Genomic DNA, 53729 nt, shown 5'->3' with positions numbered 1-53729 from the left:
AAGTGCCGGGGTGGCGGAACTGGCAGACGCACAGGACTTAAAATCCTGCGGTAGGTGACTACCGTACCGGTTCGATTCCGGTTCTCGGCACCATTTTTTATAATAGCAATAGCTAAATAACTTTCATATTTGCGCCCGTAGCTCAATTGGATAGAGCGTTTGACTACGGATCAAGAGGTTAGGGGTTCGACTCCTCTCGGGCGCGCCATAATTTATTAAGATTTATTGCTTTTCAAACGGGAAGTAGCTCAGCTTGGTAGAGCACTTGGTTTGGGACCAAGGGGTCGCAGGTTCGAATCCTGTCTTCCCGACCATTAACCAAAACCCATTGGGGCCTTAGCTCAGCTGGGAGAGCGCCTGCCTTGCACGCAGGAGGTCAGCGGTTCGATCCCGCTAGGCTCCACCATTTAATTCCATAGAAACATTAATGATCATTTTGGCGGTGTAGCTCAGCTGGCTAGAGCATTCGGTTCATACCCGAAAGGTCGTGGGTTCGACTCCCTCCGCCGCTACCAAATTGGACCTTTAGCTCAGCTGGTTAGAGCAGACGGCTCATAACCGTCCGGTCGTAGGTTCGAGTCCTACAAGGTCCACCATTTTCTATCATATATTTGGAGGAATACCCAAGTCCGGCTGAAGGGATCGGTCTTGAAAACCGACAGGGGTGTCAAAACCCGCGGGGGTTCGAATCCCCCTTCCTCCTCCATATTTTTAAGTTAGAAAGTGTATGTTTTAATTTTAATACTATTGTCGCGGGGTGGAGCAGTCTGGTAGCTCGTCGGGCTCATAACCCGAAGGTCGCAGGTTCAAATCCTGTCCCCGCAACCAAAAATGGTCCGGTAGTTCAGTTGGTTAGAATGCCTGCCTGTCACGCAGGAGGTCGCGGGTTCGAGTCCCGTCCGGACCGCCATTTTAAAAATTGAAACTGATTATTTTTATACTTATCTTTAGTAATAGGGTTTCGATAAGCGAAAAGCTTGAGGAAATGACTAAACGATCATCGGAGCGTATGTGAATACGAAAAGTTGTGAGTGCAGAAACTGACGAAAAGATTTGAAGCTTAATGGAAGCCGTAAATTTTATGGCTCAGTAGCTCAGTTGGTAGAGCAATGGACTGAAAATCCATGTGTCGGCGGTTCGATTCCGTCCTGAGCCACCTTTTGAAAGTTGAAGACATATTTTGTGGCGGTTGTGGCGAAGTGGTTAACGCATCGGATTGTGGTTCCGACATTCGTGGGTTCGATTCCCATCAGTCGCCCCATTTTTTTCGCGGGTGTAGTTTAGTGGTAAAACCTCAGCCTTCCAAGCTGATGATGAGGGTTCGATTCCCTTCACCCGCTCCAATTTAATTTAATGGGCCTATAGCTCAGCTGGTTAGAGCGCACGCCTGATAAGCGTGAGGTCGATGGTTCGAGTCCATTTAGGCCCACCATTCCATTTAATTTTTATTCCGCAGTAGCTCAGTGGTAGAGCTATCGGCTGTTAACCGATCGGTCGTAGGTTCGAGTCCTACCTGCGGAGCCTTATGGGGAAGTACTCAAGTGGCTGAAGAGGCGCCCCTGCTAAGGGTGTAGGTCGCGTGAGCGGCGCGAGGGTTCAAATCCCTCCTTCTCCGCCAGTTTTAATATTATAGAAGACTCTTAGGCCCGTTGGTCAAGCGGTTAAGACACCGCCCTTTCACGGCGGTATCACGGGTTCGATTCCCGTACGGGTCATTTCTAAAAACTCTGCACTTTGTGCAGGGTTTTTTTCGTCTATCTTTAAATAAGATACTTGGCTTAAGATAAGCGATACTATACCTTAAGAAGGGCAAGCTACTATATATGACTCTAAGCTATAGACTAAGGTTCATCGATTATTTAGGCTAAATTAGGACTACTTTGATTAACCGATCCCACAGAAATATAGATTTCATTATGAAGCTACTTTTCATATTGTTTTAGAAGTCTCCCCAATTTACTATAAATTCAAATTAAGAATAGTCCGTAAAGAAATAAAAAGCTGTAGAGCGTGAATCTCTGTAGCCTTACTATCGTGCTAATTGAAACTAAAGAGAATGAAACATCGTTTAACGTATATCCAAAATTAATAGCAAATTCTTATATGAAAATGTTAAAGGCGGATGTCCTTAACATTTTCAGTCGTTGTTGGGTAAAAAGTAGAAATAGCTATGAATCTAACTGTGATAAATATCTTCTAATATTCAAAAGCAAGAGTTTTTCAATTTTTTCTTTATTACCCTTAATCTATTGATTTATTTATTCTCAATATAAGAAGGAAAATAACAGAGTTAATTGACATTAAAATTGAAAGAGAATGCAGTTTAAAGATGCATTTAGCTATTAATACATAAGGAAACTCTGTTACATACTATCTAAATATACTTCAAATTATGGTAATTTTAAAACCTTCTTATCGAGGTTCCCCTTAATACTTTGTGAAAGAAAAGCATCTTCCTTCAAATAATCCGTAAATTATTTAATTTTTTTTTCTTTCCTTTTGTAAATCGTTCTACAAAATTCAACAAAAAGTCGAATAAGATATTATTTTAATATACTAATCACATGAGATATTAGATGATTATTTAAGTGGTAAAACGTTTTCCTTACCTTCAATTATATTATTCCAATTCAGTTGCAAATTTTCTATAAAGTCAGTAGTTATAAGGGTTTCTAGTATCTATTTTTATATATTTGCCTTAATTTCTTATATTTTAAAAGTATAACATTCAAATAATGCTTCACTCACTTTGTTGGTTTCTGTCGTAAAATACAAGCGTTTTCAATAAAGGTATCTATATGTAAGTCTTGAATCTTTAGCATAGAGATAATAAGAGAAAGGATGACTTACGTGACACTTATTTGTCCAACAGATTATGATATTCATTTGTTTCATGAAGGGCAGTCGTTTGAAAGTTATGGTTTTTTAGGGGCACATATACAGAACCAAAATGGTGTAGTTGGAACAAATTTCTGTGTATGGGCACCACATGCAAGAAATGTAAGTGTTGTTGGAAATTTTAATACTTGGTCTGGACAAAATCATCAAATGGAACGAATCAATGAGCAGGGTATCTGGAGTTTATTTATTCCTCAGGTTAATACGGGTGAAATGTACAAATACGAAATTATTACAGCTGCTGGAAATACCTTACTGAAAGCTGATCCATATGGATTTTATTCAGAGGTTAGACCAAATACTGCATCTGTTGTTCATGATTTATCTGGGTATAGCTGGAATGACCAAAAGTGGAAAAAGAGGAAGCGTCTAAAGCCTCCTTACGATCGACCAATGGCTATCTATGAAGTCCATTTAGGATCGTGGAAAGTAAAAGATGGTGAGGAGCTATACACTTATACTGAATTGATCACAGAGTTGATCCCTTATGTGTTAGCTCATGGTTTTACACATATTGAGCTACTACCTATCATTGAACATCCTTATGATCGATCATGGGGTTATCAAGGTACCGGTTATTTCTCCGCTACTAGCCGTTTCGGTAGTCCACATGAATTAATGGCATTTATTGATGCATGTCATAACGAAAATATCGGGGTCATTATGGATTGGGTCCCAGGACATTTTTGTAAGGATGAACATGGGCTTTATATGTTTGATGGAGAACCCACATTTGAATACAAAAATCATATTGATCGGGAAAATATTGATTGGGGAACAGCAAATTTTGATCTTGGTAAACCAGAGGTACAAAGTTTTCTAATCTCAAATGCAGTTTTTTGGATTGATTATTTTCATGTAGATGGTTTCCGTGTTGATGCTGTTGCAAATATGCTTTATTGGGCTAATTCAAATGAGTTAGTAGAGAATCCATATGCTGTTCAATTTTTAAAGAAGTTGAATGAGGCTGTTTTTGCTAAAGATCCTGATATTTTAATGATTGCTGAAGATTCAACTGATTGGCCAATGGTAACTGCCCCTACCTCGTCAGGTGGTCTTGGTTTTAACTACAAATGGAATATGGGTTGGATGAACGACATTCTTACCTATATGGAGGCTTCTCCAGAGCATAGGAATGAACTCCACCATAAAGTAACATTCTCCTTATTGTATACTTTTACAGAAAATTTCATTTTACCGTTTTCTCATGATGAGGTGGTCCATGGTAAGAAGTCTTTACTGAATAAAATGCCAGGTGATTATTGGCAAAAATTTGCTCAATTAAGGCTTCTATATGGATTTATGATTGCACACCCTGGAAAGAAACTTATCTTTATGGGGGGTGAATATGGGCAATTTGATGAATGGAAGGATCTAGAACAACTTGATTGGTTTTTAGATGAGTATGAGATGCACAACAAAATGCGTTATTATTTCAAAGAACTACTGCAGGTCTATCAAAAGCAAAAACCCCTATTCGAATTAGATCACTCAGAAGAGGGTTTTGAATGGATTGATGTGGAAAATCGAGATCAAAGTATTTTCTCGTTTATCCGAAAATGTAAAAAAGAAAATGAACTTCTTGTGGTCATATGTAACTTTAAACCGGTTGTTTACCATGACTATAAAGTTGGTGTCCCGATTGAAACTGATTATAAAGAGATTTTAAATAGTGATGCAATTGAATATGGTGGTTCAGATCAATTGAATAAAAAGAATATAAAAGCAATTGAAGGTGAAATTCATGGAAGACCCTATCATTTATCGATGACAATACCTCCATATGGAGTTGTTATATTACGATCAGTTAAAAAAAGAGGGGAGATTAACAATGGGAAGAAAAAAGTGCGTCGCAATGTTGTTAGCAGGGGGTAAGGGAAGTAGATTAAGTTCCCTTACGATTAATTTAGCCAAACCAGCAGTACCTTTTGGAGGAAAGTATCGGATTATAGACTTTACATTAAGTAATTGTACAAATTCTAGTATTGATACTGTTGGTGTATTAACACAATACCAGCCGCTAGTGTTAAATTCTTACATTGGAATTGGGAGTGCATGGGATTTAGATCGTAAAAACGGTGGTGTGACAGTACTTCCTCCTTATACAGAATCGTCTGAAATGAAATGGTATAAGGGTACAGCAAGTGCTATCTATCAAAATATTAACTACATCAAGCAATATGACCCAGAATATGTATTGATTTTGTCTGGAGATCATATCTATAAAATGGATTATTCTAAAATGCTAGATTATCATATTGAGAAAAATGCAGATGCATCTATTTCAGTTATAGAAGTGCCATGGGAGGAAGCGAGCCGATTTGGCATTTTGAATACAAATGATAAGATGCAGGTTGTTGATTTCGATGAGAAGCCAGCTATACCAAAAAACAATTTGGCTTCGATGGGAATCTATATTTTTAAATGGTCTATTTTGAAAGAGTACTTAGAAATGGATGAAAGAAATCAATATTCAAGTCATGACTTTGGAAAAGATATTATTCCTTTGTTATTGGATGAAAAACGCAATGTTGTAGCATACCCATTTAAAGGATATTGGAAAGATGTTGGTACAGTAAAAAGTCTTTGGGATGCGAATATGGATTTACTAAAAGAGGATGAACAATTGAACTTATTTGATCGTGATTGGAAAGTCTATACAGTAAATTCAAATCACCCTCCTCAATTTATAGCAGAGGATGCTAGTGTGACAGATTCGTTAGTAAATGATGGTTGTTTTATTATGGGGAATGTCGATCATTCGGTTTTATTCCATGGAGTAACAATTGGAGAAAATTCAATGGTGAAAAATTCTGTGATAATGCCTGATGCAGTTATTGGCGAAAATGTATATATAGAAAATGCGATAATTCCGAGTGGAATAGATATCCCAAATGGAACAATTATATGCCCGGATCAGAATACAGACGAAGTTTTACTTGTAACTGAAGAACTAATTGAAGAAATAAGCACGGTCGTTGATAGTAAAATCATTTAAGGATTTACAATATAATAATAAATTTAGCGTATTCCTGGTTGATGCAGAGCATGTTTGGCCACCTATGTGTGTGCAAGCATGATCTTTATGCGTCAGCCCCATTATCATCAAAAGGGGAGAATTTTAATTGAATCAGAAGATGTTAGGCATTATTGATGCAACAGCGTATAAACCGGAAATTGAAAATTTAACACTCCATCGTTCATTAGCTGCAATACCATTTGCTGGTCGCTATCGAGTCATCGATTTTATACTCTCCAATATGGTGAATTCAGCGATAGAGAGCGTAGCTATATTTCCTAAATATCAATATCGATCATTGATGGACCATCTAGGTTCAGGAAAACAGTGGGATTTAAATCGTAAAAAAGATGGTTTATTCTTCTTCCCGTCTCCTCATTTGCATAATCAGTATGATGAATTTGGATCATTTCGTCAGTTTTCCGATCATATTGATTTCTTCTTAAGAAGTACGCAGGAATACGCGGTGATTACAAATAGTCATACTGTTTGCAATATTGACTTTAATCAGGTGTTAAACCGACATCTTGAAAATGGCTGTGATATGACTGAAGTCCGAAAAGATGGTAGTTCCCTGCAAATGTATATTTTGTCTACTAAACTTCTTTTAGATCTAATATCAGATAAAGAGAAGACAGGTTTAGGGACGCTAACGGATGTTATTAATCAACATAAAAATCAATTAACGATCTGTGAGTATGAATTTACAGGCTACACAGCTGTTATCGATTCAATCACTAGTTATTATAAGCATAGTATGGATATGTTAAAACCAGCTATTTGGAGTGAGATTTTCTTGAAGAGTCGCCCTATTTTAACAAAGGCTATGGATGAGCCTCCAACAAAATATGGGAAAGATTCAAAGGTGAAAAATTCATTAATTGCTAATGGCTGTAACATCGAAGGTCATGTTGAAAATAGCATTATTTTCCGTGGGGTTCATGTAGGAAAAGATACTGTTATTAAAAATAGTGTCATTATGCAGAAATCGCAAATTGCTGATAACTGTTCATTAGATCATGTCATTGCTGATAAAGAGGTGAAAGTAGTGGATGCTGCTGAAATAAAAGGGTCTACTATATTGCCATTTGTATTAAGAAAACGAACAACCCAAGGAGTGTTGGTGAATCCGTGAAAGTATTATTCGCAGTTGCAGAATGCGTACCATTTGTGAAAACTGGAGGATTAGCAGATGTTGCAGGGGCCTTACCAAAGGAATTAACCAAGGCAGGCATGGATGTGCGTGTTATCCTTCCTAAATATAATTTAATTCCGGAAAAGTTTAGAGATGAAATGAAAAAGGTGAAGGAAATTACAGTGCCTGTTGGATGGAGACAACAGTATTGCGGGATTGAAACGCTTGAGTATGAAGGAATTACTTATTACTTCCTCGATCATGAATATTACTTTTATCGTGAATCACTCTATGGTCATTATGATGATGGAGAGCGTTTTTCGTTCTTTTGTAGAGGTGTTTTAGATGCAATAAAAGCAATAGATTTTCAACCAGATATTATTCACTCACATGATTGGCACACAGGCATGATCAATTTCTTATTGAAAGAGGAATATAGAAAAGATGTCTATTATCAAGAGATGAAGACTGTCTTTACGATTCACAACCTTCAATTTCAGGGGATTTTTCCTTTTGATATTGTGAATGATCTCCTAACTTTAGACGTAGATCATTTTAAAGAATTAGAATTCCATGGCTATGTGAATTTTATGAAGGGTGCCATAACTGCTTCTGATTTTATAACGACTGTAAGTCCGACTTATAAGGATGAAATTCAAACAGCTTATTATGGTGAAAGATTGGATGGCTTATTACAGACTAGAAAAGCGTCACTTATTGGAATCGTGAATGGGATTGATGATGTGGTATACAATCCAGAAACGGACGAGGAAATCGTTGAGCAATATACTGTGAAATCCTTAAGTAAGAAGACTGTGAATAAAACAGCGCTCCAATCTGCATTTGGTCTTCCAATTAAGGAAATCCCTCTTATCTCAATGATTACTAGATTAACTAAGCAAAAGGGCTTGGACTTAGTAAAACGTGTTCTAGAAGACGTAATGAGCAAAGATGTGCAAATGATCGTTCTAGGTACTGGTGATCAGGAATACGAAGATTTCTTTAAATATATGGAATGGAAGTATCCAAATAAATTCAAGGCATACATAGGATTTGATGAACAGTTGGCACATCGTATCTATGCAGGCTCTGATCTCTTTTTAATGCCATCAAAGTTTGAGCCTTGCGGATTAGGCCAACTTATAGCTTTACGTTATGGCACAATTCCAATTGTGAGGGAAACTGGTGGATTAAATGATACAGTTACCTCTTATCGGGAGGATACAGAAGTAGGCAATGGCTTTACATTTCGGAATTTTAATGCACATGACATGTTAAACACAATAAACCGCGCTATTGAATTTTATTATCTAAAAGAGTCATGGCAAGAGATCGTCGAAAATGCGATGAATCAAGATTATAGTTGGGCTCAATCAGCTTTAAAATACAACCAGCTATATGCTGATTTAATGACTAGGAGTGAAAGTCATGTTCTCGAACAAAGATCGGTTTAAAGCGAACTTTTTAAAAAGATTAGAAAGTATGTGTGGGAAAGGTTTTGAAGAATCTACGAAACGAGACCAGTATCATACATTAGGAAATATGGTGAGGGAATACATTAGTTCAAAATGGATTGAAACAAATGAACAATACCGATCTGAAAATAAAAAGCAGGTGTACTATTTATCTATTGAGTTTTTACTAGGACGACTATTAGGGCAGAACTTGCTCAATTTACGGATACATGATGTTGTTAGGGAAGGGTTAAGCGAACTAGATATTCATCTAAGTGAAATTGAGGAATGTGAATCAGACCCAGCATTGGGTAATGGAGGATTAGGTCGCCTTGCTGCTTGTTTCTTAGATTCGCTTGCGACGCTAAACCTGCCTGGACATGGATATGGAATACGATATAAACATGGTTTGTTTGACCAAAAAATTGTTGATGGTTACCAAGTTGAACTCCCAGAGCAATGGCTTAGGCATGGAAATGTTTGGGAGGTTCGTAAGCCAGATGAAGCGATTGAGATTTCCTTTTGGGGGAGAATTGAAACAAGTTGTGACAATAATGAACTTTCTTTTAAACAAGTTGGAGATCAGAAAGTTTTAGCGGTTCCATATGATATGCCCGTTGTTGGTTTTCATGTAAATACAGTAAATACCTTAAGACTTTGGAACGCTGAACCTGCTTCATTTGGTCCAAATCAAGATATCTTAACGTATAAACGTGAAACAGAAGCAATCACTGACTTTTTATATCCTGATGATACGCATGATGAAGGGAAAATATTGAGATTAAAGCAGCAGTATTTTCTTGTATCGTCAAGTATTCAAAGTATTATTTCTTCTTATAAAAAGGAAAATGCAAATGTAAAAGAGTTACACCAATATGTTGCTATTCATATTAATGACACACATCCTGCTCTAGCTGTTCCGGAGTTAATGAGGATATTAATTGATATTGAGGGTCTTTCCTGGGAGGAAGCTTGGGAGATTACTAGTCAGACTATCTCCTATACTAACCATACCATTTTATCTGAAGCCATGGAAAAATGGCCAATCCATTTGTTTAAACCACTATTACCGAGAATCTATATGATTGTTGAGGAAATCAATGAGCGTTTTTGTACAGAGCTTTGGGAGCGTTACCCAGGTGAATGGGAACGTATTGAACATATGGCGATCATTGCACATGGATTGGTGAAAATGGCTCATCTTGCTATAGTAGGTAGCAGTAGCATTAATGGGGTTGCTAAAATCCATTCTAACATTTTAAAAAATCGAGAAATGAAGTCTTTTTATGAATTATATCCTTGGAAATTTAATAACAAAACAAATGGCATTACACATCGCCGTTGGTTATTAAAAGCAAATCCTGAGTTAACCGCATTAATAAAGGAATCAATTGGCGAGGAATGGGTTAAGCATCCAGAAAAGCTATTAGATTTAAAGAGACATATCTATAACCCTTTATTGAAGGAACAATTTGCAGAAGTTAAAAGGAAAAGAAAAGAGATTCTAGCAAAAAAAATAGCTGAAAAAAATGGAATTATTGTTGATATTGATTCTATTTTTGATGTGCAAGTTAAGAGATTACATGCTTATAAGCGGCAATTATTGAACGTTCTACACATTATGTATTTATATAATCGAATAAGTGAGGATTCGAATTACACGATTCAACCTCGTACGTTTATCTTTGGTGCCAAAGCGTCACCAACCTATTATTATGCAAAAAAAATTATAAAATTGATCCACTCATTAGCTGATAAGGTCAATAATGATCCAAGAGTTTCGAAAGTTATAAAGGTAGTTTTTATGGAAAATTATCGTGTATCACTTGCAGAGGATATTTTTCCTGCAGCAGACATTAGTGAACAAATTTCAACAGCAAGCAAAGAAGCATCAGGCACTGGAAATATGAAATTTATGATGAATGGTGCCTTAACAGTTGGAACACTTGATGGGGCGAACATTGAGATTATGGATGAAATTGGAAGGGGGAACATCTTCACCTTTGGGTTAACCGCAGACGAGGTTTTGAAATATGAAGAAAATGGACGGTACAGATCAATGGAATATTATCATCATGATCAAAGAGTACGCCAAGTTGTTGATCAATTAACAAATGGTTTTTACTCAGAGGATGAAGGTGAATTTGAATCGATTGCCGATTCCCTTCTTGTTCAAAACGATCAGTACTTCGTCTTGCGAGATTTTGCTTCATATATCGAAATTCAAGAAAAGGTAGGATTAGCTTATCAAAATCCCGAGAAATGGTATGAGCAAGCCTTACTAAATATTTCTCATTCTGGTTTCTTCTCAAGTGATCGAACGATTCAACAATATGCAGATGACATTTGGAAAATAGAACCCCTAGGTGTAGAAATGTAAACAAGGGTTTTAGTTTGTCCTTATAAAGTTTAATAAATAGGAATAAAGTAGTGTGTTCTCCAGAGTGAGAGCACACTGCTTTTCTGTATCCAGGAAATTTTTAGAAATTGTAAAGGGTAAAATCGCTCGACATCCATCTCCAGATATTAGCGACGTATGAACTTCACTCTCCTCCATAAGATAATTCACCATCAATATCGCATGCACTCTTCATGTTTCCTTTACCTCATTACTGAGAAAAGGGCATTCAAGAAAGAGTTGAAGCTACCTTTAGTCCAATGGATAATTTAAATGAAGTAAAGAATACACCTGATCGATATTATTTGGTGGATGTACGAAATGGACCAAACCACAATTAAAAAAGGAAAAAATATAAGGTGCGGTGGAAATATTTCAAATTGATTTGGAATCACGTTTAGGAGAACTTCCCAAAGATAAAATACTAGTTCTTTATTGTTGGGATGTTTGGTGTAATACTGCATCAAAAGCAGCAATCGTATTAATAAACAATGGATTTGAGGTCAAAGAACTGGCAGGAGGTATTCCAGCCTTGAAAACAATGGACTTCCCATTAGAACTGTCGATAATTTTATAAGATATACTATGTGAGTAACTTGTATTTCTAAGTTTCAACCAATGCTATGTTTAATTTTAACTATTGAATGTAGTTCTCAAGAGCTTCTTAAGAAAAACCGCAATGCTCATCTCGTAAGAATAGGAGTGTTGCGGTTTCCTTATGGGATATTAATGCAATGATTTTAGTCTAATAATCTCCCTAAACCACCGAGTATACTACCTTCTCCACGACTATCTCCTCCAGAAGAGGGTGCGCTTGCGATTACTCGATCAGCTAAGCGGCTAAATGGTAAGGTCTGTATCCAAACAGTACCAGGCCCTTGAACAGTAGCAAAAAATAATCCTTCACCACCGAAGAAAGCAGTTTTGACCTTACCAACAAATTCAATGTTATAGTTAACATTTTTTGTTAAAGCGACAAGACAACCTGTATCTATTCGAAGTTTTTCTCCAGGCTGTAGTTCTCTTTTTATTATCGTACCACCTGCATGTAAAAATGCTAATCCGTCTCCTTCAAGCTTTTGCATGATAAATCCTTCACCACCGAAAAATCCTGTACCTAATTTCTTTTGAAAATCGATTCCGATGGACACACCTTTTGCGGCACAAAGGAAGGAATCTTTTTGACAAATAATTTTACCACCAAGCTCACTTAAGTCTACAGGAATAATTTTCCCTGGGTATGGAGCTGCGAATGAAACACGACTTTTCCCGACTCCTTTATTGGAGAAAACAGTCATAAATAAGCTTTCACCTGTAATAACCCGTTTACCGGCTCCGACAAGTTTTCCAAGCAAGCCTTTTTGATTATTATCACCATCGCCGAAGATCGTCTCCATATCAATACCATCTTCCATCATCATCATCCCACCAGCTTCAGCCACCACACTTTCACTCGGATCTAACTCAATTTCTACGCATTGCATATCATCACCATGCAGTACGTAATCAATTTCATGTGCGTTCACCTAAAATCCCTCCAATTATGTAGATTACAGTTAATTATTAGGTAACTGTGTTACTTGTCATTTTACAGTGTTTGATCATTTTATTGAATACTAGGATGAAATTTTTGCCCCTTCGATTTCCAATAAATACAATATTTGTCTAATTGCTTCTTCTTTTGAACAGGTGAAAAAATCTGTTTTCGCTAACCCTTGTTGTTCATTTGTTATCATTTTCGTGGTCACCTGGCATGTAATTTCCGGGACCCTAGCTGAGGGAAAGCCAGATCAAATGCCCATTTTTACACCCTTTTACAATGACGGTGGATCTGGTCAAACGGAAAGCTTGAGCCCATGAAATCGGTCATCTTTGCGACTAGGACTAGGTATCGTTTTAAACCAATTGGGCGCTGGACTCCGAAGAGAATCCTCTTTTTTAACCGTTTATTTTTCAGCGGCATCGTCAAAAAATAGTCCAAGTTATCTTTTAGTAAGGAAATAACATCGTGTGTTCTCCTCATTTTCCGGACACTTCTCTATGGAGACACGAAAAGACGCCATATAGATGGTCACTAGGAACCGTATCTCATTTCGGTTCGCAGAAGATTTCAAGGTGGGAGCAAAGCGAGTCACAGATAGCAGGCTCTGATTCCAATAGGATATATAGAAACATGGATGAGATTGAGGGAGTTTGTATGGCAACCTGATAACGGATGAGAAGGTGGATTCGCTACTGCTGATACTGCTAAAGATATCTCTCAGTGCAACATGTGGCGACGCTGTTGTCTCCACTGGATCTAGTGAGCGATATTCTGTGCTGTGTGAACGAACCCTAAGAGTACCTCCTTTTTGGATCCAAAATAGCAAATGGATTTTTTTCAAAACGCACTTTTAATATTTTCTTTTGTATCAATGTTTTAAGTAAGTCTTAGAATAAAAGGGAGCATAAACGCTCCCTTTGGTTATCCTTTAAAAGAGTTGTGCTTAGTTAAATCGTTCGATGATTTTTCCTTCCTTTTCCCCCACCATGTTGCAAGTAACGGACCAGAAATATTATGCCAAACGCTGAAAATGGCACTTGGTACTGCTGATAATGGAGAGAAATGAGCAACAGCTAAGGCGGCACCTAAACCTGAGTTTTGCATCCCAACTTCAATCGATATTGCCTTTTGATCTGCGAAATTAAGTTTAATGGCCTTAGCTATAAGAAAGCCAAGAAGTAGTCCTAACATATTGTGTAAAACAACAATTGAAAAGATAAGTAATCCAGTTTCAGCAATTTTATCTGAATTCACCGCCACTACTGCTGCAGCAACAGCTACAATTCCGACAACAGATATAAGTGGTAAAACGGCAACACTTTTTTCTACTTGATTACGAAGTAATAATTTAACAATAATTCCTAATACAATAGGTATTAATACTATTTGTACGATTGATAAGAATAAAGAACCAGCAGATACAGGTAACCATTTACTAGCAAACAATAGGGTTAGCGAAGGTGTTAGTATTGGCGCTAATAAAGTTGATACAGACGTAACAGCAACAGATAGTGCTGTATTCCCCTTTGCTAAGAACGTCATAACATTTGATGAGGTTCCACCAGGACAACATCCAACTAAAATCACACCTACTGCTACTTCAGGCTCTAATTGGAAAAGTGAGGCTAATCCGAACGCTAACAATGGCATGATTGTGAATTGTAAAATCACACCTAAAAAAACGCTTTTTGGAGCTTTGAAGACAGCCTTAAAATCTTTAAGTGATAAAGTTAATCCCATTCCAAACATAATAATTCCTAATAAAAGCGAAATATGAGGGGCGATCCACGTAAAGCCGTCAGGGATAAAAAATGCCAAGATCGCAAATAAAATAACCCAAATCGCAAATGTGTCTCCAGCCTTTTTACTAATTTTCTCTAGAATAATCATGATGTTAAAACCTCCTTCATAGGATTATATAATTTTATATTCAGAAATTTCAATATAAAAATAATATTTAATCATTATACCGACAGTGCAGCAAGGTAAAGTAACGTTATTTTTGTGGAAGTGTTCAGGGAGAAAGGGAAAAAGGGAAGTTTAGTGTTGAAGTATAAAGAGTAGATACAAATTAAAATGACCCCCACTAGGGAGTCATTTTAATTAAGCTTCATCCTCTGTATAAGGATCCTTTTCATAACCAGGTAAATCGCCAAAGATGGTCATAAGTCCTTCTTCGTCAAGCGTGTCCTCGTATTGTTCATGCTGATTAGAAGGGTACACAGTAATTTCTTTACCTTCGATATCGGTACCTATAAAGTTTTCGTAATCTTCTGCATACCCATCAGGTTCCTCAGATTCCATATAGACATCGTTATAGTGGTCTTTGGGTTCAGTAAGATCGGAGGGTGTTTCCGATGAGCCGTAGCTATTGACGATTTGATAAGCATCTTCAGCGTCAAATGCGACATTTTCATCTTGTCCATCAAAATTAAACTTTCCGAATGGAGGCATGAGAACACCCTCTTCAATTGGTCGTTCATGTGAGACAAATTGTTCTGGTGAATGCTCTATACATGTTGTCGCTGTAGGGAGTGCATCAAGTCGTTCAAGTGGAATTGCTACTCCACAAACTTCACATTTTCCATAGGTTCCTTTTTCAACTGCTTGTAAGGCCCGGTCAATGTCTTTTAATTCTTCTTCAGTATGTTCATTTAAAGCAATGTCTTTTTCTCGCTCATAAAGTTCTGTTCCTTCATCACCTGGGTGGTTGTCATAGCTAGAAAGCTCACCAACTGATTCATGGAAATGTCCTTGTTCTAAGCCATAATGTCCGTTAATTTTAAATTGTTCTTCTATACCTTTTTTTAATTTTACAAGCTGTGAACGGAAGGTCTCTACTTGTTGTGAACTTAGCACGCCATCCACGCTCCTTCCTAAATATATTTCTTTCCTTATTATAATCAGTTGACACTAAATCATGATTGTAAAAAATTACACAAAAAAAACACGGGATTGTCCGTGTTTTAATGTATAGCGATCTGAGTACAGAGTCCTGTATTTTAATTAAAATATAACTACTTTTTTTGCTTTAATATAGCAAGTCTAATGTATTAAACAAAATGTCCAATTAATAATCCTATTGCTAACAAGAAGCCAAATTGAATATTTGTTTGCGCCGTAGCTTTCATTGCCGGCATCATTTCTATTGGATGAACCTTTCCAATAAATTGTTTAACAGCAGACATTGCCTTAGGGATACTTAATAGGATAAGTAATGCCCAGAATGTTACAATACCAGTTAAAATTAATATAAAGATGATGACATAAGAAGTAATAAACAAAGAGCCAAGGAAACGGATGGATTTTTTTCGTCCTAATAAAATAGCAAGTGTTTTTCGTCCGTTATCTTTATCACCGTCTAAGTCACGAATATTATTAGAAGTTAGAATGGCTCCAACTAAAATGGCAATCGGTAGAGATAGGATAAAGACAGTAAGTGAAATGGTTGTTGTTTGGATAAAATAAGCTAATAAAATGATAACAGTCCCCATAAAGAAGCCTGATACAAGTTCGCCCAACGGTGTGTAAGCGATTGGATAAGGCCCTCCTGTGTAGAAGTAACCAGCTGCCATACAAACGATACCAATAACAGCTATCCACCATGAAGACATCAGACAAATGTATATGCCAATTAATGTTGCAATTCCAAGAAAGGAAAATGCTAAGTTTAGCACGGTTTTTGGTTTGATACCGTTTCGAACGATAGCTCCACCAATGCCAACAGAATCTTCGGTATCTAAGCCACGTTTATAATCGAAGTACTCATTAAACATATTTGTTGCAGCTTGTATAAGAATAGATGCTAATAGCATTGCTATGAATAATGAGAGCATTATAGATCCTTCGTGCAAGGCTAACACAGTTCCAATGGTTACTGGAATAAAAGCTGCTGATAGTGTATGAGGACGAAGCAGCTTCCACCATACCTTCCAACCCTTGTCCTTTGTGATTGAAGGAACATGCGGCGTTGTCTGAGGTTGCATTTGATCTCTCCTTTTTTTTATAAAAAACAAATAGTTCATATAAACGACTCCCAAACAATAGTTTAGAAAAATAAAATAGGGGTGTCAATGCTTTTCATTCCTTTTGCTGTGTAGAGCTTATTATTACCAGATATGCCTATAAAATGACCACTAGTTTTAGCACGTTTTGATTTTAATCCTGATCGGCAAGATATATAATAAGGATAACAAGTGAATTTAATCTGGAAATCCATTCTATTGACACACCTAAGTAGTAGGTGTATCTTAATATAAGCAATTTTCGGTACGGGGGGATAAGCTTTTGTTAACAACTTTGGATCATACTATAAGAGAAACAATTCAACATTCATTAGAAGAGGCAAAGCGGATGAATCATTCAGTGATCGTTAGCCGCATTAAAGAAGTGGATGTCATAGACCCCCTCCATTTTTTTGCTTCTGGTGAGGAATTATCTTTAGGTGAGCGGTTCTTTTGGTCTGCGCCAAATGATGAACTTACGATGGTAGGAATGGGAAATGAGCTAGTATTAGAAAATGACAATCCTACAACTGAACGGTTTCAAATAATAGAAAAAGAGTGGAAAAAATATGGAAAAAAGGTAATATCTGAACAACACCAAAAATTGATTGGGACTGGTCCACTATTATTTGGTGGCTTTTCTTTTGACCCGCTTAAAAAGAAAGATCCACTTTGGGATGCCTTTTCAGAAGCTAAATTTGTCTTACCATCAACGATGTTAACGATTATTAATAACAAATACTATCTTACGATAAATAAATTACTTACACCTTATGATCAGTTTGAAACGAGTATTAAGCATTTTGAACAATTTGAACAATTTGATAAAACGCAATCTTTCTTTCCTTATCAAATAGATTGTGAAAAAGGTAACGAATTCGCTTCAATCGAACTAAAAACGGCAGAATGGGTAGAAGCAGTTCAAAAGGCAACAACAGATATTCGTGCGAAAAAGATCGATAAGGTTGTTCTCGCTCGTGAAGTTCATTTAGAATTCTCCCAAAAAATAGATCCTTACCAAGTTGTTGGCCGACTCCAAAAGGAACAACCAACAAGCTTTATTTTCGGATTTGAAAATGGACTTCAGCAATTTATTGGTGCAACTCCAGAGAGATTGGTAAAGAAGGAAGAAAATCAAGTTCTTTCAACATGTCTTGCAGGCTCTATTAAGAGAGGGAGAACGACTAAAGAGGACAAGCAATTAGGAGAACAATTATTAAATGATGATAAAAATTTAATTGAGCATAATATTGTTGTGAAAATGATTAAGGACTCATTAAAACATTGTTGCTATGATTTAGATGTTCCCGAAGCTCCAGCTTTATTAAAAACAAAAAATATCCAGCATCTTTATACACCAGTAAAGGGATTTGTGAATGCTGGACACTCATTACTTTCAATGGTCGAAAGGCTTCACCCTACTCCTGCCTTAGGAGGATTCCCAAAGGGATCAGCTATTGAGAAAATTAGGGAGTTAGAGCCTATGCACCGTGGCTGGTATGCGGCACCGATCGGTTGGTTTGACCATGAAGATAATGGTGAATTTGTTGTAGCTATTCGATCAGGTTTAATCGAGGGGAATAAGGCAGCTCTTTTTGCAGGATGTGGGATTGTTGAGGAGTCAGATCCAAAATCCGAATACTTTGAGACCAAGATTAAATTAAAACCAATGCTGTCAGCGTTAGGAGGAGTAGAGCATGAGTAATCTCGACTCATTTACCAAGTATGTAGCAAGCTTTGTTGATGAACTAGTTAGCTCAGGCGTAGAAAAGGTTGTCATTAGTCCAGGATCACGCTCTACCCCACTAGCCATACTAATGGCTGAACATCCTGACTTAACTTGTTACATTAATATAGATGAACGATCAGCAGGCTTTTTTGCCCTTGGGATTGCTAAGGCTCAAAAAAAGCCTGTTGCATTGTTATGTACGTCTGGTACGGCAGCAGCGAATTATTACCCAGCTATAGTTGAAGCGCATTATTCAAGAATTCCGTTACTAGTATTAACGGCAGACAGGCCACATGAATTAAGAGATGTGGGTGCCCCACAAGCCATTGACCAACTACATATGTATCGTAACTACGCTAAATGGTTTGTTGATATAGCATTACCTGAAGAGGAAATTGCAATGTTTCGCTACATTCGAACAGTTGCTGCAAGAGCAGTTGGAACGGCGACTACAAGTCCGGCTGGTGTCGTACATCTAAACTTTCCATTTCGAGAGCCGCTAATGCCTAACTTAGAACTTCCGAACTTGTGGAGTAAACAAGACAACAGACATACGTATCTACATATTCCTACAACTAGTTCCGTTTTGTCAGACATGGATATGGATAAAATTGCAGAACTAATTCAGGATGTTTCAAAGGGTGTGATCATCTGTGGTGAACACGGAGACATGGCGTTTGCTGAAAGTCTACAAAAGTTGTCTAAGCATTTACATTTTCCTGTACTTGCTGACCCTTTATCCCAATTACGTGCAGGGGAACATAATAAACAGGGAATTGTCGATAGTTATGACTCACTTTTAAAGGATTCTATCCTGTCAGAAGTGCTCAAGCCGGATGCAGTTATTCGGTTTGGTTCAATGCCAGTTTCAAAGCCATTAATGCTTATGCTTAAAAATAACCCTGATATCATTCAGATTGTTGTTGACCCTGGTGGTGTCTACCGAGATCCTACATTAAATGCGTCCCAATTGATTACTTGTGATGAAAGGATTTTTTGCGAAAATTTGAGATCAAAAGTAAGTGGGAAAAACCGATCTCGCTTTTACGAATTGTGGGTAGAATGTAATGAAAGGTACTGGGACTTGATTGAAAAATCCTTTGGACAGATAACAGAAATGTTCGAAGGGAAAGTCGTTCGAGAGCTGCAGGAATTATTACCAAATCAAAGCTCACTGGTTGTTGGCAATAGTATGCCTATCCGCGATGTTGATTCATTCTTTGGTCATACCAGTAAGAATATTACCATCTATGCAAATAGGGGAGCAAGCGGTATCGATGGAGTTGTATCAACTGCACTAGGGGTAAGTGTAGATACAAAGAAACCTACCTTTTTGTTAATTGGTGATTTATCCTTTTACCATGATTTAAATGGGTTACTAGCAGCAAAGTTGAATAAGCTTGATTTAACGATTATTTTGATTAACAATGATGGGGGAGGGATCTTCTCATTTTTACCTCAAGCAAAAGAAGAAAAGCATTTTGAAACATTGTATGGCACGGCAATTGGTTTAGACTTTTCAAAAGTGGTAGACATGTACGATGGTAGTTATAAAAAAGTTACTAGTTGGAATGAATTTCAAAGATATTTTCATTCAATCCAAACAAATAAAGGTTTAAAGGTTATCGAAATATCAACAGATCGAAAAACTCGTGTCAAAGTTCATCGGGAATTGTTAGATCATGTTTCCCAGGAAATAAGAAATGTGCTGAATTCATGAAAATAAGAGGCGTAGATTATCATGTTGATGTGGTATCAGAAGAAGGGGAACCCCTTGTTTTATTACATGGATTTACCGGATCTTCTCAGAATTGGAATGAAGTAATAAAAGAGTTTTCTAATTATAAGCTAATTGTTATCGACATAATCGGTCATGGGCAATCTGCTAGTCCTGTAGATCCTTTACGGTATAAAATAGAAGAGGTTGTAAGGGATCTTGGTCAAATTCTTAATGAGCTAAATATTGAAAAGGTAAACCTTTTAGGCTACTCTATGGGTGGTAGATTAGCTTTATCATTTGCAATGATTTATCCTACACGGGTAACTAAATTAATTCTAGAAAGTAGTTCACCAGGATTGGCAAATTCGAATGAACGAGCTAAACGGAAAGAGGCGGATGAAAAGCTAGCTGCAGAAATAAACTCGCTTGGTTTAGTTCATTTTGTAGATAAATGGGAAAGCCTGCCTTTATTTAAAACTCAAAAAAAATTATCACCTAGCCAACGAAATTCGTTGAGAAGGCAACGATTATTAAACACCTCGCTTGGATTGGCAAATAGTTTAATTGGGATGGGGACAGGAGTACAACCTTCATGGTGGGACAAGCTACAAAGCTTGAATATTCCTGTTTTACTTTTATGTGGAGAGCATGATAAGAAATTTTGTAATGTTGCAATACGTATGCACGAACTATTAACAAAATCAGTTAGAAAAGAAATAAATGGTGCAGGTCATGCAATACATGTGGAACAACCACGAATCTTTGGTAAAATAGTAAATGACTTTTTAAAATGAAAGTAAGATATGATATAGGAGGCTATATAATGGCAATTGAATGGGTTTCTGAACGTAAGTATGAGGAAATTATTTATCAAACATATAATGGCATTGCAAAAATCTCGATTAATCGTCCACATGTACATAATGCATTTACACCGAAAACAGTCATGGAATTAATTGATGCCTTTGCAAGGGCACGTGATGATCAGAATGTAGGAGTAATCATCCTAACTGGTGAGGGTGAAAAGGCATTTTGTTCTGGCGGAGATCAGAAAGTTAGAGGACACGGTGGATATGTTGGTGATGATCAAATACCTCGGTTAAACGTACTTGATTTACAACGTCTTATCCGTGTAATTCCAAAGCCTGTTATTGCAATGGTAGCTGGTTATGCAATTGGTGGAGGTCATGTATTACATATTGTTTGTGACTTAACAATTGCAGCAGACAATGCTGTATTTGGACAAACTGGACCTAATGTAGGCAGTTTTGATGCTGGTTATGGTTCAGGTTATCTTGCAAGAATAGTTGGTCATAAAAAGGCTCGTGAAATTTGGTTCCTATGTAGACAATACAGTGCAAAGGAAGCATTAGACATGGGATTAGTAAACACAGTAGTGCCTTTAGAACAACTTGAAGCAGAAACTGTACAATGGTGTGAAGAGATACTACAAAAAAGTCCAACAGCCATTCGCTTCTTAAAAGCAGCATTTAACGCTGATACAGATGGCCTTGCAGGAATTCAACAATTTGCTGGTGACGCAACATTACTTTACTATACGACAGATGAAGCAAAAGAGGGCCGTGACGCATTTAAAGAAAAACGTGAACCAAACTTTAAGCAATTCCCACGTTTTCCTTAATAAGCCGATGACTATGTTAGATAAGGAAAGCTTGATGATTAAACCCATCAAGCTTTTTTTTACAGGTTTTAAATAAAGGCTATTTTCGCAAAGATTGTTGTTTCTGTATTAAGAACATCATGACAAATTTAGCTTATCCTCGTATTCATTAATAATGACTTAGACATGTTCTATTAAAATAGTTTCAATTTATCAAAAAGGACTGTTTTTTTAGGATTATAGCAACAAACTTGTAGAAAGAGCCTAAATAACCAATATAACGAATAAATGGTGGTGTAATAAGTGGATACATTCATGCCAAACTGGTTAAAGCAACGCGCAGAGCTTACACCGGATCGGCTTGCCATAAAATCACAGGACGAAAACATAACTTTTAATGAACTATATAGAAGAGTACAAAACCGTGCATCTATCTTAAAACGGAGCGGCGTACAAAGTGGTCAGCATGTCGGAATATTAATGAAGAATAGTGTTGAAATGATCGAAACCATCCATGCTGTTATCTCAATTGGGGCAGTTTCTGTTTTGTTAAATACCCGTTTGACTACCGAAGAGCTGGTATGGCAACTAGTTGATGTCGAGGCAGTCCATATTATCTGTCATATTGAACTAAAAGATAAGGTACATACACTTAAGGATAAAATACAAATTGTGGTCATTGGAGATTCTTTATCTGTGGACAATCAATTCGCTGAAGGAATTGATGAGGAATTTTCACATAATCAATTGGCAACAATTATGTATACCTCCGGGACGACAGGTAGACCAAAGGGCGTTATGCAAACCTTTGGTAATCACTGGTCCAGTTCAGTAGGGTCTGCTCTGAATTTGGGATTACTTCCTAGTGACCGTTGGTTATTGGCTGTTCCATTATTTCATATTAGTGGGCTTTCGATCGTCATGCGTAGTGTTATCTATGGAATTTCAATTGTTTTACATGAACATTTTGATGCAGAACGTATGAATAGTGCAATTATCAAAGATAAGGTGACAATTGTGTCCGTTGTGACAACAATGCTGCAACAAATGGTTGAAAATCTTGATACTCAACAATATCCTGATTCATTTCGATGTATGTTAGCAGGCGGTGGACCTATTCCGAAAAACTTACTTGAAGAATGCCAAGCACGAAATATTCCTGTTTATCAAACATACGGAATGACTGAAACTGCTTCACAAATTGTGACTTTGTCACCTGAATATAGCATGACAAAGTTAGGGTCGGCAGGAAAACCTCTATTTTCATGTCAAATTAAAATCGTAAAGAACGGAAAAGAATGTCTACCAAATGAAGAAGGAGAAATTCTTGCAAAAGGTCCCAACATAACAAATGGTTATTGGAAGAGGGAGGATGCAACACAAGAATCTCTTCAAGATGGTTGGCTTCACACCGGTGATCAGGGCTACAAAGATAGCGAAGGCTTTTTATTTGTATTGGATCGTCGATCAGACCTCATTATATCTGGGGGTGAAAATGTTTACCCAGCTGAAATAGAAGCTGTTTTGCTTACCCATCCTAATGTCCTGGATGTAGGTGTTGTTGGTGTAGATGATGAAAGATGGGGCCAGATTCCGCATGCATTTGTCGTTTTGCGGGATAGAAGTATCAATAAAAATGAGCTAGTTGAATACTGTAAACAACGTTTAGCAATCTACAAAGTACCAAAAGAGTATACGAGTGTTGATATGCTTCCAAGAAATGCGTCCAATAAGCTACTACGAAGAAAATTAAAAGAACAATAGGTAAGGAAGGAAGCAATGATAAAAATAAAAACAGTAACATTGCATCATATCAATCAAACATTAAAAGTCCCGTTTAACTCTAGCATAGGTCATGTTACAGATCGAGATAGTATTTTAGTGGAGGTTACAGACATTGAAGGAAATAGTGGATGGGGAGAAGTTGTTGCTTTTTCAACACCATGGTATACAGAAGAAACAATTACTACTTGTTTTCATCTTTTAAACGATATCTTAATTCCATTAGTAATGAATGAAACGATTAATCATCCAGACCAACTTCAAAGTATTTTCAAAAAAGTAAAACGCAATTATATGGCTAAGGCTTCATTAGAAGGAGCTATCTGGGATTTATTTGCCAAAAATCAAGGGAGGTCACTTTCATCTATTCTAGGTGGTGTTAGGACTGAAATTGAAAGTGGTGTTGTAATCGGTATAGGTTCAGTTCCAAAAATGATAGACCAAATAAGCGAATATTTAAAACAAGGATACAAACGATTTAAAGTAAAAATTTCGCCATTTCAAGATATTCAGTTACTTGAAGTTATTAGGGGGGAGTTTCCAAATTTACCATTAATGGCAGATGCTAATTCTTCCTACACACTTCAAGATCTTGATCGATTAATTGAATTGGATAAATATAATCTCATGATGATTGAACAGCCCTTAGCTGCTGATGACATCATTGATCATGCAAAGCTTCAGGAAAAGCTCTCAACAGCTATTTGCTTAGATGAAAGCATTGTAACAAGTGAGGATGCCCGTAAAGCGATAGAACTTGGTAGTTGTAAGATCATAAATATTAAACCGGGTCGTGTTGGTGGTTTAACGGAAGCAATAAACATTCATAATCTCTGTAAAAACAATCAGATACCAGTTTGGTGTGGCGGGATGCTTGAAACTGGAATTTCTCGTGCTCATAACATAGCATTAGCATCATTGGATAATTTTTCAATTCCCGGGGATATTTCTTCTTCAACTAGATACTGGGAAGAAGATCTTGTTTATCCTGAAATAATTGCAGTCAATGGAAAGATAACCGTACCAAGCGAAGTAGGCTTAGGTTTCCATGTCAATATGGATGTTATTAGAAAGTATCGAGATTCAGTGACCGTGATTAAAAATCCAAATTATATATAAATTGAACTTCATTTTTAATTGGAAATAGTTGAACTTTCCTGATCAAAATTCAATAGTATCAAGTAGCCTAAAGATAGTGTATAAACTATACTTCATTTGAAAGGATACCTTTCATAAAATAATAATTAGTTTCTCTCTCTGCTCATTTCCAGTCGATTACGGCTGGATTTTTTTTTGCGAAAATCGGATGTTTTTCTAAGGTAGCTTTGTGATAACTGTACATATAAACGAAGAAGCGTTTGAATTTGTCGATAAGTGATTGTTGACATAAATGGTCGAGCGCATTATTATTGCATTAAGGAAACATTTTTAGTCTTGTAAATAAAAACTGTCACAAGCTAAAATATTGGCACATACACTAAAAAACAAAATGGTCATCATTTAAAACAAAGAGTACCTAATGGGAATATCTTTGAAGATGATTTGGAGGAGATACAAAATGAAAAAATGGTTCATTACAATTCTATCAATAGTTGGTGTCATATCTTTAACTGCATGTGGGAGTAATGAAATAAAGGGAGATTCTAGTGATGTAATTCAAGTAACAACAACAACTGGGCAAATTGCTGATTTAGTAAAGAATATCGGTGCTGATCAAGTAGACGTCATGTCATTAATGGGTCCTGGAATTGATCCTCATCTATACAAAGCGTCACAAGGTGATATTCAAAAACTAAATAAAGCAGATATCATTTATTATAATGGACTTCACTTAGAGGGGAAAATGGGAGAGGTTTTCGAAAAGATGTCAAAAGGTAAACCAACTGTAGCGGTAGCTAATTCGATTCCTGCGAATAAATTGTTAAATGCAAATGATTCCGATGCCCATGATCCTCATGTTTGGTTCGATATTCAAGCCTGGATTTATGTAACCGATGTAGTTGAACAAGAACTTTCAAAGCTTTCTCCAGAAAATGAGGAGATTTTTAAAGAGAATGCAAAAACCTATAAAGAGAAGTTAGTAGATTTAGATCTGTATGCAAGAGAACAAATTGAATCAATTCCTGAAAATAGTCGAGTACTTGTTACTGCTCATGATGCTTTTAACTATTTTGGTCATGCTTATGGACTTGAAGTAATGGGTTTACAAGGGCTAAGTACAGATTCGGAATATGGATTAAAAGACGTTCAAGAGCTTGTTGATACATTAACTGAGAGGAATATAAAAGCAGTTTTTGTAGAAAGTAGTATTTCAGAAAAGTCGATAACAGCGGTAGTCGAAGGTGCTAAGAAACAAAATCATCAAGTTGTAATTGGCGGAGAACTTTACTCAGATGCTATGGGTGAAGCAGATACAGACCAGGGAACATTTATCGGGATGTTTAAACACAATGTTGATACGATTGTGTCATCTTTAAAATAGACGGAGAAAAATTAAAGGTAGGTGTTTTGTTTTGTATCCAGTTCAAGTGAAAAATTTAACGATTGCCTATCATATGAAGCCTGTTCTACAGGAGGTTAATTTTACTATTCCAGAGGGTAAATTGATTGGCATCATTGGTCCTAATGGAGCTGGTAAATCAACATTAATTAAAGGGGTATTAGGTTTAATCCCAATAGCAACTGGCGAGGTTACCTTTTATGGAGAATCTTATAAAAAACAAAGAAAGCGAGTAGGATATGTTCCCCAACGTGGTTCGGTTGATTGGGATTTTCCGACCGATGCAATGGATGTTGTGTTGATGGGTAGGTACGGACATATCGGCTGGTTTAAACGGCCAAAAAAACAGGATATTGAAATTGCGAAGGAATGCCTAAAAAAGGTTGGGATGCTAGAGTATGGGAATCGTCAAATTAGTGAGCTCTCTGGAGGACAGCAGCAACGTGTTTTCCTTGCAAGAGCTCTAGCACAAGATGCTGACATTTATTTTATGGATGAACCATTTGTCGGTGTTGATGCTGCAACTGAGAAAGCGATTATCTCGTTACTTAATGAATTAAAGAATCAAGGTAAAACAGTTATGGTAGTACATCATGACCTCCAAACAGTAAAAGAGTATTTTGATTGGGTCCTTCTATTAAATATGAGAAAGATTGCCTTTGGTCCAACTGACACAACCTTTACAATTGAAAATCTTCAAAAGACATATGGTGGTAAGCTTACCTTTTTACAGAATAAAGCTATATTGATTGAGGATACACTCCCACAATAAATCTAAAATATCTTTCGTTCAGAAGGAAATAACAGGATACATTTAGTTTATAACGGTTAGATAGTAGACAGAGACTGCTCATATAGTTCAAAACAGAGGTGAAATTCATTGCTAGAACAGATCTTATTACAATTGCAAAATCCTAATACACAGTGGGTATTGCTCGGAACCATGCTCCTTGGTATGGCGAGTGGTGTAGTTGGAAGTTTCACCTTATTACGAAAACAAAGCTTAATTGGTGATGCCATGGCCCATTCTGCTTTACCAGGAGTATGTGTCGCCTTTCTTTTGTATGGTTCAAAATCGTTAATCTGGTTTCTAATAGGGGCTGCAATAGCAGGGTTAATTTCTTCCTTTATCATACAAGTGATTATCAATCATTCTCGGATTAAAGAAGACTCTGCTCTGGGGATTATCATATCCGTATTCTTTGGTTTTGGTATAGTCCTGCTAACGTATATTCAACATAATGGTGCTGGAAATCAAAGTGGATTAGATGATTTCATTTTTGGGCAAGCTGCCTCGATGGTTGCAGCAGATGTAAGATTAATTGCGATTATATCCGTTATTTTGATTGTTATGACAACTGTTTTTTACAAAGAGTTTAAATTACTATCGTTTGATCACCATTTTGCAAAAGGTCTTGGCATACCTGCCAAATTCTTTAATGGGGTTTTACTTTTACTCATCGTATGTTCAGTAGTAATAGGTCTTCAAACAGTAGGTGTAGTTCTAATGGCTGCCATGTTAATTACTCCTGCAATTAGTGCTAGATATTGGTCAGATAAACTTAGCTATATGATTATTATTTCAGGGTTATTTGGCGGTGCTTCTGGTGTTATAGGTACCTTGCTAAGTACAGTCACAAAAGGGATGGCAACTGGTCCATTAATAATTGTTGCAGCCACTTGTATGTTCCTTATATCTCTAACCTTTGCACCGAAGAAAGGTTTACTTGTGAAGATGACGAAACAACTTAAGTTGAGAAAGAAAACTGCTGTTAATCAAGTTCTTTTGAGTTTTTATGATCTTGAAGAGGCTGGAGTAACTAGTGGTGCAACTGAAAGGGAGCTTCTTCTGAAGCGTAAAGTATCAACTAGGCTATTACATTATGCTAATGAAGTATTGAATAAGGAGAAGGTAATCGTAAAAACCAAAGGGAACAAATGGTTGCTTACAGATAAAGGAATTGAGACAGCGTATAAATTAGTATTACAGCAACGTTTATATGAAATGTATTTGATGTATGAAATGGAATTTGCTTATTTAGAGCTCAAAACAAGGGATGATTTACAGTTTAGTGATTTAACCGTGGATGCAAAGAATCATTTATTATCACTATTAGATATTCATGACCGAACACCAAAGTTGGTTCCGAAATCTTCCAACAACAATGAAAGGAGCGGGATGATAAATGACCTATGATGCATGGATTATGATAACTGGTTCACTAGTTGGGATTACCTGTGCGATGATTGGCTGTTTTTTAGTACTAAGAAGATTGGCTATGCTCGCTGATGCTATTTCCCATACAGTTTTGTTAGGTATTGTAGGTGGTTATCTTCTTAGTCGAAGCCTAGATGGTCCAGCATTATTAATTGGAGCGGTGGTAGTAGGTCTTTTAACAGCGCTACTTGTTCAAGTACTAAATAGTAATGGTGTTCAATCAGATGCTGCAATAGGGGTGGTGTTTACATCACTTTTTGCAGTTGGTGTTATTCTATTATCTGTTTTCGCGGGAGATATTCACCTGGATGTTGATCATGCTTTAATGGGGGAAATTACCTTTATTCCTTGGGATACTGTTCAGTGGAATGGAATGGAGTTAGGACCTAAAGCGGTATGGATGTTGTCATTAGTATTGATTGTCAATCTACTGATAATTATCTTCTTTTATAAAGAATTTAAAATAAGCTCATTTGATCCTGAAATGGCTGTTGCAATTGGGATTCCTGTTTTATTTATTCATTATTTGCAAATGGGAATGCTGTCCATTACAACAGTTGCTTCATTTGATAGTGTAGGTGCGATATTAGTTGTTGCTATGCTGATTGTCCCAGCCACAACTGCATATCTGTTAACGGATAAGCTGTTATATATGTTATTTATAAGTGCAAGTATAGGTGTAATATCAGCGTTAAGTGGTTATTATATAGCAACTTTATTTAACGTTTCGATCGCAGGGGCAATGGCCACATCTACTGGTGTCTTATTTGGAATCACTTTTTTCCTTTCTCCTAAGCATGGATTATTAGCCAAAAGGAGAGTACAAAGAAAGCTCGCTAAAATAAGCAATTTGAGAAGAACATCGGGAACATCTACAGCAATAGAGAACACCGACTTGTAAGAAGGACTAGGATAGTGAGTCTCTATAAGAACAGCAAAAAATATGTAGAAAATGTATAAATATGATAATCATTATCAATAATACCTATGAAAGGAACGAGTAGTTACAGCCACTCGTTCCGAATAAAAGGTTGCTAATGTAAATTAGGTAGTTGGTTCGAACGTTTTGCAATCCGTTTCTTTACTGCTTTCTGCTTGCTCACCAGTATGACTTACTACATAGATCGCATCTGCTTTACACTTATTTCCTTGTCCCCAATAGTGACAATTATTTACTTCACAAAGAACATCCTGTGCCATGTTGTGTACCCTCCTTAGAATGAGATACATCATTAGTCTGTCAAATTCATTCGATTTTCATACCCAAAGTAGATGAAAAACAACTAAAGGCGAAGGATCTTAAACAACGAAAATGATGTTTTTGGAAACATTTTGGCACAATTGTAAGTGGTTTCCTGAACAATTCCCCCAGTTTATTGCTAAAAAAATGTCTTCGGAAAGAAGAGCTTATCTTCAAGAGTTTTGAAGCAATATGCATAAGCTACTGGAATAATTGCCATTCATAAAATCCTCAAAAATGAATTTTTACAGGTATCCTACTTCTTCTCCCATCTTTTTTCGGATTAGCTTTATTTATTATCATCAGTGAAGGCGGTAGTAATCAGTTTGAATTTGGTATGTTGGGAGAAAGTGGTGGAGGATCGGCAATATCTAATGAAGTGTTGCGATATGAACCCCTTATTCAGGAATATAGGGTAGGTGAACATGTCAGACCCGTAATTTGCAATTGTTAGTGGATTGTAAAGTGGAGGGGATATTACCCGAAAATAGAAAAATCAGGAGAAAAGTACCTTGTAATCCGATATTCTATAGGGTTACGATGGTATGGACTACTTTGGAAGTGAGGTGTAGTGATGGACAAACTCTTTCCTTATATTTTTTTAAATACCTTAACTTTTTAAGCATTTTGATGCAGTAGATTATTGTTATTGATCATAGCACCTAAGTATACCGCAGAATGCAGATCTTCTTCAAATGAGCCCACATCTCAGATATTGTTCGCCTAAACCAGTTTAGATTGAACAATCTTCAGAATTACTAACTGATCCCGAAGTTAACACTCAATATCAATATTCGTACCACGGTTCAAAAGGTGTATTACTTGTGACAAGGGATAAACAGCCCAAGTGTTCGCCCTTCCTAGAAAAACCCAGACATGTCCCCATTAAGACATCCTTTATAAGTTCCTGGTCGTATCATTACCTTTCTAGACATGGATTTATACCTGTTTCATTTTCCACTCAATCATTTATTGGTCTTGTTAACCATTTAAACATCATATTTCGGTAAAATACTATTTTTCGTCAGGGGGAAAATCATGTTTAAAAAATCTAAAACTTTACTTGCTACTGTGCTAACATTATCAATGGTGGCTGAATTTATTCCATTAAAAGAACCTGTTAATGTATATGCTGATACTGAAGTACATACAGCTCTATCAGTCCCAAGTGGTATTGAAATCCCTTCTGTTACTCAAGCCTCTATTTCTTTGGAATGGAACAAAGTAGATGGTGCTGAAAGTTATAATATTTATCGAACAAGATTGGGATATAAAGATTATAAATTAATTGGTAACTCACAAACTACAAATTTTGTTGACGTTAATATTGAAAGCGATTCCAATTATTTATATAAAGTTTCAGCATTAAATGCCTCCGGTGAAGGGGATCTATCTGCAGAGGTGTTAGGCATGCCAGAATGGTCATTCCCAAACCTGGTGAGTAAGATTGATATAAGTGCAGCGGGCACAGGAAATAGAATGCGTATCGGAGATATGAACGGGGATGGGCGCCATGATATTTTAATGGTACAGCCAGCATATGAAAGCAGAGATGCTTATAATCCCCGTTTTGTAGGACATTTAGCAGCATATGATATTGAAGGAAACTTATTGTGGCAGCAAGGAACAGTTGATCCGAGAGTTACAACCAGCGGAGCTGATGAGCCTGTTCAGATTTATGATATTGATGCAGATGGTGAAAATGAAGTCCTAACCGTTATGAAGTTAGGAGAAGATACAGAAAAGTACCTTTACATTTTTAACGGGAAAACTGGAGAGATTGAGAAAAAGCACAAACTTCCAAGTCAAAGAGCTCATGATGTTATTTTTATCGCCAACTTCTCAGGTAACAAAACTCCACAAGACATCTTATTGAAGGATAGATATTCAGACATCTGGGCGATGGACAAGGATTTTAACCAACTATGGCATTATGAAGGAAATACTGGACACAGTTTGCTTCCTTTTGACTTTGACGGAGATGGAAGAGATGAATTAGTTAATAATTATTCCTTAATTTCTCACGAAGGCAAGGAGTTATGGAGAAAAGATTTACCGGATCATGTAGATACTCACTGGGTAGCAGATATAAACAGTGATGGAGAGTATGAAATAATTCTAGGTGGTTCTGATACGTTTGCCTTCGATGTTAATGGTAACCAATTATTTAGAAATGGTGATACAGTAGAGCCGCAACAGATTCTAGTAGGTAATTACCGCATAGACTCTCCTGGCTTAGAGTTTGCAGGACTAGATCGAGTTAACAGAGGCAATCCAGGTCAAGATGGAATGTTCCTTTTTACCTCAGGAGGCCAAACTTTATACCACGAACAGCGTGCTATGGGAGATTGGGGAAGTATAGTACGTCCTCTTGACAACTGGACAGGAAGCTATACACCGCTTATTACTGCATACAGAAGAGGGAAAGATGCAGACAATCCAAATGGGATAGTACCGAAGCTTTATGATGGATACTTTAATCCTATTGTTACCTTTAATGAACATACTGATTCAAAAGAGCAAGTAATGGTAGCAGACATGGCTGGAGATTCCAGAGATGAGCTTATCGTTTATAATCTTACAGGCGAACTTGCAGTAAATATTTACTCCAATAGCACAAGTAACTTAAAGGAACATATGACTGGTGAAACACGTATGTCAGACTTTAGAAACTACAATTTCAGTAGATATGATTCTCGTAGATATGATTTAACAATTAAAAACCTTGTCCCTGCAGGGATTAAGGCAGCTGTAAACAATAGTGCTGATATTAATATAAGCTGGATTCCTGTATTAGATGTAGAAAGCTACAATATTTATCGTTCATCAACTCCAAATGGTGAATATACAAAGATTGGAACTTCTATAATACCAGAGTTTACTGATAGCGATGCACCTATAGGTACATCTTATTATAAAGTAACTGCTGTAAACAGCGAAGGTGAATCGGATTTACCAATTGTAGCAGCCAGCGAAACTATTGATGCTAGTGGGATTCTTGCACCTGTTAAAACGGATGAATCCACTACCTACAAGGCAGGTAGAACACTTCCAATTAAGTTCCAGTTAATGGATGGAGTGGGTAACCATCTTACAGGAGCAACTGCAAAGATTTATGTGGAAGACGCTAATGGAGTATCAACAAGTTCAGCAGTAAAAGATAATCAGTTCCGCTATGATTCTACTGAAAATCAATATATCTTCAATCTCAGCACAAAGTCAATGTCTGCTGGTAAATATAAAATAAGGGTAGATGTGGGTAAACGTACGATCTATTCTATTAATGTAATACTAAAATAGGTGGTTCAATTTACTGAGTTTATCATAAATACATCTAAAACATCTTTGGTAGACGATGATGCTGTAAGAAAACAGAAAATAGAGACTGGTTATAGAAATTGAGCGGAGGTTTAACAATTTCCGCTCTTTTTTTATCTAATTATTGGTAAACAAAATAAGTCTTTTAATATCACCGATCTTCAGTGGGATATCAGAGTAATTAACGAAAAGAGCACGAAGATAGGCTGAATTCGTAATGATTTACTTATTACGAAAAACAACAATCTTGCGAAAACAGCTTTTATGTATTTTCTTCAATTTCTAAGTGCTTTCTAGAATTTGGTTTAAAAGCAAGGGTAAGTGAAGAGAAGAAATTGGGCAAATTGTTTTTTACCACTTGCATAGGGAAAATAAACCTGGTTTCAAAATTTGTCCCTTGGCTAATTACTTGGACCTTTTCTAATAGATATAGAATCAGTGGCTACAATAGTCAAGTGCGCGTTAAGATTGCTTTAAATAACGATTATCTTTCATAAATAACTTCCAAAAGTATAGAAATCCTGGGAATAGAATGAGAAAGCCAACAATATATGTTGCGAATAGTGCTCGGAATGTATTTGGATGTGTAAAACCGGATACAATCGTGACATCAGGGTATATCATATAAGGTAAATGTGCTCTTCCGTATGCAAAGCTTGCCAATAAATACTGGAATGTAACAGCAATAACCGCCAATCTTGGTCGTCCAATCCTTTGTTTATGTTTTGCTGATGGTAGAAATAATGCAGCACCAGCAAGTAAAAAGGAGACAACGGATGCCATAAGGAAAGGTAAATAATCAAGCATATTGCTATAAAGCCAATACGCTTCTAATCTTAAGGTAATGATAATTAAAATCGCCATTACCAATGATATCGGACCAAGAATAAGGGCATCACGACGGTATATTCGGTAAGCATGTAATTCATCTGCAACATTTGAATAATCTGCAAGTAATAACGAAGATAGAAATAAGGTACTACTAACGGCAAAACCAATAAATGCATATGTATTTGGACTTGTTAATAAGGCAAGAAAATTGAGTTGATGAACCTCATTTACAACATCAATATAACCACCATGAGTAATCGGCAATACAAGCATTAAAAGAGCTGGAATGATAAATCCTGTTATTCCTGATACATAGGTCAAAGCCTTCTCATGATCCTTAGCTACATGTGAAAACACTAAAAAGGCACTTCTCAAGGCAAGTAGAATTAAAATTAAACTGCCAGGCAAAAGTAAAACTGTACCTAATATAAAGGTTGCACCTGGAAAAAAACTAACGAGTGCGATCACAATTGCGACAATAAACACATTCGTTACCTCCCAAGTAGGGGATAGGTACCTGTTTGCAATATTCGTTGCATTCGTTTTTTCTTTATTAATATAGATCATAGACCAAAATCCTGCTCCAAAGTCCATTGTTGCCATTACAGCATAAATAAACACAAAACCCCATAATACAGTAATTGCTAGTAATGAATCTGTTGTCATTGTTGATGCACACCTCTTCTAAGGATTAGTAAACACTTATACCATCATTTATAGAACTTCCACCATCCAGTTCATCTGCAACAGGATGTCTTTTGAAATAATATTTTAAAACAAGAAGTACAGCTACACCTAATATTACATAGATCAAAGTAAAGAGGATAAACAATATACCGATTTGTGAGGAGCCAGTGACGACATCCGCTGTTGCTAATATGCGATAGATTACCCAAGGTTGTCTTCCAGTACATGCGAAAATCCAACCGAATTCAATCGACAGCAGGGAAAGTGGTCCTGCAATGACAAATGCATACATAAAAAGCTTAGGGAAATGACGTTTTTTCAGCAACTTATACCAAACAAAACCAGCTATAGATAAAAAGATTAAAAAGCTTCCGATCAATACCATGCCATTGAAAAGGGTGTGAACAAATAATGGAGGCCAATATTCCTCAGGGAAATCATTTAGACCTACAACTTTCGTTTCAAAGCTATTGCCAGCTAAAAAACTTAGGGCCCAAGGGATTTCAATGGCGTATTTCATTTCTTGTGTTTCTTTGTCCGTAAAGCCTCCAATTGCTAGTGGAGCATGATCTTGTGTTTCAAATAAACCTTCTGCAGCAGCAAGCTTTTCTGGCTGATATTCATGCAACATTTGTGCAGATTCATGCCCATTTAGTGCGGTTAAAAGCGAAAAGAACCCACCGATGACGAGACTGAGCAGTAAAGCTTTTCGATGGAATTTAAGAACTCTTTCATTTTTTCTGTTTTTTAACATTTGATATGCTGAAATTGTACAAATCATAAATGCACCAGTCATAAAAGCTGATACAACAACATGTGCAGCAGAAATAAGAAAACTTGGATTGAAGAAAGCTGCCCATGGATCAACATCAACTATTTCACCATTAGCAATCCGAAAACCAGCTGGAGTACCTTCGAAAGCATGAACATTTGTAATGAGGATAGCAGAGGCACTTGCTCCAAAAAGGACTAAAGAAACACTCAATATTCTCATTTTAGGTGAAATCCGATCAGCAGCGTATACATAAATTGACATGAACAGTGCTTCAACAAAAAATGCATATATTTCAATCTGAAATGGTAATGCCATCACCTTACCAATTACCTCCATAAAACCAGGCCATAATAAAGCTAGCTGTACACCTGCTATCGTTCCAGTTGGAATAGCTACTCCAAGTAAAACAGCCTGTCCCTTTGTCCAACGCTTAGCCATAATTGCATAATCATTATCCTTCGTTTTTTGAAAAAGGACCTCTGCACACAAGATCATCAATGGCAGTCCAACACCTAAGGTTGCAAAAATGATGTGAAAGCCCATCGTTGTTCCGAATAGTGAACGTGCCAATACTAAGTCATCCATAGTGATCCGCCTTTCTTTCCCTTATTCGACATAATCAACCATAGTCTCCACTATTTTCTAAATACTATTCTTTTTTCCTTCTAGAGGAGAATGATCAAGATTGAATGAATAAACTAGTAAGCACGAATAAAAGTAAAAGAGAGACATCTGTAAAAAAGGAACTAAAAAGAGGCTGACTCAAGTCTAAGCGACCATTAGGAGTCAACCCTTTTAGAAAAGTGTTATTTTCACCTAGAATTTTGGTGGATAACTTAAAAAAATTGATTAGATAAAAACAATAAAGAGCTAATGAAGAAGATGTAAATTAAGAGCTTGTTGAAAAAACTAGATAAGAACATAAGAACTAGAGGAACTCAGAGGATGAGTTAAATCGTTTATTTATGCCTTTTACAGAAGTATGTAAGATGAAGTATCATCTTACATGTTTCTTGCCGAATTTTTGATAGATGAATGGCAAAGAAGATAAAGGAATTGTCATCTAACTTGAAATGATATTTATATATTGAGATCACTGTTCTATGAAATAATCTTTAATTCCTCTGTTAATCGTAAGAATTCTTCCTTATTTTTCTGCTGTAATGAAAGGTCGATCCTCTTATATATTTGCTCTTTCTGAAAATCACGAACTGCTTTGTCTAATGCCATTTTTGCATAGATTGAATGAAGTAATACCATCTCAGGTTGTTCTGCTGAATTAAGTTTAATCGTTGTTTTTTTCATAAGGGCACATACTCCTCTCTAGTATCATCAGAATATCAGTGATAGAATAATAGTTTTTAAGTTGAACAATAAGTAGGTATGAAATCATTATAATTGATAAAAGCTTACTCATTCCATTGCTTTGTTAGATTTAATTCCTTTGTTTTTGTTTTAGGTTCTTTTCTAAAAGTTTATTGCTCTGAAATCGGAAAAAACTACTTGTGGATTATATTTGTAAAAGTAGAAACTATTCTTTAAAGAAATTGGCAGAGTAATGATAAGGAAAGAGCAAGAAGAAAGGCTAAATACGTATACAAGTGGTTATTACGAAAAACAACAATCTTCAGGGTAATTGCCTTGTGTAAATACTGAAAATTAATGGTTATTGTTGTAGGCACAAAGTGTTATTAAACGGTGAGGTAGGGAATATAGAGTTGTTTGTTTAATGCTGATGTAGTTATCAATGAATTGAAATTTGGATAATAAAATACAAAATAAAAAAGCCAAAGGGAAGGTGGTGACCCCCGAAAGTTAGATTTATTAATCTAACTTTCGGGGGTCGGTACCGAATCCTATGCTTTTTTATTTATTCGAAAGAGCTTTTTCTAATGTTTCAAGATTTTTCTTCATAATACTAAAATAATCCTCGTTGTTTTTTTGGTCTTCTTCTGTGATGGTCTCTAAATTGCTAAGTGTTAGTGATTCAGCCCCAATAGCAGCTTGAACGATGTCGGTAACATTACTGCTAACATTGGTTTCAAAGATGATGTAGGTAAGATTATGTTCTTTTGCCGTTTCAATTATTGTTTGTAATTCTTTTTGTGAAGGCTCTTCAGTTGGAGATAGACCTAATACACTAATTTGTTCAATTCCATATCTATTCTCCCAATAACCATATGCTGCATGAGAAACAAGAAGTTCCTTTTTATCGGAGTGATTAACTATGTCAGTAAATGATTTATCTAGCTCTACAAGCTGATCTTTCACTTGTTGAAAGTTTTCTTCAAACGTTTTTTCACCTTCAGGATTTAATTCGACAAGAGCATCTTTAATATTTTCAGCTAATGTAATAGAAAGAATGGGATCAAGCCATACATGTGGATCAAGGTCACCATGATCATGGTCATGGTCGTCATGATGTGCCTCTTCTTCTGTATTTGTTTCATGATCTTCATCGCTATGATGTGCCTCTTCTTCTTCATGATCAACATGACTTTCTTCTGGTTGATCATGACCAAGTTCAAGATTTTCTCCAGCATTTATAAACAAGACATCTTCTTTTTTTAAAGATTGTTCAATTTTTTCTGTGAAGCTTTCGATGCCAACGCCAGAAGAGATAAAACCGTCAGACTCTGCGATATTTACCATAGTTTTCGTAGTTGGTTCATATGTATGTGCATCAGCTCCAGTAGGTAAAATGCTTTCAACTTCAACTAAATCTCCACCTATTTTCTTTGTGAAATCCTCAAGGGGAAAAATTGTTGTATAGATTTTCAATTTATTAGTAGAGGATTCTTTGACGTTTGTTGATTGTGGTGAAGTGTTTTCCTCACTACAAGCAACAAGAAATATAGTTAATAAAAAGAGTATACTTATAAGTAAAGATTGCTTTTTCATTATTATCTCCTTTCAATAAATCAGTATGATTACGATTAAGCCTTACTTATTATATCTTAATGATTCCGATTTGAGAACATGTTTTTTCTATTATTTTGCATAGTTAATCTTTGTTTCATAAATTTGGCCTGTCATCTTGCTCTTTCGCTTAATCTCTGTCTATTTTATAAAAATAATTCCTAAAATAAAGATCTAGTTGTGTTTTTATAGTGACCCTCAATAATTAAAGTGAATCATAAGTCAATTATTCAAGAAAAAATCTAAGGTATTTAGTAAAAAGCCAAATAAATTGAATAGCACCGCCTTCATAAATAGTAATCATTACGTTTTATATATTATCTTATAAATAGTGAAAAAACAATAGATATGCTATATTTAGATAAATTAAAAATTATGGAGGGATCAAATATGAAAATTATTGATGAAATATTAGTACATAATGAGAAATTTGTTACTGACAAACGATTTGAGGAATTTGAAACGTCAAAATTCCCTGAAAAAAAACTTGTTATCCTATCATGCATGGATACTAGATTAGTTGAGTTACTTCCACAGGCTATGAATATACGAAATGGTGACGTGAAGATTGTAAAAAGTGCTGGAGCGATTGTTGCACACCCATTTGGTAGTATAATGAGAAGTATATTAGTCGCAGTGTATGAACTGAATGCTGATGAAATTTGTGTCGTAGGGCACCATGATTGTGGAATGAGTAGTTTAAATGCGGATGTATTTCTAGCAAAAGCAAGAGCTAGAGGAATAACTCAAGAGTTAATTGATACACTAGAGTATTCTGGAATCGATTTACATCAGTGGCTTAAAGGATTTGAAAAGGTAGAGGATAGTGTGACAGATAGTGTTAATACAATTAAAAATCATCCACTGTTAGAAAAGGGAATTCCTGTACATGGCTTAGTAATTGACCCAGCGACAGGTAAATTAGATGTGGTGATTAATGGGTATGAGGACTAATGTAATGAAAGAATATATGTTAGATAAAAGCTTGAGGAATTGTCCTCAAGCTTTTAAAAATAGCTTAATCATATAAGGTGAAGGCTGTTTTCACAAGATTATTGTTTCTTGTAATAGCGTTCTTTACGTGTTTAATCTGTCCTCGTGCTATTTTCGTTAAATACTCAGCCATTTTCTTTTTTTTCAGGAACTGGATCAAATCCACCAGGGTGAAAGGGATGGCATTTTAAAATCCTTTTCATAGTCAAGTACGAGCCTTTAAATACTCCAAATCGTCGATATGCTTCTAGACCATAATGGGAGCAAGACGGATAAAACCGGCATGTTGGTGGAGTTATTGGCGAGATAAACTTTTGATAAAAGCGAATGATCGCTATAAATAAATGTTTCATTATTAATCAATCGTCTCCTAACGGTTAGTCTCATAAGTATACTTTGTTTCATATAAAAGCTAAACACTAAGGATTAATTGTCTGCGTATATCCGTTAATATGGTACAATGATAAAAGAATTTACCTAAAAAAGGAGTGGGATGAATGCCTTCAGTAGAAAGCTTTGATTTAGATCATAATGCAGTAAAAGCACCTTATGTCCGCCACTGTGGAGTCCATAAAGTTGGAAGCGACGGTGAAGTGAATAAGTTTGATATTCGTTTTTGTCAGCCGAATAAACAAGCGATGAAGCCAGATACAATTCACACATTAGAACATTTATTAGCTTTTAATATTCGTGAGCATGCCGAAAAATATAATCATTTTGATATTATTGATATTTCTCCTATGGGATGTCAAACTGGCTATTACTTAGTGGTAAGTGGCAATCCAGAAGTAACTGAAATTATTGATCTATTAGATGATACCCTTAAAGCAGCCGTGGAAATAACAGAAATACCAGCAGCAAATGAAAAACAATGTGGACAAGCAAAGCTCCATGATTTAGATGGTGCCAAACGTTTAATGCGTTTTTGGCTTGAACAAGATAAAGAAGAATTGGCAAAGGTATTTGGATAAAGCCCTTTTTTTGAAGCTTGTTGCTCTTAACTAATAAAAAATCGGTGTCCCTTCCTGGGAGCACCGATTTTTTCCCTGAATGAAATGACGGAATTTGACCGTTTATTTTCGATAGCTTAAACTAGCAATTGCATCATGTAGATGAATGGATTCTTCATTCCTGCATTCTACGGTAAATGCCTTAACAAATGCTAATTCGTATAAATCTGCTGCAACAAGTCTTACCATATCCTCAACAAATCGTGGATTCTCATAAGCTGTTTCTGTGACCATTTTTTCATCAGGACGCTTGAGTACAGGATGAATCATTGCACTTGCATTTGATTCTGCTGCATCTAATAAGCTAGCTTTCCAGTCAGTATTTTCTTGGTAATCCTCAGTAAATTCAACATTCATTGTCACAAAACCACGTTGATTATGTGCGCTATATTCACTTATCTCTTTTGAACATGGACAAAGAGTTGTCACTGAACATGTTAGCGAAGCTGAGCTAGTATAACCAATACCTTCTACATATGATACAGCAATAGTTGCTTCGGCATGGTTTAAACCAATTAAATTGGAACTTGGACCCTTGCGTTCGTAGAACCATGGAAATGTTATCTCAATACTGGCATCCTTTTGTTTTAAACGCTCAGCTAGTTCTTTCGTAAAATCAAATAGATTTTTAATAGATACGCTAAATCCTCCGTTTTGGCGGTATTGTTCTAATTGTTCAGTAAATCTACTCATATTTGTACCTTTTGAGTCATGAGAGATTTTGCTTGTCATTTTAAAACTGGCAATCGTTGTTTGTTGTGTAGGATTCAATGCGGATTCTACTATTATCGGATGCTTAACATTGCTAATTCCAACTGCATCTATATTAAAAAGAAAATCCTTTTTAGAATTTTGCAAATCAGGCATTTGTTCCTTTTCTGTAGGTTTACGTTTTATTCCAGGTTCAACAGAGCCAAATAGCTTATGACGTTCTATTTTAGGTGGTAAGTTTATCTTTCTAGTCATCTTAAAATCTCCCCTTGCTTACTCGATATTGAGAGTATACTTTAAGTCTACAGTAAACTTCAACGAATATATCTTTTATCTTGTCGAATTTAACCTTTAAAGGTGTTTACTAGAAGAAGTATAGAGTTAATGAATCTAATAGAACTTGTCATAATCTGTTAAAATGTTTCGTATACTTAAAGTACTTACTAGTTACTAGGATTGGAGTTTATGAGATGAATAAACCTGTTTTACCCTTTGTTAAAGAGATCCTTGCTTTAGGGTTAATTGGCTTGTTTTTTTACTTGTTTTTATTTGTGGATTTTCATAATGTATCAATCGATATTCCGTCAGAATTATTGACGATGAATACGATGTTCTTAAGTATATTACTTGAAGCAATTCCTTTTATATTAATTGGTGTATTTGTTTCAGCCATGATCCAAACCTTTGTGTCAGAAGATTTTATTAGAAGAATGTTACCCAAGAATGCAATCTTTGCTCTTTTACCAGCAGCGTTACTAGGCGCAATCTTTCCAATATGCGAATGTGCAATTGTGCCAATTGTTCGGCGCTTAATGAAGAAAGGGATGCCATTACATCTAGGAGTCGTTTTTTTAGTAGGTGCCCCTATTTTAAATCCTGTAGTGTTTGCCTCAACATTATATGCGTTTGGGTCACAGCACCATATTGCCTATGCAAGAATGGGACTAGCTTTTGTTCTATCTATTGTTATCGGCTTTATTATTTACCTCATTTTTAAGAATAGTAATCAATTGAAGCTAACAAAGGATTATCTTGTTGGTAGCACGAAACAGCAAGAAGGCTTGAAGAGTATCGGAAAAATAAAATCAACACTGTTTCATGCAAGTGATGAGTTTTTTGAAATGGGAAAGTTTTTAATTTTAGGTGCTTTTATTGCCAGTATCTTTCAGACATTTCTTGATCGTACGTTACTAACTGATCTCGGCTCAAATGATGTCCTTTCGCCAGCAATAATGATGGGATTTGGTTACATATTGTCATTATGCTCAGAGGCAGATGCTTTTATAGCGGCTTCCTTTGGTAGTACATTTACAACAGGCTCACTCTTAGCATTTTTAGTCTATGGACCAATGGTGGATTTAAAAAATACAATTATGTTATTTGCATTTTTTAAATCTAAATTTGTGGCGATATTTATCGTAGTTGTTACAATTGTTGTATATGTTTCAATCTTAGGTTATCAACAGATATTTCTATAGAAGGAGAGGTTGAAAGTGGAAAACCAAACAAGTCAATATCGTTTTCACCTCTATATACGAGGGATTATTTTAATTGGATTTACCATGCTTATGTTAAAGCTAATCTTAACTGGAAATATGACAAATTTTATTGCTCCTAGGATGCTGCCGTTTATGTATTTTGCGATCGTCATTTTTTTGCTACTAGGGATTATGCAAATCTGGCGAAGTGGATCAAAAGCTGAAGCTGAACTTGCATGTGAGTGTGGGATCGATCATTCAACTACACGTTCACCACTAAAATCACTTGTTATGTATGCTATGTTTATCACACCAGTTATTACAGGGTTTTTATTCCCAGATATCGTGCTAGACAGTTCTATTATTGAAAAACGTGGATTTAAATCAATGGCAGCCAATGAAGATGCATCTCCTAAGGATAATGAGTCAACAGAATTAGCAGAGGAATATTTAAATGATCCTGAGGCGTATATGAAAGAATTAGACGAACGAATTGGTGACAAGGTAGCACAATCATCCAACTCACCAGATGTTCCTCTAGAACACCCTGAAGGTTTTGAAGTTCAGGAACGCCCTGTTGATGTTTATGCTCAATTAAAAAGTGACATGTTGAAGAGTGGATCGATTACACTTACCGAAGAGAACTATATTGCAACAACTTCAATTCTTGATGAACACCCAGAGGAATTTGTAGGTAAAACAGTTGAGCTCATGGGTTTTGTCTATCGAGAGGATGATTTTGAAGAGAATCAGTTTGTCATTGCAAGGTTTGGGCTTTCATGTTGTGTAGCAGATGCATCGGTGTACGGGACCCTTGTTACCTTGCCAAATGCTAAACAGTATGGAGACGATCAATGGATAAAAATAAAAGGAGAACTTTCTACTATTGATTATCAAGATTGGACACTCCCATATGTAAAAGTAGCAGATATTGAGGAAGTCGAACAGCCTGATGAACCCTATGTTTATGAAGAATATTAATAATTGGTAGTAGCTTAAGTTTAAACAGGAAAAGGCATGAGAAAGGATCATGCTTTTTTTTATTGAGTGCTCTATGGATAAAGTTGCTTTTGATTATTGATCTGTTTTTGACTCAGGGGTGCTGTCCTTTGTATTTGGGATTTCATCTATTTTTTTTATAGGATCGACAGTATGTTTATATTGATATGCTTTACTAGTTGTTAAAACACTTAATAATAGGATAACGATGACAATAATAATACAAATGATAAAAATAATTTTCATTTTTACTTCCTCCTGTATTCTGTAAAACCGGTGACGTTTTTTTAGTTACTCTTATATTAACATGAAGAATATCAGATAAAATAGGATGTTTTGGAGAAAGCTATTAAGGGTAAATATTTACTATACTTTAAAGGAGGAATATCGATGTCGAAAAAGTTAATTAACACAGTAAATAAGCAAGTAGCAAATTGGACGGTGTTATATGTAAAACTACATAATTATCATTGGTTTGTTAAGGGTGAAAACTTTTTTACATTACACGCTAAATTTGAAGAATTCTACAATGAAGCAGGGATCCATATAGATGAGTTGGCAGAGCGATTATTAGCATTAGAGGGTGAGCCGATTGCAACTATGAAAGAATGCCTTGAAGTATCTTCTATTAAAGAGGCGGAGGGAAAAGAAACAGCAGAACAAATGGTTCAAAGTGTACATGATGATTTCAGCTTACTAGTAAATGAATTAAAAGAAGGTATGGATCTAGCTGCTGAAGTAGGCGATGAGACAACCGGTGATATGTTGTTGGCCATTCATCAGGCATTAGAAAAGCATAATTGGATGTTAAAATCATTTTTAAAGAAATAGACCCTTATAAAAACAGGTGAAAATCTAACTGATTTTCACCTGTTTTCTATTCAAGCTCTTCTTCACTTAGTTCTGCTGTGTATTTCTCAGTAATAAAAGGAATAATTAACGAATGCAAATCTTGTTCAGATAAATGTTTAATCCATGATAGTATTTCTTGTTTATCTGTTTTTTGGATTATTCCGTATACATAGGCATTTACATCCTCATCATTTGCACGAAATCGACTAACATCTGGTTGTGAAAAGAATTCATGATTCATCCCCTAAGTTTACCTCCGCTCGTTTTTACCAATATGTTTTGCAATCTTTCTTAAAACTATTCTATACAATCTTTATAAGTCTAAAAAATATAAAAGTTCTAGTTGCTAATGTAACATCTATGGATATTTTAGTCATTTCAGCTGTACTCCTTTCTCAGTGAACTAGAATAAAACCCGTACTAAAGGCAAAAATAACATAAGGATATTAGAAGGAGCTGTCATCATGGAAAACACAAAAAAAACGTATTATATATCAATTGCAAATGGAGAGATCTCTCAACTAAGTACTTCATCCCCATGGGATTTTAAAATTGAAGCAACAGACGATGAAGTCATAAAGTTACGAGAAAGTTTCGATCAAGTGTATTCCTCTGATTTGAAAGGCTTTTTTCGCGCGCATACTCCCTATGTACAATACCATTACGATCGTGAGAATGATGCAGTGGATAATACAAATATACAAATTTATCGGATGATCTATGAGCTTGGTGATGAAGAGGCGAAACAACATATTCGAGAGTTTGGGGTAATGTCTAGAATTAATGAGCAGGAATAAACCTTATACAGAAGAATAACATTGTGATAAGATTTGAGTAGTTAAAGAAGATTGAGGGATTATAATATGTATCGATTTATCGATTATTATCACAATGAAGTACAATTATCTTTTGAGAATCACCCATTTTTAGCAAATCCTAAACATGTTTGGGTTGTTTGTCGTCACAAGGATAAGTGGCTATTAACAAATCATTCAGACCGGGGATTTGAATTTCCTGGCGGTAAGGTAGAGGGGGATGAAACAGCAAAAGAAGCGGCGATACGAGAGGTAATGGAAGAAACAGGTGGAACAGTTGAAACGATTGAATATATCGGACAATATAAAGTAATTGGAAAAGGGAAGACTATTGTTAAAAATATCTATTTTGCCTTGATAAGTGAGCTTACTGTGCAAAAGGGGTATTATGAAACACTCGGACCTATCCTTATGGACAACATACCAAGAAATGTGAAAAGAGATAAGAGATATAGCTTTATTATGAAAGATGAAGTCCTACTAAAAAGTCTTGAAGAAGTAAAGAGAAGGTTCCAATTGGAAAGGTAGGATGAGCATCGACTAACCCCGTAATAGAATCTTTAAGGGGTGTCGATGTCAGCCTCTTTTTTCAGTTTTGACAAAGCGCCTTTCAAATACTTCTACACCTTGATACATAATTGTTGCAAAAACTGCAATGATTAGCAGGCTTAAAAGGACAAGTGTGAAATTAAATACTTGGAAGCCATAAATAATCATATATCCAAGTCCTTTAGCAGAGACAAGGAATTCTCCTACAATAACCCCAACCCATGATAAACCTACGTTCACCTTTAATGTTGAAACAATTGTTGGAAAAGATGCCGGCAGCACAGCCTCCTTAAAGAGTTGTAATTTTGTGGCGTCAAATGTTTTAAGAACCTTTAGATAATTTGAATCAACCTCTTTAAACGATGTAAAAACAACAATAGTTGTGATAATAACCGATATTAAGGTTCCCATTGCAATAATTGATACAAATCCTGGGCCTAAGGCAACAATTAGAATAGGTCCAAGTGCAACCTTGGGCATTGCATTTAAAATGACTAGATAAGGATCAAGTATCCGAGAGAGACGATTAGACCACCATAGTATAGCTGCTAGTAACACACCAAGCAATGTGCCAAAAATAAAACCTAATACCGTTTCAAAAAGGGTTACACCTATGTGGGAGAGTAGTGTACCATCAATCATTTTTGTGACAAATAAGTTCCAAATTTTTGTAGGGGTACTAAACAATAGCGGATCAACCCATTCTCTTTGACCCGCAATTTCCCACAATCCAAAAAAACAGATAAAAATAAGAATTTGATAAAATCGAATCCACTTTTTCTCTTTTTCTAACCCTCGTTTATATTTAGTGTGGAGGAGGCTGATGGTTTCATTCTGTTTCAAACTGATCCAACTCCTTCCATATTTGTTGAAATAGCAAAGTAAATGAAGGGTGCTGTCTCGCATGGAATGGTGTTAACTCCTTTAGCTCATTTGGTACAAGATAGGTTCTACTTACCTTTCCAGGTTGTGCTGAAAAAACAAATATTCGGTCACTCATTGCAATAGCTTCACCAATATCATGTGTAACAAGGAGAGCGGTTTTGTTATATTCCTTCAAAGTTTTAACAACAAGATCTTCAAGCTTGAGCTTTGTTTGATAGTCCAATGCTGAAAACGGCTCATCTAGTAGGAGAATTTTGGGGTTTGTTGCCAAGGTTCTAACTAAAGCAGCACGTTGCCTCATTCCACCAGATAATTGGTTTGGAAATTGTCCTTCAACATTTTCGAGACCCATCTCTTTGAGAAGAGCAAGTGTTTTTTCTTTCGTTTCCTTCGTTTTTTGCCCGATTACCTTTAATCCTAATGTGACATTTTCCTCAATTGTTTTCCAAGGAAATAAATAGTCCTGCTGCAGCATATACCCAATTATTGAATCAGGCTTCGTAATGATTTTATCATCTATTTTTACAGTACCATCCACGGGCTTTATCAGCCCAGCTATAATCGATAGTAATGTTGATTTTCCACATCCACTTGGACCGAGAAAGGAGACAAACTCCCCTTCCTCTATAGAAAGATGAACATCTTCAAGAGCTACATTAGCTGTATTTTTTGTAAAATAAGCGTGATGAATATGTTCTACCGTTAAGAATGACATGATTGTTCCTCCTTACTTACCTGCCACTTCCTCGGCGTATATTGTATTCACTAGGGTGTCATAGTCAACACGTGTTGGAAGTTCACCAGCTTCATCCATAATGTTTTGTAATTGATTCCACTCTTCTTCATCTAAAATTGGGTCAGTTGAAAAAGAGCCTTGTTGCTTGTAACGTTCAACAACTGTCTCAATAAGACTTAACTCTGTATCTTCAAATTGGGATTCAATTGATTTAGCAATCTCAGCTACACTTTTTTCAGCAACCCATTGCTGTGCTTTATAGATCGCTGCTGTGAATTTTCTTGCAGTCGCTTCATTTTTATTCAGAAAGCTCTCTTTACTCATGAATGTTGTATAAGGTACTTTTCCAGATTCAGTTCCAAATGAGGCAACAATATGACCTGTACCTTCTTTTTCAAAAATACTTGCAGTTGGTTCAAATAACTGAACAAAGTCACCTGTGCCAGATGCAAAGGCACTTGGAATATTTGCAAAATCAATATTTTGGATAAGCTCAAGGTCTGATTGTGGATCGATGTTATGTTGTTTTAAAACATATTCACCAGCCATCTGTGGCATACCACCCTTTCGTTGCCCTAAAAAGGTACGACCCTTTAAAAGATCCCATTCAAAATTTTCTATTTTTTCACGACTAACAAGAAATGTACCATCTGTTTCGGTTAATTGGGCAAAATTAATGACGGGATCATTCGATCCTTGTGAATGAACATATATCGATGTTTCTGATCCAACTAAAGCAATGTCAGCACCATCAGATAACAGTGCAGTCATTGTTTTATCTCCACCCCAGGTGGTTGTCAACTCAACATCCAGACCCTCTGCTTCAAAAAAACCTTCAGCCATAGCAACATATAATGGCGCGTAAAATATAGAATGAGTCACTTCAGCTAGTTTGATTTTTTCATGATTGTTTTGATTACAAGCTGATAGTGGTATAACTAGAATAAGTGTAAATACTAATAACATTAGCCACTTTTTCATCGTTTCAACCTCCTGATGCAATGAGCATCGTAATATTTTTTTGAAAAGGTTCGTATGGAAAGATTCCTATAAGATAAGATATGAGGAGTTGTATAATGTGAACTAGTGTTAGTTTATGATTTTGAGAAAAATGTGTGAATGCCTAGTTTTTTTCGAAATATGCCTAACCAAACGAAGACTCTATTCTAAAACATTGATGGCTTTGAATAGAAAATTGAGTAGTAACTAAATGATTTGGTAAGTAACAACTTGCTTGCCATAAGAAGATGGTGAAGTAGTAATGAATGGTGAAATGATTAGTAAGGTGAAATATCCATCACCAAATCCGAACATACGGTTGTGGGCTGTGACCTATCTTTCGGGACATTTAAAAGTAAAAGGTCTTTTAGCAGAACCCATTGTACCAGGTAACTATGACGGTATACTCTATTTACGCGGCGGTATTAAAAGCGTCGGAAAGGTAAGGATCGGTAGAATTATTCAATTCGCCTCTGAAGGCTTCGTTGTTATGGCACCCTTTTATCGCGGTAATCAGGGTGGTGAAGGGAATGAAGATTTCGCCGGTGATGATCGGGAAGATGCAATCGCAAGTGTTGAACTATTAAAGCAGCACACCAATGTCAACCCAAATCGTATTCATGTTTTTGGATTTTCTAGAGGTGGTGTCATGGCGTTATTTGCTGCAATCATGTCTAAGCATGTTCGCTCTGTTGTTACTTGGGGTGGAGTGTCTGATATGTTCTTAACCTATGTTGAGCGTGAAGACTTACGGAAAATGATGAAAAGAGTTATTGGTGGTAGCCCGACAAAATTTCCTGATCGGTATGTGTGGAGAACACCATTATATGAATTAGAGAAAATGAATGCACCTATTTTAATTATACATGGGGTGAAGGATAAAAATGTCTCAGTTGACCATGCATACAGGCTTGAAAAACGATTGAAGGAATTAAACAAACAGGTGGAAAGCTGGTATTTTGAGGGATTTACTCATTACTTTCCTCCGAAAATTAATCGTGAAACGTTACAAAGATTATGTTTTTGGATGAAAATACAATAACTAGTTTTTATGAGTCTGACAAGATGGTATGATGAAGTAGAGTTCGAATGTAAGAAAAAGGAGGTTTTCTTATGGGAATGCCTGTTGAGTTTAATACGATGATTGTGACAAAAGGTAATGAAATACGAGTGGAAGAAAATATCTTCCGACTTAAAAAAGAAGGATATAGAATTTATCCTATTGATATTCCAATAGAAGTTAGAAAAACAAAGAGTGGAGAAGTTTTAGGTGAAGCCATTATTGAAAAACTGCAACTCCATGATAATGAAACAGAAGTAACCTATCGATTAATTGCGCTTAACTCTACGAACTAGGTTAACAAACAAATGGTAAAACAGGACAAGAATGTGAAATAATTCTTGTCCTGTTTTTTTTCTTAATGAATAAGAACATTCTTGACCACTCTTATAATTAAGCAATCGATTGAGTTGATGGTGTGGTAGGTTGTTCTTTTTTTACAAATTTATTGATTAAGATGGTTAAAGCACCATCGCCTGTAACATTTGTTGCTGTTCCAAAACTATCTTGTGCTAGATATAAAGCGATCATTAGAGAAACCATTGTGGGGTCAAAGTCTAACATTGATTTAAGTAATCCAAGTGCTGCCATAACGGCTCCTCCTGGCACTCCTGGTGCGGCAATCATCGTTACACCTAACATCAGAATTAATGGCAGCATTTCCATGAATGTTGGTTCGGTACCTGTTAATAGCATGACACCCATTGCACAACTAACAAGTGTGATGGTGCTTCCTGAAAGGTGAACAGTAGCTAACAATGGTATGGAAAATTCCGCTACTTTTGGCTCTACATTTGTTTTCTTAATTTGCCGCAATGTCACCGGAATGGTTGCAGCAGAAGACTGTGTTCCTATTGCCGTGAAATAGGCTGGTAACATCGTTTTTATTAATGTAATTGGATTGCTTTTCGAAGCTAGGCCGCTTATTATATATTGCAGTAAAAGCATGACTAGATGTAAGACAATAATTAACCCAAATACTTTTGCAAAAACGGATAATATCGATTGAACTTGTCCTCCATATGTCATATTTGCGAAAACACCAAATATATGAAATGGTAACATCGGAATGATTACCACAGAGATAAGTTTCTCTACAATTTGTTGAAAATCCTCAAAGCCATTTTTTAACGTTTGTCCCTTTATCGATGCAATACCAATCCCTAAGATGAAGGAAATAATTAGTGCACTCATGACGCCCATAATTGGCGTCATTTCAATCGTGAAATAAGGAGATTGTAAAAATTCTTCTGGGTTTTTTAAATTTAATACTTTACCTTCAGCAATAAAACTAGGTAGGACAACTGCACCAACAAAAAATGCTAGAAGGCCTGCAATGATTGTGGAAGTATAAGCAAACAATGTGGTTAAACCTAGAAGTTTACCAGCACCCTTACCAATTTGTCCAATTCCTGGTGTAATAAATCCAATAATAATTAAGGGGATAGCAAACCCTAAAAAGTTACCAAATATACCATTGAAGGTAGAAAACCCCTTAACTAACCATTGCGGAGAAATACTTCCTATCAATATACCCAAGCCAATCGCAACTAGTATCCTGGGTAATAGTCCGAATTTTCGTTTCATTATAATGTCCTCCTGAAATGAACAGTTGTGTTTTTATGATGTAATTACAATATCATAAAATAGGGAATAGGGAAAGGCGTAAAATATTATTGTAGAATTATAGTAGGCAATGATAAAGACTGTTTTCGGAGGGATTTGTTGCTTTAGGTCTATCAAATTAAAGTGATTTTATAGGCATTGCGATTTAGTGAATAGGTACGACGTCTATGTAGGACGATTATTAATAAAAATTTATTGTAATAAAAGGCTGTTTTCGCAAAGATTGTTGTTTTCCGTACAAAGTACTAATGTACACGTTTTAAGGATACCTTCGTGCTCTTTTCGCTAAATTAGTCTGATATCCCTTTAGACATAGCTTAAATTTAGATCATATTCGTACTAGAGCAACAAACTTTTAGAAAAGAGCCTAATAAAAAAAGACTGCTTGTTAAAACAGTCTAATTAAAGGTATTTATTGGATTAGAAATTTAGATTGGGCCTCCTGCTTTGTCAAGATCAGAAAAAACATGTGAAAAGCGTTTAAAATTACTTTTAAACTTTGTTGCAAGCTCTTTTGCCTTTTTGTCATAAGCATCTTGTGAATTCCAAGTAAGGTGAGGTTGTAGTTTATCATCTGGGACACCCGGTACATGTATTGGAATATGGAGCCCGAAAATTTCATCTTTAATTGTTTCAATGTTATCAAGATCACCCTCAATTGCCGCTTGAACCATAGATCTTGTATAGTTTAAGTTTATCCTTTTTCCAACTCCGTATTCTCCACCAGTCCAGCCAGTATTAACTAGAAATACCTTAACGTCATATTCATCGACCTTCTGACCTAGCATTTTGGCATAACGCGTAGCTTGCAGGGGTAAAAAGGGTGAACCAAAACATGGTGAGAAGGTTGCTTCTGGTGCTGTTACACCTCTTTCAGTTCCGGCAAGTTTACTTGTATAACCGCTTAAGAAATAATACATCGCTTGCTCTCTAGTCAAAATACTTATCGGTGGCAGGACACCAAAGGCATCAGCTGATAAGAAAACAATCGACTGAGGATGCCCGGCTATACTAGGTGTAATAACTTTATCAATCGCATCTAAAGAATATGCTGCTCGTGTATTTTCTGTAAAGGAGGAATTATGATAGTCTACCTCTCTCGTTTCAATATCAACTACAACATTTTCTAAAACCGCACCATACCGGATCGCATTGAAAATTTGCGGTTCCTTTTTAGCCGTTAAATTAATACATTTAGCATAGCAACCGCCTTCTATATTAAAAATCCCTGAAGTAGACCATCCATGTTCATCATCACCGATTAGCCGTCTGTTAGAATCAGCCGATAAAGTTGTTTTCCCTGTACCTGATAATCCAAAGAAGAGGGCAACATCGCCTTCAAATCCAACATTCGCAGAACAATGCATTGACAAGACATTGTTTTCTGGAAGTAGATAGTTCATCACCGAGAATATTGCCTTCTTCATTTCTCCTGCATATTCCGTCCCGCCAATTAATATTGTTCTTTTCTCGAGTGATATGATTATAAATGTTTCAGAATGGGTACCATCAACTTCAGGATCTGCCTTAAAATATGGCGCAGATAAAATCGTAAAAGGTTTCTTAGATAATGGGAAGGAGTTCTCACTATCCCTAATGAATAACTGACTAGCAAATAAATTATGCCATGCATATTCATTTACTACCTGAAGAGGTAATTGATAGCGCTTATCTGCACCTGCATAACCATAGAAGATGTAAAATTCATCTCGTTCTTTTAAATGAGAGATAACCTTGCTATAAAGCTTATCAAATACTGATTCAGAAATTGGTTGATTGATATTTCCCCACTCAATTTTATTTTCTATCGATGGTTCTTTTACATAAAATTTATCCCTAGGAGATCTTCCAGTATACGCACCAGTCGTCGCACGAATTGCTCCAGTTGAAGTTAAAATACCTTCCTTGCGCTCAAGAACCTTTTCCACAAGTTGGGAAACCGATAAATTATGCCTCGCGTTATCCCCGTTAATAAGTTGAGTTAGCTTATTTGTCATCTCAGTTAGATTCATCCCATTACCACCTTTACTCGAGAAATGTCCTTCTTCTACTATATTACAATATACTGAGGAAAATTAGGCTCTTTTCTAAAGTCTCTTTTCCAAAAGCTTGTTGCTTATTGACTGATAAAAATCAACTTATGTATTTTATTTGTACCACTTTTATTAAATTCAAAAGGGAAGGATTAGGTATCTAAGTGAACATAGCAAAATTGAATCACATTTTTGGATATTTCAATCAAAAGAGGTAAGGATAAATAAAAGAATCAATAAGCAAGTAAACACAAAGGTTATCTAGTATATCTCATCGTTTTCTTATAAAATTCTTGTATTGTGGATAAGCACTTTGACATCCAGTGCATAGTAAACTTCACTCTTATACATAGGGTAAGTCAACATCGAATCGCTTACGCTCTTCGTGTTTCCTTTATCTAATTTGGGAGTGCTCCAGTTCATACGTCATTGAACGGGCTCTTCCACTTTTGTTCTTGACACTAGTAATTCTGTGCGCTATGATATGTCCTTGAACGGATTCTCTTATCCCGAGCTGGTGGAGGGACAGGCCCTATGAAACCCAGCAACCTGCTATTTAAGGAAAGGTCGTCATTTCGCTCTTACATGTAGAGTTCAAAGGTTGTATCTATTGTTTAAACAATTAGTGCAATTATTTCTATGTTGGAGTCGAAAATGAACCACGACATTTTCAAAACGCAAAGGTGCTAACCTGAAGCAAGGCGAAAGCCCTTGATCGATAAGAGCGAAAGGCGATGAACGATTACAAAACCTTTCCTCACAAGGGAAAGGTTTTTTTGTAGTGATAAGAATAGATAAGTTTTGTCCTTAGTTTACGTGTGTCCAACATAGTTTCGAATGAGGATCTTCATTAGAGTTTTATCAGGACAAGCATGTGGTAAAGGTACATAATACTTCTGTTCAGAAACATGCCAGCGTGATCCTTATAAGGTAAATAGACTTAGGGAAGAGTTCCGGATCAAATTTAATGAAAACGAATATAGGAGGAAGATTTAAATTATGACTAATAAGCGTCTTTTTACTTCTGAGTCTGTAACAGAAGGCCATCCAGATAAAATTTGTGATCAAATTTCAGATTCAATCCTTGATGCAATTATTGAAAAAGATCCAAATGCACGTGTAGCGTGTGAAACATCTGTAACAACAGGTTTAGTGCTAGTAGCTGGTGAAATTACAACAAGTACATATGTGG

The 53729-nt window shown here is 36.1% G+C and carries 46 protein-coding genes, 16 tRNA genes and 1 riboswitch (1 of these 63 only partly in view); of the genes, 43 read left to right on the top strand and 19 right to left on the bottom strand.

The window, feature by feature from the left end:
• The first annotated feature begins 4 nt into the window (after window positions 1-4).
• The 22 genes from AC6CHR_RS20810 (at window position 5) to AC6CHR_RS20705 (ending at window position 11481) form a co-directional block, all read left to right on the top strand.
• Window positions 5-93: transfer RNA gene (locus AC6CHR_RS20810), tRNA-Leu, on the top strand.
• Window positions 94-131: 38 nt separating this feature from the next.
• Window positions 132-208 (top strand) — tRNA-Arg (locus tag AC6CHR_RS20805).
• A 29-nt stretch (window positions 209-237) separates the two neighbouring features.
• Window positions 238-314, top strand: a tRNA-Pro gene (locus AC6CHR_RS20800).
• Window positions 315-330: 16 nt separating this feature from the next.
• A tRNA-Ala gene (locus tag AC6CHR_RS20795) sits at window positions 331-406 on the top strand.
• Between the two features lie 32 nt (window positions 407-438).
• Window positions 439-515, top strand: a tRNA-Met gene (locus AC6CHR_RS20790).
• Window positions 516-519: 4 nt separating this feature from the next.
• Window positions 520-596: transfer RNA gene (locus tag AC6CHR_RS20785), tRNA-Ile, on the top strand.
• 17 nt (window positions 597-613) lie between these two features.
• Window positions 614-706: transfer RNA gene (locus AC6CHR_RS20780), tRNA-Ser, on the top strand.
• Between the two features lie 45 nt (window positions 707-751).
• Window positions 752-828 (top strand) — tRNA-Met (locus tag AC6CHR_RS20775).
• Between the two features lie 5 nt (window positions 829-833).
• A tRNA-Asp gene (locus AC6CHR_RS20770) sits at window positions 834-910 on the top strand.
• Window positions 911-1083: 173 nt separating this feature from the next.
• A tRNA-Phe gene (locus AC6CHR_RS20765) sits at window positions 1084-1156 on the top strand.
• A gap of 29 nt (window positions 1157-1185) precedes the next feature.
• Window positions 1186-1261: transfer RNA gene (locus AC6CHR_RS20760), tRNA-His, on the top strand.
• Between the two features lie 8 nt (window positions 1262-1269).
• A tRNA-Gly gene (locus AC6CHR_RS20755) sits at window positions 1270-1343 on the top strand.
• Between the two features lie 12 nt (window positions 1344-1355).
• A tRNA-Ile gene (locus AC6CHR_RS20750) sits at window positions 1356-1432 on the top strand.
• A gap of 17 nt (window positions 1433-1449) precedes the next feature.
• Window positions 1450-1521 (top strand) — tRNA-Asn (locus AC6CHR_RS20745).
• Window positions 1522-1527: 6 nt separating this feature from the next.
• Window positions 1528-1618, top strand: a tRNA-Ser gene (locus AC6CHR_RS20740).
• 25 nt (window positions 1619-1643) lie between these two features.
• Window positions 1644-1715 (top strand) — tRNA-Glu (locus AC6CHR_RS20735).
• Between the two features lie 1126 nt (window positions 1716-2841).
• Entirely contained in the window at window positions 2842-4773 is a 1932-nt protein-coding gene (glgB, locus tag AC6CHR_RS20730) for a 1,4-alpha-glucan branching enzyme (protein ID WP_498250946.1), read from the top strand.
• Window positions 4730-5896 carry a glucose-1-phosphate adenylyltransferase gene (locus tag AC6CHR_RS20725; protein ID WP_498250945.1) on the top strand — a complete coding sequence of 389 codons (1167 nt, stop codon included), beginning with the start codon at window positions 4730-4732 and terminating at the stop codon, window positions 5894-5896. The genes glgB and AC6CHR_RS20725 overlap by 44 nt, the downstream gene beginning before the upstream one ends.
• A gap of 139 nt (window positions 5897-6035) precedes the next feature.
• Window positions 6036-7052, top strand: a complete 1017-nt coding sequence (locus AC6CHR_RS20720; protein WP_498250951.1) for a GlgC family sugar phosphate nucleotidyltransferase — start codon at window positions 6036-6038, stop codon at window positions 7050-7052.
• Entirely contained in the window at window positions 7049-8506 is a 1458-nt protein-coding gene (gene glgA / locus AC6CHR_RS20715; protein WP_498250944.1) for a glycogen synthase GlgA, read from the top strand. Before AC6CHR_RS20720 ends, glgA begins: the two co-directional genes overlap by 4 nt.
• Window positions 8481-10886, top strand: a complete 2406-nt coding sequence (locus AC6CHR_RS20710; RefSeq protein ID WP_498250943.1) for a glycogen/starch/alpha-glucan phosphorylase — start codon at window positions 8481-8483, stop codon at window positions 10884-10886. Before glgA ends, AC6CHR_RS20710 begins: the two co-directional genes overlap by 26 nt.
• A gap of 403 nt (window positions 10887-11289) precedes the next feature.
• Window positions 11290-11481 (top strand): rhodanese-like domain-containing protein, encoded by a 192-nt coding sequence (locus AC6CHR_RS20705; RefSeq protein ID WP_498250942.1) that lies wholly within the window; start codon window positions 11290-11292, stop codon window positions 11479-11481.
• 163 nt (window positions 11482-11644) lie between these two features.
• Here the strand turns inward: AC6CHR_RS20705 and AC6CHR_RS20700 are convergent, their stop codons facing one another.
• From AC6CHR_RS20700 to AC6CHR_RS20680, 5 genes are all read right to left on the bottom strand, one after another.
• Window positions 11645-12430 carry a TIGR00266 family protein gene (locus AC6CHR_RS20700; RefSeq protein ID WP_498250941.1) on the bottom strand — a complete coding sequence of 262 codons (786 nt, stop codon included), beginning with the start codon at window positions 12428-12430 and terminating at the stop codon, window positions 11645-11647.
• A gap of 278 nt (window positions 12431-12708) precedes the next feature.
• Entirely contained in the window at window positions 12709-12927 is a 219-nt protein-coding gene (locus AC6CHR_RS20695) for a hypothetical protein (protein ID WP_498250940.1), read from the bottom strand.
• A 441-nt stretch (window positions 12928-13368) separates the two neighbouring features.
• The gene (locus tag AC6CHR_RS20690) at window positions 13369-14337 is read right to left on the bottom strand and encodes a bile acid:sodium symporter family protein (RefSeq protein WP_498250939.1); all 969 of its coding nucleotides are present in this window, start codon (window positions 14335-14337) and stop codon (window positions 13369-13371) included.
• A 213-nt stretch (window positions 14338-14550) separates the two neighbouring features.
• Window positions 14551-15306, bottom strand: coding sequence for a TraR/DksA C4-type zinc finger protein (locus tag AC6CHR_RS20685; protein WP_498250938.1), 756 nt, complete (start codon window positions 15304-15306; stop codon window positions 14551-14553).
• Between the two features lie 194 nt (window positions 15307-15500).
• Window positions 15501-16433 (bottom strand): 1,4-dihydroxy-2-naphthoate polyprenyltransferase, encoded by a 933-nt coding sequence (locus tag AC6CHR_RS20680; RefSeq protein WP_498250937.1) that lies wholly within the window; start codon window positions 16431-16433, stop codon window positions 15501-15503.
• A gap of 301 nt (window positions 16434-16734) precedes the next feature.
• On the opposite strand from AC6CHR_RS20680, the gene AC6CHR_RS20675 reads away from it, so the two are divergent.
• From AC6CHR_RS20675 to AC6CHR_RS20630, 10 genes are all read left to right on the top strand, one after another.
• Window positions 16735-18156 (top strand): isochorismate synthase, encoded by a 1422-nt coding sequence (locus tag AC6CHR_RS20675; protein ID WP_498250936.1) that lies wholly within the window; start codon window positions 16735-16737, stop codon window positions 18154-18156.
• Complete coding sequence (gene menD, locus AC6CHR_RS20670; protein ID WP_498250935.1) at window positions 18149-19900, top strand: 2-succinyl-5-enolpyruvyl-6-hydroxy-3-cyclohexene-1-carboxylic-acid synthase; 1752 nt, start codon at window positions 18149-18151, stop codon at window positions 19898-19900. Before AC6CHR_RS20675 ends, menD begins: the two co-directional genes overlap by 8 nt.
• Complete coding sequence (gene menH / locus AC6CHR_RS20665; protein WP_498250934.1) at window positions 19897-20694, top strand: 2-succinyl-6-hydroxy-2,4-cyclohexadiene-1-carboxylate synthase; 798 nt, start codon at window positions 19897-19899, stop codon at window positions 20692-20694. Before menD ends, menH begins: the two co-directional genes overlap by 4 nt.
• Window positions 20695-20723: 29 nt before the next feature.
• Window positions 20724-21542 carry a 1,4-dihydroxy-2-naphthoyl-CoA synthase gene (gene menB / locus AC6CHR_RS20660; RefSeq protein WP_498250933.1) on the top strand — a complete coding sequence of 273 codons (819 nt, stop codon included), beginning with the start codon at window positions 20724-20726 and terminating at the stop codon, window positions 21540-21542.
• Window positions 21543-21836: 294 nt separating this feature from the next.
• Window positions 21837-23285, top strand: coding sequence for an o-succinylbenzoate--CoA ligase (locus AC6CHR_RS20655; protein WP_498250950.1), 1449 nt, complete (start codon window positions 21837-21839; stop codon window positions 23283-23285).
• A 15-nt stretch (window positions 23286-23300) separates the two neighbouring features.
• Window positions 23301-24422 carry an o-succinylbenzoate synthase gene (gene menC, locus AC6CHR_RS20650; protein WP_498250932.1) on the top strand — a complete coding sequence of 374 codons (1122 nt, stop codon included), beginning with the start codon at window positions 23301-23303 and terminating at the stop codon, window positions 24420-24422.
• 439 nt (window positions 24423-24861) lie between these two features.
• Window positions 24862-25785: a metal ABC transporter solute-binding protein, Zn/Mn family gene (locus AC6CHR_RS20645; RefSeq protein WP_498250931.1), complete on the top strand. Its 924-nt coding sequence runs from the start codon at window positions 24862-24864 to the stop codon at window positions 25783-25785.
• 73 nt (window positions 25786-25858) lie between these two features.
• Window positions 25859-26575: a metal ABC transporter ATP-binding protein gene (locus tag AC6CHR_RS20640; protein WP_498250949.1), complete on the top strand. Its 717-nt coding sequence runs from the start codon at window positions 25859-25861 to the stop codon at window positions 26573-26575.
• A gap of 108 nt (window positions 26576-26683) precedes the next feature.
• Window positions 26684-28000 (top strand): metal ABC transporter permease, encoded by a 1317-nt coding sequence (locus AC6CHR_RS20635; protein ID WP_498250930.1) that lies wholly within the window; start codon window positions 26684-26686, stop codon window positions 27998-28000.
• The gene (locus AC6CHR_RS20630; protein ID WP_498250929.1) at window positions 27990-28922 is read left to right on the top strand and encodes a metal ABC transporter permease; all 933 of its coding nucleotides are present in this window, start codon (window positions 27990-27992) and stop codon (window positions 28920-28922) included. The genes AC6CHR_RS20635 and AC6CHR_RS20630 overlap by 11 nt, the downstream gene beginning before the upstream one ends.
• A gap of 143 nt (window positions 28923-29065) precedes the next feature.
• Here the strand turns inward: AC6CHR_RS20630 and AC6CHR_RS20625 are convergent, their stop codons facing one another.
• A complete protein-coding gene (locus AC6CHR_RS20625) occupies window positions 29066-29221 on the bottom strand; it encodes a DUF1540 domain-containing protein (RefSeq protein ID WP_498250928.1) in 156 nt (51 codons plus the stop codon).
• A 1078-nt stretch (window positions 29222-30299) separates the two neighbouring features.
• Here AC6CHR_RS20625 and AC6CHR_RS20620 point away from each other — a divergent pair.
• A complete protein-coding gene (locus AC6CHR_RS20620; RefSeq protein ID WP_498250927.1) occupies window positions 30300-32561 on the top strand; it encodes a PxKF domain-containing protein in 2262 nt (753 codons plus the stop codon).
• Window positions 32562-33041: 480 nt separating this feature from the next.
• Here AC6CHR_RS20620 and AC6CHR_RS20615 read toward each other — a convergent pair whose 3' ends face one another.
• From AC6CHR_RS20615 to AC6CHR_RS20600, 4 genes are all read right to left on the bottom strand, one after another.
• Entirely contained in the window at window positions 33042-34076 is a 1035-nt protein-coding gene (locus tag AC6CHR_RS20615; protein ID WP_498250926.1) for a cytochrome d ubiquinol oxidase subunit II, read from the bottom strand.
• Between the two features lie 25 nt (window positions 34077-34101).
• Window positions 34102-35457, bottom strand: a complete 1356-nt coding sequence (locus AC6CHR_RS20610; protein ID WP_498250925.1) for a cytochrome ubiquinol oxidase subunit I — start codon at window positions 35455-35457, stop codon at window positions 34102-34104.
• 516 nt (window positions 35458-35973) lie between these two features.
• Window positions 35974-36177, bottom strand: a complete 204-nt coding sequence (locus AC6CHR_RS20605; RefSeq protein WP_498250924.1) for an IDEAL domain-containing protein — start codon at window positions 36175-36177, stop codon at window positions 35974-35976.
• Between the two features lie 561 nt (window positions 36178-36738).
• Window positions 36739-37773, bottom strand: a complete 1035-nt coding sequence (locus AC6CHR_RS20600) for a metal ABC transporter solute-binding protein, Zn/Mn family (RefSeq protein WP_498250923.1) — start codon at window positions 37771-37773, stop codon at window positions 36739-36741.
• 408 nt (window positions 37774-38181) lie between these two features.
• Between AC6CHR_RS20600 and AC6CHR_RS20595 the strand changes: the two genes are divergently transcribed.
• Window positions 38182-38745 (top strand): beta-class carbonic anhydrase, encoded by a 564-nt coding sequence (locus AC6CHR_RS20595; protein ID WP_498250922.1) that lies wholly within the window; start codon window positions 38182-38184, stop codon window positions 38743-38745.
• Between the two features lie 164 nt (window positions 38746-38909).
• Here AC6CHR_RS20595 and yidD read toward each other — a convergent pair whose 3' ends face one another.
• Window positions 38910-39137, bottom strand: a complete 228-nt coding sequence (yidD, locus tag AC6CHR_RS20590; protein ID WP_498250921.1) for a membrane protein insertion efficiency factor YidD — start codon at window positions 39135-39137, stop codon at window positions 38910-38912.
• 144 nt (window positions 39138-39281) lie between these two features.
• Between yidD and AC6CHR_RS20585 the strand changes: the two genes are divergently transcribed.
• On the top strand, window positions 39282-39755 hold the full coding sequence (locus AC6CHR_RS20585) for an S-ribosylhomocysteine lyase (protein WP_498250920.1): 474 nt from the start codon (window positions 39282-39284) through the stop codon (window positions 39753-39755).
• A 102-nt stretch (window positions 39756-39857) separates the two neighbouring features.
• Here AC6CHR_RS20585 and folE2 read toward each other — a convergent pair whose 3' ends face one another.
• Window positions 39858-40760, bottom strand: coding sequence for a GTP cyclohydrolase FolE2 (folE2, locus tag AC6CHR_RS20580; protein WP_498250919.1), 903 nt, complete (start codon window positions 40758-40760; stop codon window positions 39858-39860).
• Window positions 40761-40975: 215 nt separating this feature from the next.
• Here folE2 and AC6CHR_RS20575 point away from each other — a divergent pair, with 215 nt between their 5' ends.
• Both AC6CHR_RS20575 and AC6CHR_RS20570 read left to right on the top strand, forming a co-directional pair.
• Entirely contained in the window at window positions 40976-41983 is a 1008-nt protein-coding gene (locus AC6CHR_RS20575; RefSeq protein ID WP_498250918.1) for a permease, read from the top strand.
• A 15-nt stretch (window positions 41984-41998) separates the two neighbouring features.
• Window positions 41999-42964, top strand: a complete 966-nt coding sequence (locus AC6CHR_RS20570; RefSeq protein ID WP_498250917.1) for a TIGR03943 family putative permease subunit — start codon at window positions 41999-42001, stop codon at window positions 42962-42964.
• Window positions 42965-43057: 93 nt separating this feature from the next.
• Here the strand turns inward: AC6CHR_RS20570 and ytzI are convergent, their stop codons facing one another.
• On the bottom strand, window positions 43058-43228 hold the full coding sequence (ytzI, locus tag AC6CHR_RS20565) for a YtzI protein (protein ID WP_498250916.1): 171 nt from the start codon (window positions 43226-43228) through the stop codon (window positions 43058-43060).
• A gap of 144 nt (window positions 43229-43372) precedes the next feature.
• Here ytzI and AC6CHR_RS20560 point away from each other — a divergent pair, with 144 nt between their 5' ends.
• Complete coding sequence (locus AC6CHR_RS20560) at window positions 43373-43813, top strand: Dps family protein (protein WP_498250915.1); 441 nt, start codon at window positions 43373-43375, stop codon at window positions 43811-43813.
• A gap of 46 nt (window positions 43814-43859) precedes the next feature.
• Here AC6CHR_RS20560 and AC6CHR_RS20555 read toward each other — a convergent pair whose 3' ends face one another.
• Window positions 43860-44075, bottom strand: coding sequence for a hypothetical protein (locus AC6CHR_RS20555; RefSeq protein WP_498250914.1), 216 nt, complete (start codon window positions 44073-44075; stop codon window positions 43860-43862).
• A 223-nt stretch (window positions 44076-44298) separates the two neighbouring features.
• On the opposite strand from AC6CHR_RS20555, the gene AC6CHR_RS20550 reads away from it, so the two are divergent.
• Together AC6CHR_RS20550 and ytkD are read left to right on the top strand one after the other, a co-directional pair.
• On the top strand, window positions 44299-44631 hold the full coding sequence (locus AC6CHR_RS20550) for a hydrolase (RefSeq protein ID WP_498250913.1): 333 nt from the start codon (window positions 44299-44301) through the stop codon (window positions 44629-44631).
• Between the two features lie 66 nt (window positions 44632-44697).
• Window positions 44698-45177 (top strand): RNA deprotection pyrophosphohydrolase, encoded by a 480-nt coding sequence (ytkD, locus tag AC6CHR_RS20545; RefSeq protein ID WP_498250912.1) that lies wholly within the window; start codon window positions 44698-44700, stop codon window positions 45175-45177.
• A gap of 48 nt (window positions 45178-45225) precedes the next feature.
• Here the strand turns inward: ytkD and AC6CHR_RS20540 are convergent, their stop codons facing one another.
• The 3 genes from AC6CHR_RS20540 to AC6CHR_RS20530 are packed head-to-tail and all read right to left on the bottom strand — an operon-like array spanning window position 45226 to window position 47800.
• Window positions 45226-46041 carry an ABC transporter permease gene (locus tag AC6CHR_RS20540; RefSeq protein WP_498250911.1) on the bottom strand — a complete coding sequence of 272 codons (816 nt, stop codon included), beginning with the start codon at window positions 46039-46041 and terminating at the stop codon, window positions 45226-45228.
• The gene (locus AC6CHR_RS20535; RefSeq protein WP_498250910.1) at window positions 46028-46798 is read right to left on the bottom strand and encodes an ABC transporter ATP-binding protein; all 771 of its coding nucleotides are present in this window, start codon (window positions 46796-46798) and stop codon (window positions 46028-46030) included. Before AC6CHR_RS20535 ends, AC6CHR_RS20540 begins: the two co-directional genes overlap by 14 nt.
• Before the next feature lie 12 nt (window positions 46799-46810).
• Window positions 46811-47800: an ABC transporter substrate-binding protein gene (locus AC6CHR_RS20530; protein ID WP_498250908.1), complete on the bottom strand. Its 990-nt coding sequence runs from the start codon at window positions 47798-47800 to the stop codon at window positions 46811-46813.
• 280 nt (window positions 47801-48080) lie between these two features.
• Between AC6CHR_RS20530 and AC6CHR_RS20525 the strand changes: the two genes are divergently transcribed.
• Both AC6CHR_RS20525 and AC6CHR_RS20520 read left to right on the top strand, forming a co-directional pair.
• Entirely contained in the window at window positions 48081-48860 is a 780-nt protein-coding gene (locus tag AC6CHR_RS20525) for an alpha/beta hydrolase family protein (RefSeq protein WP_498250907.1), read from the top strand.
• Window positions 48861-48931: 71 nt separating this feature from the next.
• Entirely contained in the window at window positions 48932-49174 is a 243-nt protein-coding gene (locus AC6CHR_RS20520; RefSeq protein ID WP_498250906.1) for a DUF2584 domain-containing protein, read from the top strand.
• A gap of 97 nt (window positions 49175-49271) precedes the next feature.
• Here the strand turns inward: AC6CHR_RS20520 and AC6CHR_RS20515 are convergent, their stop codons facing one another.
• Window positions 49272-50465, bottom strand: coding sequence for a dicarboxylate/amino acid:cation symporter (locus AC6CHR_RS20515; RefSeq protein ID WP_498250905.1), 1194 nt, complete (start codon window positions 50463-50465; stop codon window positions 49272-49274).
• Window positions 50466-50932: 467 nt separating this feature from the next.
• Complete coding sequence (gene pckA / locus AC6CHR_RS20510) at window positions 50933-52516, bottom strand: phosphoenolpyruvate carboxykinase (ATP) (protein WP_498250904.1); 1584 nt, start codon at window positions 52514-52516, stop codon at window positions 50933-50935.
• 522 nt (window positions 52517-53038) lie between these two features.
• Window positions 53039-53262: riboswitch (SAM riboswitch) on the top strand.
• Between the two features lie 271 nt (window positions 53263-53533).
• Here pckA and metK point away from each other — a divergent pair.
• Window positions 53534-53729 carry the 5' portion of a methionine adenosyltransferase gene (metK, locus tag AC6CHR_RS20505; RefSeq protein WP_498250948.1) on the top strand. It continues 1007 nt past the right edge of the window, so the window shows 196 of its 1203 coding nt (coding positions 1-196); its start codon is at window positions 53534-53536; its stop codon lies off the right edge, out of view.

The sequence above is a fragment of the Metabacillus sp. GQ13 genome (assembly GCF_059758525.1).
The sequence above is the reverse complement of the archived record's forward strand: the minus strand, read 5'-3'. Positions and strand labels throughout refer to the sequence as shown.

Excerpts from the sequence above, each read along its gene's own strand:
- AC6CHR_RS20575 (WP_498250918.1), top strand. The coding sequence starts at position 40,976 with ATGAATAAACCTGTTTTACCCTTTGTTAAAGAGATCCTTGCTTTAGGG.
- AC6CHR_RS20600 (WP_498250923.1), bottom strand. The coding sequence starts at position 37,773 with ATGAAAAAGCAATCTTTACTTATAAGTATACTCTTTTTATTAACTATA.
- AC6CHR_RS20710 (WP_498250943.1), top strand. The coding sequence starts at position 8,481 with ATGTTCTCGAACAAAGATCGGTTTAAAGCGAACTTTTTAAAAAGATTA.
- AC6CHR_RS20585 (WP_498250920.1), top strand. The coding sequence starts at position 39,282 with ATGCCTTCAGTAGAAAGCTTTGATTTAGATCATAATGCAGTAAAAGCA.
- ytzI (WP_498250916.1), bottom strand. The coding sequence starts at position 43,228 with ATGAAAATTATTTTTATCATTTGTATTATTATTGTCATCGTTATCCTA.
- AC6CHR_RS20680 (WP_498250937.1), bottom strand. The coding sequence starts at position 16,433 with ATGCAACCTCAGACAACGCCGCATGTTCCTTCAATCACAAAGGACAAG.
- AC6CHR_RS20645 (WP_498250931.1), top strand. The coding sequence starts at position 24,862 with ATGAAAAAATGGTTCATTACAATTCTATCAATAGTTGGTGTCATATCT.
- AC6CHR_RS20690 (WP_498250939.1), bottom strand. The coding sequence starts at position 14,337 with ATGATTATTCTAGAGAAAATTAGTAAAAAGGCTGGAGACACATTTGCG.
- AC6CHR_RS20515 (WP_498250905.1), bottom strand. The coding sequence starts at position 50,465 with ATGAAACGAAAATTCGGACTATTACCCAGGATACTAGTTGCGATTGGC.
- AC6CHR_RS20530 (WP_498250908.1), bottom strand. The coding sequence starts at position 47,800 with ATGAAAAAGTGGCTAATGTTATTAGTATTTACACTTATTCTAGTTATA.
- yidD (WP_498250921.1), bottom strand. The coding sequence starts at position 39,137 with ATGAAACATTTATTTATAGCGATCATTCGCTTTTATCAAAAGTTTATC.
- AC6CHR_RS20555 (WP_498250914.1), bottom strand. The coding sequence starts at position 44,075 with ATGAATCATGAATTCTTTTCACAACCAGATGTTAGTCGATTTCGTGCA.
- menB (WP_498250933.1), top strand. The coding sequence starts at position 20,724 with ATGGCAATTGAATGGGTTTCTGAACGTAAGTATGAGGAAATTATTTAT.
- AC6CHR_RS20725 (WP_498250945.1), top strand. The coding sequence starts at position 4,730 with ATGGGAAGAAAAAAGTGCGTCGCAATGTTGTTAGCAGGGGGTAAGGGA.
- menC (WP_498250932.1), top strand. The coding sequence starts at position 23,301 with ATGATAAAAATAAAAACAGTAACATTGCATCATATCAATCAAACATTA.
- AC6CHR_RS20695 (WP_498250940.1), bottom strand. The coding sequence starts at position 12,927 with ATGAGGAGAACACACGATGTTATTTCCTTACTAAAAGATAACTTGGAC.
- AC6CHR_RS20630 (WP_498250929.1), top strand. The coding sequence starts at position 27,990 with ATGACCTATGATGCATGGATTATGATAACTGGTTCACTAGTTGGGATT.
- AC6CHR_RS20560 (WP_498250915.1), top strand. The coding sequence starts at position 43,373 with ATGTCGAAAAAGTTAATTAACACAGTAAATAAGCAAGTAGCAAATTGG.
- AC6CHR_RS20535 (WP_498250910.1), bottom strand. The coding sequence starts at position 46,798 with ATGTCATTCTTAACGGTAGAACATATTCATCACGCTTATTTTACAAAA.
- AC6CHR_RS20605 (WP_498250924.1), bottom strand. The coding sequence starts at position 36,177 with ATGAAAAAAACAACGATTAAACTTAATTCAGCAGAACAACCTGAGATG.
- AC6CHR_RS20655 (WP_498250950.1), top strand. The coding sequence starts at position 21,837 with ATGCCAAACTGGTTAAAGCAACGCGCAGAGCTTACACCGGATCGGCTT.
- menH (WP_498250934.1), top strand. The coding sequence starts at position 19,897 with ATGAAAATAAGAGGCGTAGATTATCATGTTGATGTGGTATCAGAAGAA.
- AC6CHR_RS20620 (WP_498250927.1), top strand. The coding sequence starts at position 30,300 with ATGTTTAAAAAATCTAAAACTTTACTTGCTACTGTGCTAACATTATCA.
- ytkD (WP_498250912.1), top strand. The coding sequence starts at position 44,698 with ATGTATCGATTTATCGATTATTATCACAATGAAGTACAATTATCTTTT.
- AC6CHR_RS20520 (WP_498250906.1), top strand. The coding sequence starts at position 48,932 with ATGGGAATGCCTGTTGAGTTTAATACGATGATTGTGACAAAAGGTAAT.
- AC6CHR_RS20640 (WP_498250949.1), top strand. The coding sequence starts at position 25,859 with ATGAAGCCTGTTCTACAGGAGGTTAATTTTACTATTCCAGAGGGTAAA.
- glgB (WP_498250946.1), top strand. The coding sequence starts at position 2,842 with ATGACTTACGTGACACTTATTTGTCCAACAGATTATGATATTCATTTG.
- AC6CHR_RS20595 (WP_498250922.1), top strand. The coding sequence starts at position 38,182 with ATGAAAATTATTGATGAAATATTAGTACATAATGAGAAATTTGTTACT.
- AC6CHR_RS20625 (WP_498250928.1), bottom strand. The coding sequence starts at position 29,221 with ATGGCACAGGATGTTCTTTGTGAAGTAAATAATTGTCACTATTGGGGA.
- AC6CHR_RS20610 (WP_498250925.1), bottom strand. The coding sequence starts at position 35,457 with ATGGATGACTTAGTATTGGCACGTTCACTATTCGGAACAACGATGGGC.
- menD (WP_498250935.1), top strand. The coding sequence starts at position 18,149 with ATGAGTAATCTCGACTCATTTACCAAGTATGTAGCAAGCTTTGTTGAT.
- AC6CHR_RS20615 (WP_498250926.1), bottom strand. The coding sequence starts at position 34,076 with ATGACAACAGATTCATTACTAGCAATTACTGTATTATGGGGTTTTGTG.
- pckA (WP_498250904.1), bottom strand. The coding sequence starts at position 52,516 with ATGAATCTAACTGAGATGACAAATAAGCTAACTCAACTTATTAACGGG.
- AC6CHR_RS20550 (WP_498250913.1), top strand. The coding sequence starts at position 44,299 with ATGGAAAACACAAAAAAAACGTATTATATATCAATTGCAAATGGAGAG.
- folE2 (WP_498250919.1), bottom strand. The coding sequence starts at position 40,760 with ATGACTAGAAAGATAAACTTACCACCTAAAATAGAACGTCATAAGCTA.
- AC6CHR_RS20720 (WP_498250951.1), top strand. The coding sequence starts at position 6,036 with ATGTTAGGCATTATTGATGCAACAGCGTATAAACCGGAAATTGAAAAT.
- AC6CHR_RS20525 (WP_498250907.1), top strand. The coding sequence starts at position 48,081 with ATGAATGGTGAAATGATTAGTAAGGTGAAATATCCATCACCAAATCCG.